Genomic DNA, 41,960 nt, shown 5'->3' on the forward strand with positions numbered 1-41,960 from the left:
GACGATGGGCCAAGGACAAGGGGATACGTGCCGGACGCATCATCGACGACATGTTCAAGGCCATCGGTGAACAGACCGTTACCGTACCCGGCACCGACATGGCCGAGACCATCATCCCCTCGATCGCCCGCGACATCAAACAGATCAAGGACCGGCGCCGCAACCTCGCCTCGCAGGTCGAGGAGCTCCTCAACGATCACCCTCTTCTCACGGTCCTGACGTCGATGCCCGGGATAGGCGCCAGGACCGCAAGCAACATCCTCCTCGCAATCGGCGGGAACATCTCGAACTTCAAAAACGCGGCCCACCTCGCCGCGTACGCCGGCATCGCGCCCATCACCAGCCAATCCGGCACCAGCATCAAAGGCGAACACCCCGCCCGGGGCGGCAACAAACGCCTCAAGAACGCACTATGGCAGTCTGCGTTTGTCGCCTCCACTAAACACCCGCCATCCATCGCCTACTACAAACGCAAACGAGGACAAGGCAAACACCACAACGCCGCCATCATCTGCCTCGCCCGACGCCGCTGCGACGTGATCTACAGCATGCTCAAGAACGGCACCCTCTACCAGGAACAAACCCTCGCCGCCTGAACAAAACACAAACACCGGCTACGGCAACGAATCGCCAAGGCCAAAGCGAAGCACGCCCACCACAACCAACCAGAATGCGACACGTCAACCCCTCACACGGTTGACAAAAACATAGGAACACCCCCCCAACAAAACAGTCTGAGGGGTAGCCGCGCCCTTGGAATATCCAACCCGTGCAACTACCCCTCAGTCAGTATCTACAAACAACCTTACTGTTTGCTTTACAATGCTGTCCTAACAAAGAGAGCCACGATAAAAACGAATCACTCCCTCAGCGGTCACAGATGCTCGCGCAGTCCGCGCAAGCGAGCCAGCGACACCTCGCGGCCGACGATCTCCATCGACTCGAACAGCGGCGGCGACACGCGACGACCAGACATGGCCACACGCACCGGACCAAACGCCAGACGCGGCTTGTATCCACCGTCTTCCACCAGCGCCTTGTTCAGTGTCTCATGCAGGAAGTCAGTCTTCCAGTCAGCCTCAGACACACCTTCAAGCGTCGCAACCGCCAAGTCGAGCACCGCACCTGCGGAATCCTTGAGCTGCTTGCGCGCGTCGTCATCCGGCTCAATATAGCCATCGGTCGACAGCAGCGAGCCAACCATGCCAGCCACTTCGCCCAGCAGTCGCACGCGCGGCTGCACGAGCGGCGCCGCAGCAGTCAGCACAGCCTGCTCGCGCTCGGTCAGCGCATCCCACGAATCAGCCGACACCACGCCATCGCGATGCAGGTATGGCACCGAACGACGCAGGAAATCATCAGCGTCAAGCATACGAATATGCTCAGCGTTAATCGAAATCGCCTTATCCAGATCGAAACGCGCCGGGTTAGCCTTCACGTCGCGCACGTCGAACTTTTCGATCATCTCCTGCATGGAGAACACGTCGCGGTCGGGCGCAATCGACCAGCCGAGCAGCGCAAGATAGTTGAGCAGACCTTCACGAATGAAGCCGGCGTCGCGGTGGTTGAACAGGTTCGACTCTGGGTCACGCTTGGACAGCTTCTTGTTACCCTGACCCATCACGTACGGCATGTGGCCGAACAGCGGCGTGGTCTTAGCGATGCCGAGCGCCTCGAGATAGCGGTACAGCACGATCTGACGCGGGGTGGAGCTCAGGAGGTCCTCGCCACGTAGCACGACGTTGATCTCCATGAGCGCGTCGTCGACTGGGTTGGTGAGCGTGTACAGTGCGTCGCCGTTCGGACGCACGATCACGTAATCCGGCACAGAACCAGCCTTGAACTCAATACGACCGCGGATTAGATCGTCGAACGCGATATCCTCGTCGGGCATGCGGATGCGCAACGCGGGCTTGCGACCTTCGGCACGGAACGCAGCCTTCTGTTCCTCGGTCAGGTCACGATCGTAGCCATCGTAGCCGAATTCGGCCGGGCGACCGGCGGCAAGGTTGCGTTCCTTGATTTCTTCCGGCGTGGAATACGATTCGTACGCATAACCAGCGGCGAGCAGCTTGGCGGCGACGTCCTTATAAATATCAGTGCGCTCGGACTGACGGTACGGGCCGTGCGGACCACCGACGTCGATACCCTCGTCCCAGTCAATGCCGAGCCAGCGCAGGGCTTCGAGAATCTGGTTGTAGCTTTCCTCGGAGTCGCGCGCCGCGTCGGTATCCTCGATGCGGAAGATCAGTTTGCCGCCGGTGGCGCGAGCTTCAGCCCAGTTGAACAGGGCGGTGCGGACCATGCCGACGTGCGGCGTTCCGGTTGGCGACGGGCAGAAGCGCACGCGTACGTCTTTCGGCAGCGTGGGCTTGTCGTTTTTGGTTTCTTGTGCTGCGGATTGTGCAGCGTTTTCGGGTTCAGTCATAGGCCCCATTCTGCCGCGTTATCGGGACGTGGCGCAGGACCCGTGAGAGGTTGCGACATAAGACGCCGCAATATCACGGGTTGCGCAGATTTCGGATTCACTACAGGACGTTTTCGCACAGCAAAGCAAGGAAAGCAAGCGTAACTGCGCGCAATACCGAGGCTCGCGCGCAGTTACGCTGGATTTTGGACTGATTTTTCAGCGTAAGTGCGCGCACCCCTCGTTATTGCGCGCAGTTACGCTGCGTACGTGATCAACAAACGTATCGAGATCGTCACCGAGTTCGCGCACCATGTCCGCAGTGAGCGTGCCAGCTGCATCGGCCGCGCGCAGTACGTCGCGCAAGTCGTGACTGAACCGGTTCAGTGTACGTTCTGCTGCGATGATAACCGGCTCGTCTGTCACGTTGCGATACGCTGCTGTACTGCCTGTTAATCGGTTGAGTTCGTCATTGTTCATCGTGGTCGACGATGCGGACCGCAACGATCCAGACGACGATTCAGTCGACGTCGCAACTGACGATGCGAACGTAAGATCATCTTTCAGCGAGCGCATCGAATTGCGCACGTCTACGCGCATTTGATCAGCAAGCCTGCGGACAGATGAGTCAATGTCTGATTCCAGCTGATCAGTTTCGTTTCGACGAGCAACCAACTCTGCACGGCCGGCATCAGTGATCGCGTAAACAGTTTTGCGACCGACTGTTTCTTTCGTGATCAAACCATCGTCGGCGAGTTTGGCAAGGCGCGGATAAATAGTGCCGGCACTGGGAATGTACGCACCGTCGAACCGTTGCTCAATGGCTTGCATGAGTTCGTACCCATGCATCGGCGATTCAGCGAGCAATGACAGCAGATACAGGCGCATTTGACCGTGCGCAAAAATCGGAGCAGCCATACTTACGCCTTCTCATTGGAGTCGTAGTTGACCGCGTCATCAGCCACACGATCGCCGCTCGTGGCTTGCGCAACATCAGCCGTGTCACTAGCCGCACGTCGTACGATCTTCAGTTTGCCATTCATCGCATCGAACCGAATCGTCGTCACCGGACCGTCCGCTAAGCCATCCGCCGGACCGTCTTGATAGTCGAATCGACCACGCAGTTTACGCACGGTTCCGCCGATCTCAACCTTCCCGCTCATCGCATCTGCGCGGCAACGTACGCGCACGTCAGGGTCGAGTCGAATGACCGCACTGCCGTTCATTGAGTGGTATCGAATCGCTTCCGGCGAGCCAAACACGTCCGCATACAGCTTGCCACTGACCGCGTCGACTTTGATCGCCGTACAGTCACCACTGACAACCACGTCACCACTTACGGTGTCCGCTACCACGGAACCGTGATGGTTGCGCGCTTCAACTCGGCCAGACACACTGTTGAGTTTGAGTCTGCCGGATACATTGTCGGCGAGCAACGTGCCGGAAACGGTGTCGAGCTTGGCGCCGTTCGTCATGCCACCGATCAGCACGTCGCCTTTGACTGAGGAAATAGTTGCAGCTACGTCGCGCGGCACGAGCAGGCTGATATCGGCACTTGCGCGGTCATTGCCTGATGTTCCTGCAGAGAGGTCGCCGTGTTTGAGCAGCGAGCGAATGGCGCGGAATGCTGCGAATGGGTTGGACGTTGATACGTTCATGTTTATTGATTGACTGTCGTCAAAGTCACGCACGACAAGCTTGCCGTTGTTGACAGTGACTTCGACCGGCAGTCCGATTACGTTGGAGACTTCCAGACGGCAACCGGGATCGTCGTGGCCGATCACATCGATGCGACCTTTGACAACAGCGACGCACAGCTCGCGTATATCGTCGATGTCGAAGGTGGTGTTGTCGCCTTCTTCAACTATCCAACGTTCGCCGGCATGGTTGTAATCACGAGCTTCAGTGCCGATTCCATCGCTGGCCTCAGTGTCAGCTGTATCGTTCGCTTCGTCGTTCGTTGCGTCAGACGTACTGCCGCTTGTCTTATCGTTCGTATCGTTGCGATCGGCGTATTCAGTTCCCTGCGTCATCGTGACTCCTTCCGTTCGCCACTGATCGATTGACTGCCGCTCGATACATCGCAATGCGTAAACAACACTCATCACATTCGTATTTCGCGATATATCGCGTTCACAACATTCACTATAACACGATATATCGCGATATATCGTCGGCGTTTTGCTGCGGAAACATTGCCATTGGATTAATCCTCACTACAAACAGTGCGCCATATAAAGCGGCAATCGAACACGCTCACCTTCGACCTCCAGTTGCCTCGGATGTAGTACATATTCCTTGCCAAGTCGTTTACTGCCATACAGATTGCGGAATTTATCAAGAGATGAAACTCCGTATCGCTTCGTTGATTTCACTTCAATCGGACTTATACGCGGTTTCAGAGCAGCATTATCATAATCACGTACAATCAGGAAATCTATTTCCATTGTTCTCGTTGCATCCTCACGATTATTACGTGAGAAAAAATAAAGTGCGCGTCCATTGGCACGCAACTGTTGAGCAACCGCATTTTCTGTAAACATTCCCTCATTGATTGCTAATTTGCCAAACAAAATATCGCGGTACACATCATCCGTAGTCGTTTCTCGGTCAGCGAATATTTGTGAGACTAGCAATCCCGTATCAGCGAGATAGCATTTAAACGACCTACTGTCTGCATAGAGCCCAAGTCCTACCGTAGGGTCAGTTGCATTACGGCAAATATTTACTAATCGTGCATCCTCCAACCAGAAAAATGCCGCATCATATTCACGCATGCGAGCAGCCACATCGATCGACGAGAGCATAAACCGCTTCTCGTGTTTGGACAGCTGACCGGGAACCTGTGCGAAAATTCCACGCACACGAGCTGCATCGCCACCCGCAAACTTACCAATATCATCACTATAAAGCTGCAAAATTCCACGCTTAATATCATCAACATCCCCAAAATCGCGGTGTTCCACATAAGACACAACAGCTTGAGGCATGCCTCCAACCAAAAGGTACTCTCTCCATAATCGTGCCGCACGTTTATGCAACGCATCAGGTAACGCAGTTAACGATTCAAATGCACCGCGAATAGCATCCGCAAGTAATTCTTCGCTCATTGCCCAGCAGAACTCTTCAAAATCGAGAGGTCCCATGTCCAGCTTCCGCTCCTCGGAAGGAATGACAATATCAGCAACGTTCTTTTTAATAGAGATCAATGATCCGGTTTCCACATAGTCATACCGACCATCAGCCACTAAATATTTGATCATTTCACGCGCTTGCGGATACTGCTGTACTTCATCGAAAATAATGAGCGATTCGCGACGCACCAGTTTGGTGCGATAGTACGCAGATAGCATGAGAAAAAACGTATCCAAGTCGTCACGTTGATTATCGAACACATCTCGTATGTCACGAGGTAAACGAGCAAAATCAACAAGGATATACGATCGATATTGAGTTCGCCCAAACTCCTCAACTATGGTACTCTTACCAACTCGCCGCGCACCTTCAATAAGTAGCGCTTCACGACCTTGTGACTTAGTTTTCCACGAGATGAGCTTGTCAAGCATCTTTCTTCTTAACATAATTCACACCACCTTTCTACACGAAAACAACAGTACAGATACTGTAGATATTACACGAAAACAACAATATGGAAATCACCTATTTCACACGAAAACAACAATATGCGAGATTACTTTGTGACAGGTCAACGCATTACAACCATAACGTGCCGTTATTGCTACGGAAGCTGCGGAAAACGAGCGTAAGTGCGCGCAATAACGAAGGGTGCGCGCAGTTACGCTGGATTTTGGGCGATATTTCGAGCGTAAGTGCGCGCAGGTCCCGTTATTGCGCGCACTTATGCTCGAAATATCGGCGGAAACATACTGTGTAGACATACTGCATAGCAAAATCCCGATCGAGGTTTGCGCAATCGCGGCAGTATATGTTGCTCATCTGGCACGCTCGAGCAACATGACTACTGCGACAGAAACCCCGACCGGGAAGTATAGCAATTACTGGGATGGCCAGCGGATAAGCGACGCACGAACACGTCTATACACGCGTATAACAAACGGGACTGCGACATGGGAAAGAAGGAAAACCATGTCGCAGTCCCGCAAGAGGTGGTGCATAATCGGCACAGCATTAACTGCACGTATTCGGCACCATCTTCTGCTCAATTACCCGCCGATAGGAACCACAACCAGCAAGTAACAGAGCAAAGTACGGAGCGGATTCGCCCATATTGCCGCTGCCCTATACCGAGCACAGTCGGAAGCCCACCGGACTGTCCGCTTAACGGCTCAGCCCTTGACGGCTCCGATCATGACACCCTTGGTGAAGTACTTTTGCAGGAAGGGGTAGATCACGAGCAGCGGAAGCGTGGAGACGATGATGATACCGTACTTGATCGAATCAGCGAGCTGCTGACGCTCGATCATCGACTGGCCGTTACTCGAACCACCGCCAGACGTGGTGACCTGGTTCGCAAGCAGAATGTTCTGCAAAATCACCTGCAACGGCTGCTTATTCTGATCGCGAATGTAAATAAGACCCGTGAAGTAGTCGTTCCAGTGGCCCACGAAGTAGTACAGCGCGATCACACCGATAATCGCGGAAGATAGCGGCAGCACAATCTTCAGGAAGTAACGGAAGTAGCTCAAACCGTCAATCTGCGCCGCATCATGCAGTTCTTCTGGAATTGACGATTCAAAGAACGAGCGCACAATAATCACGTTGTACACGGAAACCGCACCGGGCAGAATGAACACCCACATCGTGTTCAAAATACCGAGGTCCTTGGCAAGCAGGTAGCCCGGGATCAGGCCGCCGGAGAAGAACATCGTGAACGTGAACAGGAACAGGATAATGCGGCGCGGCTTAAACTCGCGGCGAGACAGTGCGAAACCAACCGGCAGCGTAACGAGCATGTTGACCGCAGTACCAACCACCGAGTACAGAATAGTGTTACGATAGCCGATCCAAATACGCGGCTCTTGCAGCACCTTGATGTAACCGTTGATATTGATACCGCGCGGGAACAGCGTAACTTGACCTTGCGAAACAAGTCCAGCGTTGGAAATACTGGCGATTACGATAAACCATAGCGGGTAAATCGTCACCGCAACAACCAGCACGATAATGGCGGCAATAGTAATGTCGACCACCCAGTCCATCGGCTGCTTCTTCTGACGAACTTTGGGGTTGAACGGGATATCAGCGCTTGACGATGCCTTCGGCGCGATCGCGGATGCACTCATGATGACAATCCTTTCTTGAACGATTCAGTTCCGTAGGCATCAGAAGATGCTGGTGTTGGACGCACGCTTGGCGATCGCGTTCGCAGCGATGAGGAACGCGAAGTTGATCACCGTATTGAACAAGCCGATAGCGGTCGAATAACTGTACTGGTTAGAGACAAGACCCATCTTGTACACGAAGGTCGAGAGGACTTCCGAACCGGACAGGTTCAGCGAGTTCTGCATCAGGTAGACCTTCTCGAAACCGACGCCGAGCACGCCGCCCATGTTCAAGATGAGCAGGATGCCGCAAGTCGGCAGAATAGTCGGGATGTCAACGTATCGGATGAGCTGAAGTCGGCCAGCGCCGTCGATTTTCGCGGCTTCGTACAGCGCAGTGTCTACACCGGCGAGCGCAGCAAGGTAGATGATTGAGTTCCAGCCGACGTGCTGCCAGACTTCGGTGAGCCAGTAGATTGGTGCGAACGCGTCCGGATTGCCGAGGATGCTGGTTTTGCCGAGGAAACGGCCGATCATGCCGGAGTTCGGAGCGAAGAAAATGTTGATCATCGAGACGATGACCACGGTGGAGATGAAGTGCGGCATGTACGTGATTGTCTGCACGAACGACTTGGTGCGTTTGCCGCCGATTTGGTTGATGAGTAGTGCGAGGATGATCGGCGCGATGAAGCCGAGTACGAGCGTTCCGAGGGAGACGCGGATTGTGTTGACGATCAGGCTGGAGAACTGTGGGGATTCAAAGAATTTGGTGAAGTATTTGAAGCCGACCCACTTGCCGCCGGTCAAGCCTTTGCCGGGGACGAACTCGCGGAAGGCGAGCTGGATGCCGTACATCGGGACGTAGGCGAACAGCGTGATGAAGGCGATAGCCGGCAGTGACATGACCCACAGCTGCCAGTAGCGGCTCAAGTGAGTTGCGATGCGGGCTGGAAGTGGACGGTGACGAGCGATGTAGTCGTTGTCTGGGATGTCGTTGCCGGTACGGTTCGACTTGGATTGGGATACAACGGCTTCGGCGCTATGCGTGCCTTTGGTTGCGGAAGCCATAGTGGTCCTTTCCGAAAAGTGATTGAGTGTGATGCTATGGAAAGGCCCGCCCCACCGCCGCCGTGTTGGAGCGGTGGGACGGGCCTTCAGGTGATGAGGGAAGGTTCTCAGGTTTGGCTAGCTGGAGCTAGGGGTAGCCCCCATTCGCAGCCAGCGTTAGACCGATCAGGACTCGGACGCCTTCATGGTGTCGTCGTAAGCCTTCTGCCACAGGGCGATGTTGTCTTCGATACCACTCTTCTTGAGGGTGTCGATGTAGGTGTTCCAAGCATCGTCGGTCAGACCGCCGTCCTGAATCCACGTGGAGATGAGCGGCAGAGCGTAGTTCCAGATAGTCGAGTTGTTGTTCGACACCGTGGTGTTGTCTTCGGAGCTCAGGCGAGTGTACATCGGGATCAAATCCTTCTCGCCGATGTGCGACTGCTGGTTCTTGTAGACAGTGCCGTCCTTCTCAGCGAGGACCTTGTCCTGATCGCCCGTGACGCTCATGTTCTCGCGCACCCAAGTCAGACCGCGGTCAGCCAGGCCGAAGGTGGACAGATCATCCTGGAACTTGATGACGTTGTAAACACCGTCACCCTTGTTCTCGATGTACTTGCCGAGATCGCCGTAGTAGGATTCCATCGAGATGTCCGGATCGAGGAACTTGTCGATGATCTTGAGCGCAGCAGTCTTGTGTGCGTCATCAAGACCAGCCTTGACAGCTGCACCGTTGTAAATATCCTGCATCTCAGCTTCCCACGTAGTCTGCTCGTAGGAGACACCCGGAGCAGCCGGAACTTCGATGGACTCGTACTCGTCCTTCAGATCGCCAAAGTTACCAGTGTTCCAACCGTAGATCAGACCGACCTTAGCGGTCTTGCCGTCGGAGGAGATGTCAGCAGTGTTGAGTGAAGCGTCACGAGTGAGCACGTCGGCCGGCATGAGGCCAGCTTCGATCAGGGAGTGATAGTACTCGATGACTTTACGGAAGTTGTCAGACAGCATCCAGTTGCCGACCTTACCGTCCTTGACGTAGATGCCCTGCGAGCCAGAGCCGGTGGTGAACTGCGTGTTCTGACCAGTGCCGTTGAGCAGCAGGAACGGGCTCCACCAGCCGAAGCCTGCGGTGCCGAGCTGGTTGATGAGCATCGGGACTTCGTCAGCTTCACCGTTGCCGTTCGGGTCGTCGTTCTTGAATGCGGTGAGGACCTTGGTCAGGTCATCCCATGTCTTCGGAACCTCAAGGCCGAGCTTTTCGAGCCACTGCTTGTTGATCATGAGGTTCTGACCGCTGGACCACTTCGCACCGGAAGCGTTGCCGTAGTCAGACGGAACCTGCCAGATGTGGCCTTCGAGGTCGGAGCCGAACATCTTGGCTTCCGGAATCGTGTCGAAATATTCCTTGACGTTCGGCATCTGGTCGAGATCGTCGCTTAGGTCTTCCCAGTAGTTGTACTGGGCGAAGTTGTCGGCATTGTAGCCCCAGATGGTGATGTCGCCGACGTCGCCGGAGGCGAGCACGGTGGAAGCCTGCTGAGCCCACTGTGTATCGAGGATTTCTTCCCACTTGATTTCGCAGTCGCACGCGGCTTCGAGATCCTTGGTGAGGTTCATTTCCTTGGCTTCGATCTGAGTGCTGCGCTTGATCAGCGTGATCTTGACAACTGGCTTACCGTCAGCGTTGGTTTCGCTCTTCTGCTCTCCACAGCCGGAAAGTCCGAGCGTGGCAAGCATCGTTAGTGCGATACCGGCAGCAAGTGGCTTCCTGATATGCATAGTTTTCTCCTTTGATTACTTCTCCTGACTTGCGTCAGGCTTTGTGTTGCCTGCGATGACGGGCTGCAACGACTTCCTTCAGCCCGATGGATCGGTGAGCCTCCGCGCTCGTTTGCAACGATGTAAATGATTGTACAGCGATTTTCATCGTTGTACAAATCCGACACGCGGATGGATCATTCTTCGTATTGAGTTGTATTCATGCGCGAACCCACAGCCTGCCGAACACGCAACGCGTGGCGGTTTTCGCTCACTGAGAGCCGCTCAGCGAGCGTTTTCTGCCACACACTAATACGCGTGGCGGTATGCCGCCAAGGGTGCGACGAACATCGTAAACGAGCTTCTGACGCAGAATACTCGGCACGCTGCCTCGCGCAGATTATTCAGGATGCGATATTGACTGGTGTTCCCGCCAATTCACCACCGTCAGGCGGTAGCACATCGGTTGTTGACGGCGTCCACAGTGTATCCGGCTCAGGCACACCAAAATCAGGTGTACCATCAGCATTCCAATTCACCACACCAACGCGAGCGTGACGATTCGGGTCGAATAGCGGATCACCCTTTATATCGGTGTAATTGCGAGCATGGTAAATCATCAAATCTTGCGTACCATCTTCAGACTTAGTGAACGAGTTATGACCCGGACCATACTGACCGTTCTGCGCGCACGTCTTAAACACCGGAACCGGGCTCTTCGTCCAGCTCGCCGGGTCCATCAGGTCGCTGCCACGTTCAGCAGTCAACAAGCCCACCGCATACGGCACGCCAGTACCGGACGCCGAATAGGTAATGAAAATCTTGTCATCGTGGAACAGGAACGCCGGGCCTTCGTTGACAAGGAAATCAATGCACTCCCAGTCATATTCAGGCTTAGTGAGCATCACCGGGTCGGCCGCAAGTGTCCACGGATTTGCCATCGGAGCGATGTACAGGTTGGAATTGCCGGGAATATCCGGATCTTTTTGCGCCCAAACGAGGTATTGCACGCCATCGATCACTTCGGTGGTTGCGTCGAGCGAGAATGAGTCGATCGGAGTGACGATCTGCCCCTTTTCTACCCAGTTGTCGGAAGTCGGGTCGTCATCGGTGTTTTCCAACACGAACATACGATGCGTCGGCATGCCAGATGATTCAAAGTCTGTTTCCGCACCAGCGAAGTAGATGTACCACGCGTTATTTACGCGATGGAGTTCGGGGGCCCAAATGTACTTGCTGCACGGACCGGATTCGTGCTTGCGCCAGACTACCGTCTCCGGAGCCTGCTGCAAGTCATTGATCGTCGACGCATGGCGGATGGCGATGGTGTTGTATTCCGGGTCGGAACCAGTGAAGTAATACTCACCGTTGACGTTGAGCACCCACGGGTCCGCACGCTGGAGCACGATCGGATTGTTGTAAACAGCCATTGTTTGTCCTTTGGCAATCCAGATAATCTATTTTTACATCGATGAATATAACAGAATTACATCGTTGTAACAACTCGGCGTTTCTCCACACCACCGCAACGCCGCAACGTTATCTTGAACACCATCCCATCGTTATAACCACTCCACTAAACTCAATACCGCATACACCCCATTACGCAACTTTTACCCCAACGTCAAGCAACCCAACACCCACAACACGCACATCCCACCTCAATGATAATCTTGCATATATGCAATCATCTGATATTCTCCGGCAGCTTATGCAACGTAGCGGCATGAATGCGGCGCAATTAGCCCAATCCACGGGCCTGAGCGAATCGCTAATATCGCGTGCGCTCCACGGCCGCATTGACCCAGCGTTCGGAAAAATATCAGCCGCTGCGGAGCACATGGGATATCAGCTAATACTCAGCCCATTGGAACAGGCCACTCTTGACGCATGCAACTTGCATATGGAAGATCTCATTACAACCATCAATACCTACGCCAAAACCAACAAAGCTGACTCATGGCCTCCAATATCAGCCAGCATGCGTGAATTGTTGGAATCCTACGCATCCTCTAGCTCCAAGAACACTCCCGATGACTTATCCATCGTCCTGAAACGTATGCCAAACAAAGAGTGGAGAGCGTTCATGTCCGGACTGTATTACAAACAACACTGGCCAAACGAGCAGGACCTTACAGCATCTGATTTGCGCCTCGACGAGCAGTGGACTCCCCTGCGCAAAATATATCGTTCCGCCACACAACCTGACCCAGATTTTCTTACCTTCAACGTGTATCTACCGCAGGGAGAACTACAATGGAAATGACTCACGGCGAGCTCATGACACTCATTGACGAGTTGGCAAAAGAGTGCGTAGCACATCGAATAACAGGAACAATGACAATATACGGCGGCTGCGCGATGATGTTCCATCATCCCGATCTTCGTGCGACGCACGATGTGGACTGAGCTGCAGAACTAGCAGCCCAGTCCCCGACAGTTTAAGGTATCTGCACCACAAGAAAATCACAGATCGACTACGCCACCGCGGGCTGACGGGTGGAATCGCGCACGACTAGTGTGGAGGACACTTTGCGGAATACCGCCGCATCGGTGTCGTTGCCGAGCGGATGCTGCCCGGCGATACGCTCGTTCAACACGCGCACCGACAGTCGCGCCACTGCCTCAAGCCCCGGCGAAATCGATGTCAATGCCGGCGATAAATACTGCGAATCGTCAGAATTATCGAAACCAACCACTGAAATATCATCCGGTACGCGAAGCCCACGCATCTGAATCGCATGCATCGCACCAGCCGCAAGCATATCGTTCAACGCCACAACGCCATCCGGCTGCGCGCCAGAATCGAGCAGATGGTTCATCGCTTCCACGCCATCGGTACGATGCCACATACCAACCGGCGCCTCAAGACGGGGGTCAAAATCAACACCAGCCTCTTCAAGCGCCTCCTTGTAACCCTGCAATCGCAACGATGCGGAACCAATATCCTCGCCGGGATGCGTACCAAGCACCGCCACACGCTTGCAGCCAATCTGCAATAAATATTGCGTCGCACGCTTGGCACCTTCAACATTTTCGGTGGCAATATGATCGAATCGATCGGTAAAAATACGCTCACCCACCAGCACCATCGGATATTCGAGCTTAATATCTTCAATATCAGCAACTCCGAGCTGCAACGGACTGTAAATCAACCCGTCCATCATGGTTTGCTGGGAGCCGAGCAGCGCATCAAACTCACCTTCGCGCGAGTACAGCGTCGGCTCAACGATTACGCGCAACCCAACTTTTTTCGCTTCTTCAATCACCAGCGACGACAGTTGCGCAAAATACGGCATCTGTAAATCAGGAATCGACAGACCGATAATGCCCGTTCGTCCGCGCCGCAGATTGCGCGCAGACACGTTCATCACATAGCCGAGCCGTTCGATCGCTTCATTGACTTTGGCTCGCGTTTTATCCGACACAAATTCGTAATCATTGACCACGTTTGACACCGTTTTGATCGATACGCCAGCCGCTTTCGCTACATCGCGCATCGTCACCACATGGTCGTCTTTCGATACACTGCTGCCCATTGGTTGCTCCATATTCTGTTCTCGTCGCCTGATAGATCGCGCGTTGCGGCTTGTTACTGCCGTATCGTATGCGGTTCGCTCGTCTGCGCGCGTGAGACGAGCGAACCGTAAGACTTACCGCACCGTGATATCCATCGTTACCTCAGCATAGGCCGGATTGAGTTCCTCGTTGGTCTGCATGTCGAGAATCGGCATACCTTCGGCCGACCAGTGGACGCGGCGGACTTGCGCATCGCGTCCACCGTACCGACCGTTGACATACTCGGCATTGTGGAACACGTAGATGAGATTGCCATCTTCGTCGTGCGACCACATGCCGTGACCAGTACCAAGCTGCCATTCATCGTTGTAAATTCCGGATTTTTGCAGCGGATAGTCAAGTTTCGTCCACGTACTCGGATCGGTGAGATCAGCACGACGACCTGCTGGCGCGCTCACTACACCAGTGGTGTAGTCGATACCAACCAACGAACCTGAATAGATCAGCCAAATGCGACCGTCATGCACAACCGCGTTCGGACCTTCCGCAATCATGTTGTCCCACGCAAACTCTGGCACGATGATTTGCCGCGGCTCGCTGGTGAGTCGCGTTGGCTGAGCTGGGTCGAACGACGCGATCCACACGCTGCCGACCTGCTGCCACGCATAGTACCAGCGGCCAGAATCTTGGATGACGGTCATGTCGAGACTGATACGTTGCACTGGATTGAGCGGACCGCCGCTCGACGTGAGAATTGGTGCGGGAGTATCCCAGTTAGCTGGGTTGCGCGGGTCGAGATCGCGGCCGTCTGCTGTTTGCTTGAGCTGCATGATATGGCAACTGCCAGTCCACATGTCCGGTTTGCCGGCGCGATTATTTGCGGTTCCGTCTGGATTGGTCGGCTCGCCGTCGAAGCATGGCATGAACAGTACCGACAGTCGACCGCCGATCACATGCAGTTCAGGCGCCCAGAAACAGCCGGTCATCGCACGACCTTCACTATTGAGATCGCCGCACTTGAGCAAGTCGATCTCACGATCGCGACCGCCGTTTGCATCGGCAAGATCGGCAATACGCGATGCAACGCGCAACGGCATGTGCGTAGCACCACCGTTGGGATCGATGCAATTGCCATCCGTGTCGTCGGTAGCGATAAACAAGAACAGTTGTTCACCGTTGTAATTCCACGCGAACACGGACGGATCGGCACGTTCGACCGCAAAGGGAACTGGATGCACTGTTTGCCGGATATATCCACGAATAGTGCGGCGCTCGCCAGACTTGAGTTGTCCCGCCGATGCGTCGTTTGCGAGTGCTGCGAGTTGATCTGCATTCCAGTCCACGGCACGCATCGCAGTTGATCCGTCGGAATACTGCAGTTTCGCAGTCGTGCGAGCAAGCGAGCCGATCAAGTCGCGCGCTTCGCCGTCAACAAGCGTGGACGGTATGGTCATCGCCGGCAAGCTCACGCCGGTATTGTATATACGACCGAACCGTTCGATCAGTGCACTCGCTTCCGCATCGCTGACAGTGATGACGTTGCCAGGAACAATACGGCCGAGGCCGGGGATAGTGGCGTCTCGCGTCGGTACACCAGTCGATGCGTCAGCCGATGCGAACGCGGTCGTTACATCGTTGTCAATCGCAGTATCGTCAGTCGTGATCGCAGTCGGCAGTACAGTTCTCTGCTCAGCAGATCGTACGATATCGTCTGTAAACGCAACGCAAGTCTGTCCATCGTCATTTTGCCAGCGAATGACATACTGTTGCGTTGCCGTGTCGAACGTAACTGACGGTTCGTGTACGCCGGCCGTCGTGTCAAGATGAACTTGGCCGAGTCGCGTGTACGACAGTAGATCGCGGCTCACGGCAAGCAGAAACGACGAGCGTTCGGAACCGTCTGATGCACCGCCGCGAGCGGTTCTCGTGGCAACGATCGCAAAACGTCCGTCTGCGAGTCGGAAGAGATAGGGATCGCGCAAACTTTTGAATTCAATATCAACGCCGGGCATGACGGCACGGTAAGCCAGTGCGTCGCTTAACGGTTGCGATGACATGTCACCTTGTGCGGCTGGCTCGGTCGATAATTGTGCGGCGGCAGTACAGGCAGTGCGCGCGTCGGCCGGCACACCGTCTCGCGGGACTGCTGCAGCAAAGAAAATACCGTAATTTTCGTTGAGTGCAGTCCATGCACCGCTGATGGATGAACGCAGCGCAAGGTGCATGCTCAGGGCAATATCCTCATTGTTCGCTTCATCGCGTGTCGTGGGGATTCTGGTGTAGCACAGCAGGGAATATGAGCCCTCCATGACATCGGCCTTTCATGTCATTTGAATTTTACAACGATGTACAGTATACTCAAACTTACAACGATGTACAAACTCATCGTCGCGTCGCACATGCTGTTTATACAGAATCGCCGATATGCGTACGCATGTTGTTGCAACCTATGCAGTATTCAGCGCTACTCATACCGCGCACTCGGCGACCGCCGTCCGTTTAAAGGAAGTCCTATGAGAAGAAACCCACTTGTACGCCGCATTGCCGCACTCACCGCAGCCATCACCATGCTGCTCCCCATATCAGCATGTTCCGCACTGCCCGGCGGCGCATCATCGAGCGGTGCAGTCGTATCCAAAGTATCCGACATCAAACGAGCTTCTTCACATGACCCAACCATCGCCAAAGACGGTGACACCTACTACATCTACGGCTCGCACCGCGCATGGTACAAAAGCAAAGATCTCGTCAACTGGGAAACATTCAGCGACAACTTAAGCACCGACTTCAAAGACATCCTCGGCGACATCTGGGAAGAATGGCCCAAGCAACCCGCCAACTCCGATTTGACCGGCAATATGTGGGCGCCGGAAGTCGTGTACAACGAAACCATGAAAAAATGGTGCATGTACATGTCCGTCAATGGCACCAACTATAAGTCCGTGATCGTGCTGCTCACGGCAGATCATCTCGGCGGCGACTGGACGTACGTCGGACCGGTCGTCTACTCCGGATTCCGCACCGATACAATGGACAAAACCGACGTCGGCAAAGTACTCGGCACCAACGAAGTACCAACCCGTTACCTCTCCCCAGGCGACACTGAAATCAACGCAATCGACCCAAGCGTAGCAACCGACGACAACGGCGACATGTGGATGACATTCGGCTCATGGTTCGGCGGTCTGTGGATGTTCAAACTCGACCCAGCCACCGGATTGCGCGACTACACAACCACCTACGAAACCGTGCCAGACAAGTCCGATCAGTACTACGGCGTCAAACTCGCCGGCGGTTACGGTAACTCCGGCGAAGGCTCGTATCTCGTGCACACCAACGGATACTGGTATCTGTTCGCATCTTACGGCGGATTACAGCAGACCGCAGGCTACCAGATGCGCATGTTCCGCTCCAAAGACATCACCGGACCGTACGTCGATCAGAACGGCAATCCGGCCGTATATACCAAGTCCGTCGCCAACAATTGGACGTCGGATATCGGTGTGCGACTCATGGCGTCAATCAAATGGAGTGGCAACGATAACACCAACGTTGAAGTCGCGCAGGGCGGCAATTCGCTGCTCGTTGACGACGACGGCACCGTATATAACGTTTACCACACGCGATTCTCCAACCGCGGCGAAGAACACGAAGTACGCGTACACGAGATGCTGTCCACCGCAGACGGATGGATTGTGGCCGCGCCGTACGAATACACCGGTGTAAAAGCCAATAAGAAAGGCTATGACAAGTCTGCACTCGCCGGCGACTACGAGCTGGTGACGCACACGCAAAATACGTTCTTCCAAGGTAAAACAAACATCGCCGACAAAGACAGCACCGATTACAAGGGTGTGGATGAGGCAGTGAATATCACGCTCAAGGACGACGGCACCGTAACCGGCGACCAGAGCGGTACGTGGAGCGTTGACGACGGCACGAATCAGATGAGCATTACTCTTGGCGACGTGACATATCAGGGCGCGTTCGACCAGCTGCCGCGCGACAAAGACCTCAAGAATGTGATGACATTCTCCGCGATCGGCGGGAATGTATGCATTTGGGGTTCGCAGAAGTAAGTGAGAGTCTGAAAGTGGACGAAATGAACGAAATAAACGGGAATGGAGCGAGTAGCGAGCACTCCGCGAGCAATCTCATGCAGCCTCGTCATGCCAAGATTCACGATCCGGCGATTATTGAAGACCACGGCACATATTACATCGTTGGCACACACCGTCAATTCGCGCGTAGTACTGATCTCGTCAATTGGGAGCCGTTCGAAAACAATTTGACTCGCGACCCATACGCAGTACTTGGCGATATCTGGCAGGATTGGCCATGCCAGCCTGAAAACCCAGATCTGGCCGGCAATATGTGGGCGCCGGACGTGATATGGAATGAGGTCATGCGCAAATGGTGCATGTACTTGTCCGTCAATGGACATGAGTATCGCTCGGTGATCGTGTTGCTCACAGCCGATCGACTTGATGGAGACTGGACGTACGTTGGTCCTGTTGTATACTCAGGCTTTTCACCGGATAATGTGGACCGCACCGACGTGCCTCGCGTGCTTGGTGAAGAGGCTGCACATGGTGATTTATCACGATATGCATCGTTGAAGAATACCCGTATCAATGCGATTGATGCAGCGCCAATTCACTGCGAGCACGGCGAAATGTGGATGAGCGTCGGCTCATGGTTCGGCGGCATCTGGATGTTCAAGCTCGACCCAGCTACCGGTTTGCGCGACTATCGCGTACGCTACCCGCTCGTACCCGATGCAGCGGACCCGTACTACGGCGTTAAAGTAGCTGGTGGATACTGGAATTCCGGCGAAGGCTCGTATTTCGTACGCCATAACGGCTGGTGGTATCTGTTCATGTCGTACGGTTGGCTCGGCCGCACCGGCGGATACCAAATCCGCTTGTTCCGCTCGAACAATCTCGTCGGACCATATGTCGATCAAAACGGTAATCCTGCGATTTCTAACGGTGAAATACCCGACAATTGCAGCAAAGACACTGGCATTCGTCTCACATCATCAGTCTGCTGGAGCGGTGGCCCAGCAGACGAGCACAATATCGAAGTCTCACAAGGACACAACTCAGTCCTCACACGCAGCTCAGATGGCCGGCTGTTCCTTGTCTATCACACGCGATTTGTCGGCCGTGATGAGAACGACTACGAATCACATATCCGTGAACTACTGCCGACCGCCGACGGATGGCTGGCCGCTGCGCCATATGAATACTGCGGTAGCGTTGCCATGCCGCCGTCAGCGAACAACGTCGGCGCGGTGACTGCCAGCCGATCGGCCGAGCAATTGGATGATCAGACTGTCGAATCGACCAGCGATCATCCAATCGAACTGGCCGGCGACTACGAACTCGTTCGCCACAATCCGCGCACATACTTCAACGGCGAGCGCAATGATGACGGATCATGGGTTGGCGTCAACCTGCCAGAAACGATCACATTGAAGCCGGACGGTCGCGTAACTAGCTGCAGTACAGTTGATTGTTCCGATACGACAGATGCGTCGCGATTGGCTGATAGTGCGGTTTCTCGCGGATCATGGCGTTTACTCGGCGCAACCACGGCCGGCATACGCTGCTGTGACAGTGATGTGGCGATCACGATTGACGGCATAACCTATACCGGCGTATTCGCCGTGCTGCCGCGCGAAACCGACGGCCGGCCGACGCTCACGTTCTCAGCAATCGGTGGCAACCGCGCCATCTGGGGCGCACGGAAGTAACAGGGCAATCGTCCTTCCCTTTCTGCTGAGTTACGGCCTTTCTCAGGCCCCGCAAAGGCCGTAACTCAGCGGGATCGTACGAAACGCGCTGAGTTACGGCCTTTTTAAGGGGCCAAGACGACCGTAACTCAGCAGAAACACAGAGATAGCGCTCAGTTACGGTCGTCATAGTCGTCACGGTCGCCACGGTCGTCAACGAATACCAAAACGGTCGTGCACGGGCACGGCTCGCGTTCGTCATCTGCTCGATGTTATGGGCGCAACTGACTACGACGATATACTCGTCGCCGGGTCCGAGCCACCGCTAGGTCAACCAAACAAAGAATACAGCGCGCAAATCGACCCGATCGCCGCACGCAAACTACTCACCGACTACGCGCTCTCGCTGTGGCAAGTACCGCGCAACACATACGTCAATGTCTCGTATCGACCGCCGAACTAGCCGCATACGTGCGATCATTCGGCGAGCTGAGGGCATACTGCCTCGGCGACTCGCCACTAGTGAGCTTGACCGCATTACTCACACCGTGGGATACCGCACCAGCGTCAAGTCAGTGAATGACAATTACGCGACCGACACGGGATTCCGACAGCACGCCGACCGACGCACTGCCAGTAAGCGAGCAAAGTGCACAAGCCAGGCGCGGTATCCACGTCATCGGTATTTGGCTGCAGGCTGCGTTCAACTCATTCCGTACGCCGCTGATTTTCGCGGCCGCCATTGTGATCGTGGCAGAGACGGGGATACTGCTCGGTGCAATTTCGTTGCTTGAATGGGTATTTCTCGGTGAGGATGATACTGTGGACGACAATTCTGAGGGCGACTGAGATAGCGACAAGAACGAGTCTTACTGATTGCTTGCTTGTTTCTAGTTTTCTATAGTTTTTACTGTTAAAAATGTATATCCTTCCATTTTTAACATGTTAAAAGTGTAGTAACATACATTTTTAACATGTTAAAAATGGAAGGATATACGCACGTATGCGCAGGCTCATCGACGACCAGCTTGATGCATGGAACAATTCCACTCATCGTAAGCCACTCGTATTGTTCGGTGCGAGACAGGTTGGCAAGACGTATGCCATCACCCACTTCGCGAAACGTTCGTTTGCCAATATGGCATACGTTGATTTTTCTCGCGACGAACAAGCTAGCGCAATATTCGATGCGTCAATTGCCCCAGCAGACCTTATTCATGGCCTTGAAAGCCTGCTACGCATGGAAATCAATGCCGAACACACGTTGATCGTATTAGACGAGATCCAGTTGTGCGAGCGAGCCTTAACATCTCTCAAATACTTTTGCGATGATGCTCCTCAATACCATGTCATCGCGGCTGGAAGTCTACTCGGTGTCAAAGTTAATCGCAGCAAATACTCATTCCCAGTAGGCAAAGTCGATATGCTCACGTTGCATCCCATGAATTTTGAGGAATACTTGTGGGCTACAAACGAACAGCGTCTCGCAGATGATATTCGTCAAGCATTCACACAACCAGATCGTCCGTTTACACTCCATGATCGAGCAATGGATTTAATCCGCGAATACATGCTTATTGGCGGTATGCCAGAACCAGTCAACGCATACGTGAACACTGATCACACGTTACAATACGCGCGCACACTGCAGCGCAACATCATTACCGCATACATTGCTGATATGGCTAAATACTCTTCAGCACGCGAAACTCAACGCATTGTCGAAGCATGGAATAGTATTCCCCGCCAACTCGCCAAAGAAAATCATAAGTTTCAATATAAAACCATTCGCCCGGGCGGCCGCGCCAACGCTTATCAAGGAGCACTAGCATGGCTCGTATCAGCAGGAATCATCACCCGTCTTACACAAGTAAGCGAACCAGTCACACCGCTCAAAGCATTCGAAGACTCATCCGCATTCAAAATATACATGGCAGATACTGGACTTCTGTCGTGCGACTATGACATCACCCCGACTGATCTCATACCAGCCGACAACAAAGCATCCGCGTTCCGAGGCGCGCTTAACGAAAATTATGTGCTCCAACAACTCACCGCAGCCGAAATTCCCACATATTATTGGGGAACTCTCAACCGTGGCGAAGTGGAATTCATCGCACGCGACCATGACGGGAACGTAATACCTATCGAAGTCAAATCTGGACACAACGTCACCGCACGCAGCCTCACGGCCTACCGAAGCAAATATCAACCCGCCTACGCTATACGACTGAGTGCAAAAAACTTCGGTATAGAAGGCGATCTACGAAGCGTGCCATTATATGCGGCTTGGGTACTCGCTGAACACATGCAGCACTCATGACCTTTGTATCTATGATCTGTATCTATGATCTGTATCTATGATCGAACAGTTCGCCAACCAGCTGCCGACTGAATCATTTTTCTCTTTGTGACTGCGAGTCTCTCGCGCAATACAAAACTTGCGCCGAATACACTCAAGTTTTTCACTGTGGGTAAAACTGGGGAATGCTTTGCTGACTGCGCCTATTGTGTGGGGTGAAAGGACAAGGCAGGAGCTCCGAGAGGGGTTCCGGGAGCGGTTACGATAACCGGTTGGCCGATCAAGAGTTCGCCAAGTAGCGAGCTTGCAAGAGGCTGGCTGGCGAGCCAAGCCGCTTCACTCCACGCATATTGTGTTAGGAGTACCGATTATGGCTATGCTTCCGGCTTTGATGAATGATACGATGTTCTCCGATCTGTTTGATGACCCGTTCTTTGAGGGTTGGCGCAGCACGGATAATGGTTCGTCCGCTGCTGTGATGCCGGCAAACATGATGTCGACGGATGTGCGTGAGACTGAGAACGCATATGACGTTGATATTGATATGCCGGGGTTTGATAAGAGCGATATTAAGCTTGAGCTGAACAACGGTTATCTGACCGTGTCGGCTCACAAGGATGAGAACCACGACGACAAGGCACAAGACGGCAAGTGGCTGCGTCGCGAACGTTATATCGGCACTTGCTCGCGTAGCTTCTACGTTGGCGAGGATGTCAAGGAGACTGACATTCACGCCTCGTACAAGAACGGCACGTTGTGCATTCAGGTGCCGAAGATGCAGGCTCAACCGCAGGTTGAGGCCAAGCATCAGATTGCCATCGAAGGCTGAATGAGGTCAGTTTGGTTCTCTGATCAGCCGAGCGCTGGCTGAATCAGTTGCGACTGTTTTCTCACGTCGCCTGATGGGCATTGTCCGCACGTGTGACCGTTCCGCGATTGCATGATCGCGGAGCCTGCCAGACGACGCGGAAACATGTAAGCCAACTAATAGCGAACACAAGGGGTGTTGGACGGTCATCATCAACCGTCCAACACCCCTTTTTGTTGCCTATTCCCCACCAATCACCCGGTCTTAGTCACCAAACACTTAGTGGCGGTTTTTGCTCGCTAAGCACCTCCCCAGTGAGCAATATCCGCCACTACTCATGTCTCGTGGCGGTTTTTGCTCACTGAGTGGCGCTCAGTGAGCAAAAACCGCCACGCACAGGCTGATGCTCACCGGACCATCACGCAATCGACGCAACCATCACGCAACCATCGCACGGCCATCGCACAATCGCCGCAAAAACGAGCGTAACTGCGCGCAATCTGCATACGCGCGCGCAGTTACGCTCGTTTTTGGCGTCATTTTCAAGCGTAACTGCGCGCAGGTGTCGTAAATGCGCGCAGTTACGCTTGAAATCACGGTTGAAATCACCGGTAGCAACCAACAAGAACCGATCACAACCACCGTTTACAGGGAATAAGCGAAAGCAAGCGAAAGCACGGTTCCAACAATTGCGCGACACGCCGATACGCAGACGGTGGTACAACACAAAAAAGCCCTGCCACGTACGGATACAAACCGTACGTGGCAGAGCATAATGCTTAAGCTCAGACTGTTATATATGGTGCTATATGGTGCCTGATGCGATACCTGCGTCAAGCAGGCAATCAGGCGTCAGTCTGGATATCCCGGCCGACTAACGACAGGTAACAGCAACAGCAGTCACCGTCACCACAGCCGCGAGTCACGGCCGGAACAGGGTCACTCGGCGACGACCTTCACGAAGAAGGACGCAGTGATCTCCGGGTGCAGAACAACCTTGGCCGGGAAGTCGCCGGTGGTCTTGATCGGCTCAACCTCGATGTTCTTCGGGTTGACAGCAGCCTTGTCAGACAGAGCGATAGCGATCTTGTCGGCAGAGATACCACCGAACAGCTTGCCGGACTCGGAAACCTTAGCAGCAATCTCGATCGTGGTGCCCTCGATGAGGTTCTTAGCAGCGACAGCCTCTTCACGGGTTGCCACAGCCTTGGCCAGACGAGCACGCTTCATCGCTTCGACCTGCGCAGCAGCGCCCTTGGTCCATGCGAAGGCGAGGCCCTGCGGGATCAGGTAGTTGCGAGCGTAGCCGGACTTGACCTCAACAACGTCACCAGAGTGGCCGAGGTTGGAAACGGTATCGGTGAGAATAACCTTGGTGTTAGCCATATTCCTTTACCTCCTCGATCAGCGGCCGGAAGTGGCGTACGGCAGCAGAGCCATCTCGCGGGCGTTCTTGATCGCCTTTGAGATCTCACGCTGTTCCTGAACAGTCACACCAGTGATGCGACGAGAACGGATCTTGCCACGATCGGAGATGAACTTGCGCAGCAGCGCAACATCCTTGTAATCGATCTCGGTGATCTTAGCAGCCTTCAGTGGGTTCGGCTTCTTCTTAAACGGCTTGACCGGCGGTTGCGGCCTCTTGCGGGACATGATGTTCTCCTTAAAACGTTAGGTTAATTCGCTTCGTGAGCGGCACGTTGCGTTACGCAACAGAAAAGATCAGAATTCTGGCTCGTCAGAGTTCCCGCCGAAATCGGAGCTACCTCCGAACGTCGAGAACCCACTGTTTGCAGACGCGTCCGACGACCACGGATCGGTCACGGGAGCTTGCTGCGCAGCAGGCGCAGTCGCGGGCATGCCAGCAGATTGCATCGGCTGCATCGAAGCCGGAGCCTGACCAGCAGACGCACCACCGGCATATCCGGCACCACCGGAATAACCGCCGTTGCCGCCAGCGTACCCAGCACCAGCACCACCAGCGTATCCGCCAGCAGCCTGACCAGCAGACGCGCCACCGTTAAATCCGCCCTGACCACGGCCAGCGAATCCGCCTTGACCGTTGTTCGACGTACGAGTTACTTGCGCGGTGGCATACCGCAGCGACGGACCGATCTCGTCCACAGTCATTTCGACCACGGTACGATTCGAGCCATCCTGGGCCTGATACGAGCGCTGCTGCAAACGGCCCTGAGCGATCACGCGCATGCCTTTAGTCAGGGTTTGTGCACAGTGATCGGCCAGATCACGCCATGCGGAACAGCGCATGAACAGCGCCGGACCGTCCTCAAATTGGCCGGACTGGCGGTTGAACGTGCGCGGTGTCGAGGCGATAGTGAAGCTCGCGACAGTCGCGCCGGAGCCGATAGTACGCAGCTCAGGATCGGACGTGAGGTTGCCGACCACGGTGATGATCGTTTCGCCTGCCATGACGTTACCTTCTTACTTACTCACGTTACTTACGCGTGAATGTGTCAACGTGTAAATGTGTGCAATGTGCTCACGGTTCAGCTATTGCTGAGGGAAGCTTTACTTGGCGTCCTTACGAAGGATCTTCGTACGGATCACGGATTCGTTGAGGTTCAGCACACGGTCGAGCTCGTCGCTAACAGCGGACTCGCAAGTGTAGTTGACCACGACGTAGTTACCTTCGGTCTTGCCAGCGATCTCGTAAGCGAGCTTGCGGCGTCCCCAAATATCGGTGTTCTCAACAGAACCACCGTCCTTGGTGACGAGTTCCAGATACTGCTCGGTCAACTTCTTCAGACCGTGCTCATCCAGTTCGGGATCGGCAATGAACATCAGTTCGTACTTATGCGCAGACATCACCCACCTCCTTCGGACTATTCGGCCACGGACTTTCCGCGGCAGGAGTGTGTATACGCGTCATCCGCACCTGCGTGCGGGCAACCTGTATAGAGTATCGTCACCTCACGACAGTGTCGGGCGCGTTACATACACCGTCGTTGTTATATTTGAATACGGCTATTTTCTTGACCGTTCGGCTGCGGCCGGATGGCACGAACGACTGGGAAGGCGGATCATGTCGGCAATTCTCGAAGGCACACCGGATAAGCGACTTGCGCTAGTGACGGGCCGTGCATACCCCGAATTGGCGGCTGAGGTCGCAAAATACATGGGCATCGACGTGCTGGAAACCACCGCGTACGATTTTGCGAACGGCGAGATGTACGTGCGTTACACCGAGCCGGTGCGTGGTGCGGATGCGTTTGTGCTGCAGTGTCACACGGACCCGATTAACAAGTGGATTATGGAGCAGCTGATTATGATCGACGCGATGAAGCGTGCGTCGGCTCGCTCGATCACTGTGGTTGCGCCATTCCTTGGCTATTCACGTCAGGATAAGAAGCATCTCGGCCGCGAGCCTATTACCGCTCGTCTTATTTTTGATCTGTTCCGCGCAGCCGGTGCTGACCGTATGATTACGATCGATCTGCACGCCGCGCAAGAGCAAGGTTTCTTCGACGGTCCGGTCGATCATTTAACTGCAACGCCGGTTTTGCTTGACTATGTGCGCAACAATGTGCCGATGGATCGCGCGACGATCGTCTCTCCTGACGCCGGTCGTATCAAGGTGTCTGAACAGTGGGCTGCCAAGCTCGGTAATCTGCCGCTCGCGTTTATTCACAAGACGCGCGATACGACTCGGCCGAATCATGCGACTGCACACGGCATTATCGGTGAGGTGCAAGGTCGCGATTGCGTGGTTGTCGATGACATGATCGACACTGCTGGCACGATCTGTGAGGCGGTGCGCACGTTGCGTGAAGCTGGCGCGGCATCGGTGACGCTTGTTGCTACGCACGGTTTGCTGTCTGGTCCGGCTGTTGAGCGACTGCGCAATTGCGGTGCACGTGAAATTATTGTGACGAATACAGTACCGGTTCCCGAATCGAAGCGTCTGCCGAACATGACGGTACTGTCGGTGGCGCCGCTGCTGGCTGCGGGTATTCGTTCGGTATTTGAGTCGCGTTCGGTGATGCATCTGCTTGAGGGTCTGCCGAACGATATGCGCCCGCGCAACATGTACGCGTGATCGCGTATCGCGTATCGCACGTCGCGGATCGTGCGTAATACGTTTCTGAGTGGCGGTTTTCTCTCGCTAGGGGTACCCTCAGCGAGAGAAAACCGCCACTCGCGTATATGCAATGACGCCCCTACGTGTTCGTTGACCCCTGTGCGGTAGACTGCTGGAGAAATGAACATTGTGTTTGGAAGGTTGTGAGGTATGGCTCAGGACACGCAATATCCGGATTTAGTGATTGTAGGCGCTGGCTTGTTTGGCTTAACAGTGGCTCAACAAGCAGTCGAACGCGCGGGCGCGCGCGTACATATTATCGATGTGCGTGATCATATTGGCGGTAACGCATACTCGTATTTTGATAAGGAAACCGGCGCAGAAATCCACAAGTACGGTGCACACTTGTTCCACACGTCCAACAAACGCGTATGGGAGTATGTGAACCGGTTCACTGAATTCACGAACTACGTGCACCGCGTCTACGCAACACACGATGGCGTCGTCTACCCGCTACCAATCAACTTGGGCACGATTAACCAATTCTTCCACGCATCCTACACGCCGGACGAGGCACGCAAGCTCATCGAAGAGCAGGCAGGCGAACTAGCTGGCACCGACCCAGCCAATCTTAACGATAAAGGTATTCAGCTGATCGGCCGTCCACTATATGAAGCGTTCATTAAGAATTACACCGGCAAGCAGTGGCAAACCGACCCGGCTGACCTTCCAGCAGACATTATCAAACGTCTACCGGTGCGGTTCAACTATGACAACCGGTATTTCAAGGACACGTGGGAGGGTCTGCCGAAGGACGGTTACACTGCGTGGATGGAACGCATGATCGACGACCCGCGTATCACGGTGTCGTTGAAGACTGATTTCTTCGACGAATCGCAACCGTACAACAAGAAGGCGTTGCTGGCGGCTGGCGTGCCGGTAGTGTACACCGGTCCGGTCGACCGGTATTTCGATTATGAGCTGGGTGACTTGAAGTGGCGTACGGTCGACTTCAAGGAAGTGCGCTACGACGAGGATGATCATTTCGGTTGCCCGGTTATGAATTATTCGGATGCGGACGTACCGTACACTCGCGCGATCGAGTTCAAGAACTTCAACCCGGAACGCCATGACTCGCAGAACCACGAGAAGACCGTGGTGTGGGAAGAGTACTCACGGTTCGCGAAGCGTGGTGACGAACCGTACTATCCGATCAACACTGACGAAGACAAATCCTTGTACGCGCAGTACGCGGCCAAAGCTGCGGCCGAGCCGAAAGTCGTGTTCGGCGGTCGCCTCGGCACATACAAGTACTACGACATGCACAACGTGATCGACACCGCACTCACCGCATTCGACGAACAAGTACTCCCCCTCATCACCAAATAGCCTGTAAGTCATACTGCGGAGGATCATGCGTATCGATATCATCGCTGTCGGCAAGGTCAAGGAATCGTACTTGCGCGACGCTATTGCCGAATACAGTAAGCGGCTGAGTCGATACTGCAAACTTGAAATCATCGAGGTCGCCGACGAAAAGACTCCCGAGCACGCAAGCGAGGGAGTCGAACGGCAGATCAAAGCGAAGGAAGGCGAGCGGATCGCGAAATATGTACGCGACGATGCGTACGTGATCGCGCTGACGATCGACGGTCGGATGCTGTCGAGCGAGGGACTGGCTGACGAGATCAATCAGCTAGGATTGCGTGGCGTGAGTCATATTCAGCTCGTGATCGGCGGGTCGATCGGACTGGATGATGCGATTGTGCGACGCGCAGACTATCGGCTGAGTTTCTCGAAAATGACGTTCCCGCATCAACTGATGCGCGTGATTTTGCTTGAGCAGATTTATCGTGCGTATAAAATCAACGCGCACGAACCGTATCATAAGTAACGCGTCAGTCGTACGTTAGTCGCGCGGATGCAGCGCACGGTACTGCAGCGAGTAACTGATGCGCGGCGTGCGCGACTCGTGTGCGGCGTTTGTTGACGATTCGCTGGGTACGGCATCGTTGGATGTGCCAGCCGCTGTTTCGTCGTTAACGGGCGCAGATGCCGTGCGACGACCTATGCGTGCACTCAGCGAGACAAACGGCGTGGTTTGTGGCGATGCGTTACTGCTGACTCGCGCGGCGATGCGTGTATCAGTGCGTGCGTTGGCGGCACGCGTGGCACTGGAAGAAGTAGCTGCTGTGCTGTTTATGGATGTTATGGATGATGTCGCAGCTGCGGATGGTGGCTGCGTGTCGACAATGATCGGTCGCATACGGCCGGTATTGGTGGGGAAGAAGCTCGGCGGGAGTGGCTGAGCAGGTTGCACGGATTCGTCGGCAACGTCGAGTCCTTCGTTTTCAAGATCAGATAGGGGAATTAGTCGGGTTTGCATCGACGTATCGCGCACGCTGTCCACGTGCCAGTGCTCGTCTTCGGACTCGGCCATACTCTTCTCCCTTTCATGCACTGTCCAGAGCCTACCGCGTTGTTCGCTGCCGCGAGAGGTAAAACGGCGTATGTGCGCAACTTCCCCACCTTGTGAGGATGTTAAGTAGTTTGATGGGTGGCGCTGGTGCTTCGTGCGACACGCCGACTCTTCCAGCAAAGTGAACATACCTAGTGTTTGATTTTGTGCATATGAACATGGGTCTATATGGCATACAAATAAAAGGATTGTACACGCCAACAAGTGTGTTAAATGGTTGTAAACCGCACATTAATGCGGATTATTGCACATAGCTTCAGTGATATTGTGGTGACTGTCGCGCAAGGCGACGACATAATCGTGGTGCTGAACTGAGTGATTTACGTGTTATATATAACATGTTTACGTTCAGTTTAGATGGTTCATCCGGTAGTCATCATGGCACTCGGTATGAGTTGATATCGGTCAGTGTCGGCCATTATTAGTCGGTCATTATTGGCTGGTGTCAGATAGCGAGTAGCGAGTTCGTGAGCGACTGCCATTGCACGAAGGGACAATCATGGCGGAGAACAAGGTAATCGTCGTCAATGAGTCGATGTTCGGTAAGGATGCAGCAGCTAAGACTGCGGCTGCAAACAAGGTTGCCAAGGAATATGGCATCAGTGACGAAGCGCTCGCTGCAGTCGAGGACTTCAAGAAGGCGCTGACTGACAACAACGCGTGGGATCTGCCGTTCATGGGATATGTGAACGAGGATGGTTACGGCTACGCGTACGTGCCGGACCGCGCGGTTGCTACTTCGGGTTGGGATGCATTCAAGGCATTCCGTGCATTGCCGGAAGATGTGCAGACTGCGTTCGCGATTCGTATGCTGTTCACGCACCGCGATGTAGATCGTTATGGTGCAGATATGTTCCTGCACTACGAACACGGCTTCAAGGTGCGCTTCGAAGGACCGGGCTCGAACAACTACTGATCGAGGCATTGGCGATTGACCGAACGGTTTGTACTGGGATGATGTCGGCGTCAGGGAGCACTGTGACGGGTTTGTTTCTCACATTCCCACGCCGACACGCCGAGCGAGCTGAGTTTGTATTATCGCGTCACTGTGCTATTCTCTATCAATTGTGTGCTGACGCAGTAATGTGACAGCTCACATAATGGAGGATTCGCCTAGTGGTCTATGGCGCACGCTTGGAAAGCGTGTTGGTGTAACAGCCTCACGAGTTCGAATCTCGTATCCTCCGCCATCGCCCTTTTCCCATCTAAAGGAAAAGGGCTTTTTCATTGCCAAAACGGCGGAATTCCAGCGATTTCAAGCCATTCCGCCGATTTGCCCGTCTTCCGTTTTGACCCGTCTCGGACCGTTTTCTGGGGTACCATAGTCGGTAATTAAACGGTACCGCTTACGGCTTGCTGCTCACCGCTCATCAGGGGAATCAACGACGATACGGCCGTCGACATTCAGGAAGGCGCGCTGCATGGCAAGGACGACACAAAACCGCCGCCGCAAGGGCGACAACCAGCCGATTCGCGAGACCACGAAGGACAAGTACCGTCAGTATGTGCGCGACTATCTGAACCCGGTACTCGGCGATCTGCCGATGGCGTCGATCAAGCCGGCGCATATCCGCGACTGGTACGACAGCATGAAGGTCACGAAGGACGGTCGGGGCGAGAGCATACGTCGGCACGTGTTCGAGCTGCTGAGCGCCATCATGGCCGAAGCGACGAACGCCTCGATGGACGATCAGGGCACGACGCTCATCAAGGTGAACCCGGTCCAGTTCAAGGTGCCTCGCCCGGCCACGAAGCATGTGTACGTGATCGCCACGCGCGAGCAGGTTCGCGCGCTCGCCGACGGCAATCCGACGCAGTGGGGCGACCAACAGACCGGCGGATTCGGACGGCTCGGACACGTCGGACGTCGTAGACGATGGAACAGACCGATGGATGCGAGTCGACCAGCGAGAAGACCGCCGCGTCAAGGCTCAGCCCGTCGGCTCCGGTGAGCAGCACCACCGGAGTGAAGCCTTCGACGTTTCCGGCCTCATTCCCCCCATATCCCAGCGATGGATGAATCATGCGTTCCCTTTTCACGACACACATTTGTTGATAATGATTATCATTATGGTACACTCGTGGACATGCCCAAACAATGTCAACTGCTGGGCACGCATGCCTCCACAGGCAACACCGTGTCCCATTCGCATAAGAAAACCCGCAGAACCTTCAGCCCGAACCTGCAATCCAAGCGGTATTGGGTTCCCTCGCAGGGGCGCTACGTCACACTGACGGTCAGCGCGAAAGGCATGAAGACCATCGATCGCATCGGCATCGAAGCGGCCTTGGCGCGCATCGAACGCCGCGCACCACACGGACGCTGAGCCAGCGACAGGCAAGCAGCGAGCCCAGAGGAACGCGCCGAAGCCATGCGCAGACTGCACGCGCTGCCGCGGGACGCCAGTCCCCCCCGTCTACGCAACCGCGACTCCATCGACGGCCGGCCACGCGGCTTCAACCGCAAGTTCGGACTGTCCCGCATCAACCTGCGCGAGAAGGCGCACAAGGGAGAACTGCCCGGCGTCGTCAAATCCAGCTGGTGATCCGCCGTACGACCGCGAGCGCGATCTCGTACGTCAGCTTCGGATACGACAACACAGCAACGAACACAACAACGAAGGATACGACATGAAACAGGGAATCCATCCCACATACAACCACGTGGTCTTCCACGACCGCTCCGCCGACAAGTATTTCCTCACCCGCTCCACGCTGGCAGCCAAGGCGGCAAGCCTGCCCACCATCGAATGGGAGGACGGCAACACCTATCCGCTGGTGAACGTGGAGGTCTCCAGCTACAGCCATCCGTTCTACACCGGCAGGAACGTCGTGCTCGACACGGCGGGACAGGTGCAGAAATTCAACGCGCGATACGGGCGGAAATAGCCACATCCATCGCCAACCCAACCACCAATCCGATAGGAACACATATGAAAGTCAAGGCATCGATCCGCTCGCTGGCACGCAAGGACGGCTCCGTCATCGTGCGCAGACGCGGGCATCTGTACGTCATCAACAAGAAGAACCCCCGGTGGAAAGCGAGGCAGGGCTGATGGCATTGCCGAAGGTAAGAAAATCACGCGCCAACACGCGCACGCGTCGATCCCAGTGGAAGGCGACAGTCCCGCAGTTGGCCACGGTCGCCACACCGGAAGGCGAAGTCGTCCGAGTCCCCCAGAATCTGGCCGCCGCCGTGCGAAAGGGATACGTGAAACCGTAAGGCCTCCATCATCCACCACGTCCGCACACCATAACCGCCCATCAGCGCATGCGCCCCGATCGGAAACATGTTTCTCCGCCGATCGGGGCGCATCATCATATCTCGCCATTCTTTGGGCGCGACGGCACCGGTGCACCGGACCGGCGCGACCATGGCGTCAGGTTCGCGGATTTCCCGCACAACCATCCGACTTGCCTTCTAAACGATAACCACTATCATTATCTAAGGGGAGAGGAGGGGAATACAGTGACCAATCATGACGGGCAACAGCGCGACGAGCGCGCGGTGCAGTCGCCCAACCCCCGCATTACCAGACCGCGCATGCTGATCGAGCAGACATTGTCGGAGTTGTCGCGTTTCGCCACCGCCCAGGAGATCACCGACATCCTGCGCAACCGCGGCACACGCATCGGCACCACCACCGCATACCGGAATCTGCAGATGATGGCCAGCCAAGGCAAACTCGACGTCATCCATCTCAACGGCGAAACCCTCTACCGCGCCTGCGTCGACCATCGTCACCACCACCACATCATGTGCCGGAACTGCGGAAAAACCATAGAGATCGAGATTCCCGGACTGGAACAGTGGATCGAACAGGCGGCGACCAAACTGCACTACGTCAACGTCGCCCACGAGCTGGAGATCTACGGCCTGTGTCCCCATTGCGCAAGGAACGCCGTCGAAGGCACCCGCAACGGCGACGAACAACGGAACCGGTAACCACTTTCACTAACTTTCACGCGCACCGCGCGCGACTTATCCTTTCAATCGAAAACAACGAACGTATTGAAAGGAACACTTATGACCATCAAGACCATCGACCAGCACGCCTACGAAATCGTCACCAAGGAAGGCACCTTCGCCGTCTGCAAGGACACGCTCGCCAAGTTCGACATCTCCACCCACGAGCACGGTGTGGCGGCCTGCGGCTGCTGCGGCTGCTGCCTGACCGGCGACTGCTGCGACGACAACGACTGCATGCACGGAACCGACGAGCAGTGCGAGGGCAAGGCCTGCATCCACACCTGCCACGAGAACCGCGAAGGCCACGAGTGCGCGTTCTGCCACCTCGCTTTCGACACCAACGAGGCCTGCCACGAGGCGATTCTGGCCGATCTGAAGGCGCTCAAAGCCGAACTCGCCGCCTGAAACGCGATGCGCCCGGCCCGCGCGATGAGTGAATTCATCGCGCGGGCCGGGGCCACAGGCCGTGCGCCCCTTCCCTTCCGAGCGGGCGTCCCCCGTCATTTAAGAGAGGTATCCCCCTCAGAATGACGGGGACGCCCGCTATGCATACGCCGCGATTACGCGCGATGCCGCGCACGGATCGACGCCCTGCACAAACCGGCGCTGCATACAAGCCCCGAACCACCGCCCAAAACGACGAGAAACACCACAATCCCCGCCATCGTCGGCACCGATTCGCGCCGTATTGCACTTTCCCCTCCCCCACGTGAATCGGAAGGCACGCGGACACCCGATACGAGAAGCCTATGGGTGTTCACCCCATACGAGGTGCAGATCATCTGCGTGACGCAGTCCTCTCCGAGAACAATCAGCAGTTGCGTCACGTCATCAGGCTCTATCACGCTGATGCGGTCGACGCGGTAGTCCATGCACCTGCCCAGCACGTCGATCGAGAACCTGTCACCGACCGCGACCTCGTCAAGATGGGTGAACATCACATCCCGCACCAACCCGCTGTGCGCCGTGATGGCCGCATGCATGGAGGGCCCGCCCACCGGCAGCGACGTGCCGTACAGATGGCCGGCGCCGCGCGCCAACGTCTGCTCGCCGGTGCCATGCCCGTGACGGAGACCGTGCCCTTGGCATCACCGTCGGAGGCGGTCACGAACTTCTCGTCCCTGCCGGAGACGGCGAATTCCGCGCCCTGCGGCGCGGAGACGGCGGCGGCATCGGTGAGCCGCACCTTCGCATCCACGGTCAGGGAGCCTCCGTCAAGCACCTTGTTCGCCCCCTGTCCGTTGACGTACTTGCCGAAATCGATGGTGGCGATGCCGCCAGGCGTCACGTCGAAGTCCTTGCCAGCCTCGAGCCTCTGCACCGACGCACCGTCCACGGACGTGACGGTCGCCACCACTTCGCTGCCGTCGAATTCGATGCCGGAACCGTCCTCGCCGCCGTCCTCGCCGAACGCCAGCGCCAGCGAGTAGATGCGCCCACCCAGCGGATACCCGGTGTACGAGGGAATCGTGGTGGAGACCTGCGTGTAGAAGTCATGCCCGATGGCGAAATCCGGCTGGCCGACGATGCGGAACGCACCCTTATCGGTCTTCTCCACCAAGGCGAGGTCCACCGTGGGCACGTTCTGGTTCTTCAGATTCACCTTGCCGAGCGGATGCGCGGGGTCGAACGACGCTCCGGACGCGTCGGTGGAGACGAGAATCGGAATCGAGCCGATAGTCGCTCCGAAATCGATGCCCTGAGGCGCAGTGACGGAGGCCTGACACAGTTACAGGAGATAGCCGCCGGTGGACAGGTAGGCCGTAGCGTCAGCGGTCAGCAGGATGGCGACAACGATCAGCACGCCATGCAGCACGCGGTTGAACATCGTCAGGTTCCGAGCCTTCCACTCGTCCAGTCTGGCGGCGAGCGCGTCAAGACGATTGCATTGGATGGCGGCGTACACGACCATCGTCAGGCATTGACTGACCACGAACCATAGGGTCAGCAGCAGCGCGGCCGTGACGACGCTGCACGATTCTCCGCCGATAAGCATCACCGCGTAGAACGTGGGGTCGGTAAACGAGGTGACCGCGAACACGAAACCCATGACGACATGCTCCAACGCACTGCCGCGGACAGTCTCACGCGGTTGTTTCTTCTCGCGGCCGGGACCAGCGAAGACCCTCTTCGCCACCCATATCAGGATGACGATGGATACGGCGAATTCCGCGATCGCCCAGAACCGGCTGTCGTCATCAGGCAGGATGCTTTGCAGGAAACCGGCCGCCGCGGCTCCCATCGACGCCGCAAGCACCGTGCCGACAAGAATCGTGGAGCCCGCGAAGGACAGGAAGAACAATGTGACGAGAGACTTCCTCTCCCCTCGCAGCCTCATCGACATCATGTACACGGCGGTAATGGGATCGATGCCGAGCGCTCCCAGCCCAATCGTGTTCAACATCCGGTGAATCAACGCACTTCCTCCAACTTCTCGATCTTGCGACGGAAGGAGTCAAGATAGCGATTCACCAGTCGCAGTATCTCCCGTTGATCCTCGACCGGCATCTCGTCGAACACCTCGCTTTCGGCGCGTTCGACTGGCAGCACCAGTTCACACATCACGCGTTCCCCCTGCGCGGTCAGATGCATGCGCATCTCCCGACCTTCACCTTGGCGCAGTTCGATAAGCCCGTCCTGCACCATCCTTCTGACGGACGAGTTCACCGTCTGCTTGTTCAGGCATGCGTACCGGCATACGGCAGTCTGGGTGCATCCTTCCCCCAAGACCAGCATTGCCTGCAGGATGCCGTATGCGCTGTCGGACAGCCCGCGGGCGACGGCTATCTCATGGTAGAGCCCATCGATTTGCCGGTTCAGCCGATCGAACTCCCGCAAAGTTTCGTTCTGCCTGAATTTCACAGTTGCAACCTCCCACACACCTCAAGTATGAAATCATACTCACAGAATAATATGATTTCATACTCGCGTCAACACTCACACCACCATCACAAGCGAAGGAGCCCAGTCCTGACGGCTGCCCCCCCCAAGAAAACCGTCTGCCATATCACAACTTGCAAACCATGACGTCTTCTGGTAGTCTGTGCCGTACACAGGTCCGCAGCAATGCGAGACTTCCAAGAGCCGGGGGTAATCCCCCGGCATTTTTTATTTCAGGGGGCGTTATGGCCGAAATCTCGATTTTCGCCGACGAAAGCGGCGAACAGGGATTCCAGTCCAAGTACTACGCGCTGACACTGGTGTTCCACAACCAGTCCGATCCCGTCATTCCTATGTTCGATGGTTATGAACAAACGCTCCGCGACGCAGGCCTGCCAGACATCCCCATGCACGCTTCACCGCTACTGAACGGCCATGACGCCTACCAACACCTCGGCATCAGCCAGCGCAAGCGCCTGCTCACCTACTTCTTGTCCATGCTGTTCAAACTGCCGGCACAATACGTGACGCTCATCTACCGAAAGACCGATTACGCGACCTTGGAACAGCTGGGCGCGCGCATCAAACGCGATATCGTCAACATCGTGTTCGACCATCTGACGCTCTTCCAGAGCTTCGACGCCATTAAGGTGTACTACGACGGAGGCCAAAGCCTTGTCACGCAGGCCATTCATGGCGCAATCAAATACGCGCTTTCGAAACAGGCCATTATCTACCGCAAAGGCTCGCCGACCGACTATCGGCTCGCGCAAGTGGCGGATTTCATCTGCACCATCGAACTAACAGCTCTCAAATATGAGAACCACGAACAGACCGCGACCGACGAACGCTTCTTCGGACCACTGGGAAATTTCAGAAAGAATTTCCTAAAAAAGGTCCGGAAGCATCAGCTGGCATCTCAGTAGATCTCACCCAAGCCGGCATTCACGCCGCATCGAGCATCTTCACCGACGCCGTCGAACCGCGGCAATCAGCGTATGGTCACATGTTCGCGACCGATACGCCAAACGTGATCGGCAGGATCTTGGCCAGAAACGCGAGCAACTTGTTGAACGGATGCGGCAGGTAGATGGCTTTGTTCCGCTTGACTGCACGGATTGAACCGACCGCCACGTCACGCGGGTCCAGTACCGGCAACGGCGTCCGTTTCCCCGGCCCCGCGTCCGAGACCGCACCGGCGGACGACTTCGAACCACGCGACAGCATCGGCGTATCCATCAGTCCTGGCTGTACCACAGTGACATGAATGCCGCGCGGCTTGAGCTCCTGCCGCAGCACGACGGACAAGGTGCGCACATAGGACTTGCTGGCACTGTATGCCGCCAGATTGCCCACCGGTGAGACGCCGAGAATGGAGCCGGTCTCCAAGATCATGGACCCGCGTTGCATGTACGGCAGGCATAGGCGCGTGACCATCGTGGTCGCCATGACGTTGAGCTGTACCAACTGCAGTAGGCGCTGCGGATCCTCATCAGCGAACGGCCGGCTCGCACCGATGCCCGCGTTGCTGACAAGCATACGGATAAACGGCTTAGTGGCGTCAAGCCTGTCACGCAGTTCGTCAAAGCTGCGCAAATCAGTCAGATCGAGCGGAACCGGCACGATGCGAACGCTCTGATATTCAGAGGCGATTCGTTCGAGTTTGCCTTTGCTGCGAGCGATTATCCAGATCTCCCGGATTTCCGGGCACTCACGGATGATCGCATCAATATACGCCCGGCCAAGGCCAGAACTTGCGCCGGTGATAATAGCGATAGGCATTGCCGATCCCCTCCCTTTCATTTGCGTTCATCAATTACCCGACGATCAGAACCGAACCACGACCTTGCCCGACGCACGCCCTCCCATGCCGGCGACAAGCTTGAGCGCCGCTTGAATGTCGTCAAGACGGAACATGTGCGGGTCGATGGAGGGGCGCACATCACGCTCCTTCACGATGTCGGTGACATGACGCAGCTGTTCGCCATCCGCACGCACGAAGATGAATTCGTACCGCTTGCCCTGCGCCTGCGCCTTCTTGTCGAGCTTCGATCCGGCGAGAGAGAACAGCGTGCGCTTGAGGAACGGCATCCGCATGCGTTCGGCGAACGCCTTGTTGGGCACGCCACGCAAGCTGAGCAACGTACCACCGGGCTTCAGCACAGACAGCTCACGGTCGAACTCGGCCGGCCCAAGCGCGTCGATCACGTAGTCGACACTGACGCCGGCCTGCCAGTAGTTCTCCGCGCGGTAGTCGAGATACCGGTCGGCGCCAAGGGCGAGAATCTCGTCGCGCGAGCGCTCGTTACCGGTGACGGTGACGTCCAGCCCCAGCGATTTGGCGATCGGCACCGCCATGCGTCCGAAGCTGCCCGAGCCTCCGGGAATGAGGACGCTCTGCCCCGGCTTGGCGACCAGAACCTCCGTGAACGCCTGCCACGCGGTCAGACCGGTGAGCGGGATGGTCGCAGCCTCGTCGAAATCATAGCCCTCGGGCATCGGTGCCACAACGTCGGCGGGCAATGCAACGAATTCAGCGAGCGCGCCGGGGTGGTCGATCGGCGTGCGGGCATACACGCGATCACCCGGCTGGAATCCGCACACCGCATCGCCCACGCGTTCCACGACGCCGGCGACCTCGTTGCCGAGCGTGACCGGCATCGGATAATCCTGGATCAGCTTGACTCCGCCGGTGACGACCAGCAATTCCAGCGGATTGACGGCCGCCGCCTTGACGCGGATCAGTATGTCGCGGTCGCCGATGGACGGTTCGGGGATCTCGTTGACCTCAACCCCCGCAATGGCCTTGGCGACGTCCTTCTCGTAACGGTTGATCTGCGCTGCTCGCATGGTGGCGCGTCCTTTCTTCGATTCCGCAGGTGTTGGATTTCCGACGACCCAGTAATGTAATATTTAGAATTACATTAAACCATATCGTGACGCCGGGATATCGTCAACACAGCAGCGTCGCAACGCATGAACATACGGGACGACGGCACGAAGGACGGGAGGACGCATGCATATCAGCATGAAATGCTCAGTGGCGGTGCACTGCCTCATCTTCATGAACGAAGCCGGCAGCGACGACCGCGTCACCAGCACGCTGCTAGCCGAAAGCACTGGCTGCAACCCGGCAAGCATTCGAGCGCTCTTCGCCGCGCTCAAAAAGGCCGGCATCATTGATGTCCAACGCGGCAACGTCGGTGCACACCTGATCCAAGACCCCAAGGATGTGACGTTGCTTGACATCCAGAACGCCGTCGAACCCGATGGACTGGCCACGATGATCGGCGTCCACCAATACAAGGGACAGTCATGCCCCGTGGCGCGGAATATCCACGCCACGCTCGCCCCCTCCTACGAGAAGATCGAACACGCCACAGCCGAGGCCATGCGCTCCATCACGCTGGCGGACATCATCGACGACTACCACGTCCAACTCAACGACAAACCCACGCAGCGCCAATGACACGGCGAGCACAGAGCATCCACAAGTGGACTCCAACGGATTCATCCCGCCCATTCTCACGCGACACGCCGAGAAGAGCGGTAATTTGAGCGGTAAGGCAGTTGGGCGGCACGACCGTTTTCGTTGAGATACTGCCAGTTACACGGCCTGAAGTTGTGAATCTCGTATCTTCCGCCATCGCCGGAAGCCTTTAATTTTTAAAGACTTTCGGCTTTTTATTGGTTTCTTCACTAGGCGCGGTGTTATTACTGTGCGACCTGTTCGGAGCTTTTTTGTTCCACGCCACCCACTCCCCCGATTTTCCCACAGCCGACCATTGTTTTGCAATCCGAGGCCGAATCTGGTACCGTGCCTCGCACACAGGTCCGCAGCAATGTGAGACTTCCAAGATCCGGGAGTAATCCCCCGGTATTTTAAAGTCATGTAAAACAACCGAATTCCGTAACGTTCAGCTCAGTAAATCACTAGTACCGATGCGGCAGAAAACCCACACCTCCAACCCACATGCGTGTGTTCAATGGAAAGCAGGCCGTACCGCATAACAGTCTCCAACCATGCCCCCGAGCAAGCATTTTCCGCCACTCCAACTAACGCGTGGCGGTTTTCACTCGCTGACAGCCCCCTCAGCGAGCGTTTCCGCCACGCACTATACGGAGTGGCGGTTTTTGCTCACTAGCGAGCACTCAGCGAGAGAAAACCGCCACGCACAATTGCGCGATATCATGCCACAACATCCCGAGAGATAAAGATACGCCCATCAAATCCTGAATGTTAACGAGGCACGCATCCGCCAATCACAATTCGCAAACTGAGAGGCAGATTTCAAAACTTACACGAGTCTATATGCAAAGTGAGAGGCAGCCACACCTGCATACACACGGAAAACACACCCCCGAAACCCCTCATATTAGGCGTAACAACAGAAACAACTGCCTCTCACTTTACAAATAGACCCATGCAACCATAAAAAACTGCCTCTCAGTTTGCACTTAGCCTGTACCCAACACCACATTCCCAACTCAAACATGCAAAATCACTCTTGGCCACTGAGGATCACGAGCATAGACCGACTACTCTTCATCGCATGTGGGTATGAACTGTTCACAGAGCGGCGAAATTTCTGCTTTTCATGAACAGTTCATACCCACAATCGACGAAATAACGAAATAATCATCAGTCCATGCCCACAACCAGTCCAATCAGCCCCAACTTCAAGCAAGTTACAGTACCCTGACAGGGCAACGGACCCATCAGCGAGCGCGAGCAAGCTGCACGGCCGTACCAGACGCGGTGACCATAAGCATGGAACCGTCTGTACCAAGCACTTCGTAATCAATATCCACGCCGACGACCGCGTGCGCGCCCAGCTCTTCCGCACGCTGCTGCATTTCGGCAATCGCTTCGTTGCGCGCGTTCGTCAGTTCCTCTTCATATCCCTGACTGCGACCGCCGAACATATTGCGGAAACTCGCGCCGATATCGCGGAACATGTTTACGCCGGCGACGACTTCGCCGAATACGATTCCTTGATAATTGGTGATGGTGTATCCGTCAACGGACGGTGTAGTGGTGACGAGGATCATGTCGATCTCCTTTGGTCGGTCTACTCATTATCTGGACATAGACATACTGACATACGGTGGATTGATTCGCGGGGCACTGAATTACTGAAACTTGCTGACAAACCAACCCCCATTTATATTTTACCCGGTGCGTCAGCACTCGTCAGCAAAACGACGTGACTCACGTTTTTTGAGCGCGTAATGGCTAGTGGTGCCTCATCGGAAATGAGCGCGAACGGTACCGGTCCTGTTTGGCTTGTCGTATGGAAGGCAAGATCAGCATGGCGACGAAGCGGCAGGTCACCCTGAGGTTCAGGGACGAGTACATGAAGGCATCGAAGAAGGACAAGGGGCGCATCCTCGACGAGATGTGCTCCGTGCTGAAGATCGGCAGAAGCACCGCGAGGCGCAGGCTCACCGAGGCCGGCACGCAGCCGCGCGAGCTGCCGGCGGCCAGGAAGACACGGCCGAAACGGTATTCGGAGCAGTCGCGCGAGCTGCTGGTGCGGGTGTGGCTGATGATGGATCTGCCGTGCGCGAAGTACCTCAAGCAGATGCTGCCCCTGTGGCTGCCCACGCTGAGAGCCCGTGGCGAGCTTGCCGAGTACGACGGGTTCGCGTTCAACGAATTGATGGCGATGAGCCCGGCCACGATGGACCGGTACCTCAGGAAGACGAGGGACGCGGCGCGTCCGAAGGGCCTGGCGGGCACGAGGCCCGCGTGCGAGCTTCGGCGCAAC

The 41,960-nt window shown here is 55.7% G+C and carries 44 protein-coding genes, 1 tRNA gene and 2 pseudogenes; 25 read left to right on the forward strand and 22 right to left on the reverse strand.

Features of this window, described 5'->3' with window-relative positions; translation table 11 throughout:
* Window positions 1–596: transposase (locus tag BHAP_RS05540; protein ID WP_143248743.1), on the forward strand; the 596-nt coding region annotated here is incomplete at its 5' end.
* A 278-nt stretch (window positions 597–874) separates the two neighbouring features.
* Here BHAP_RS05540 and gltX read toward each other — a convergent pair.
* From gltX to BHAP_RS05580, 8 genes are all read right to left on the reverse strand, one after another.
* Window positions 875–2,437, reverse strand: coding sequence for a glutamate--tRNA ligase (gene gltX, locus BHAP_RS05545; RefSeq protein WP_420807716.1), 1,563 nt, complete (start codon window positions 2,435–2,437; stop codon window positions 875–877).
* Window positions 2,438–2,626: 189 nt separating this feature from the next.
* Complete coding sequence (locus BHAP_RS05550) at window positions 2,627–3,325, reverse strand: PadR family transcriptional regulator (RefSeq protein WP_094729755.1); 699 nt, start codon at window positions 3,323–3,325, stop codon at window positions 2,627–2,629.
* A gap of 2 nt (window positions 3,326–3,327) precedes the next feature.
* The gene (locus tag BHAP_RS05555) at window positions 3,328–4,440 is read right to left on the reverse strand and encodes a DUF4097 family beta strand repeat-containing protein (protein WP_094729756.1); all 1,113 of its coding nucleotides are present in this window, start codon (window positions 4,438–4,440) and stop codon (window positions 3,328–3,330) included.
* 183 nt (window positions 4,441–4,623) lie between these two features.
* Window positions 4,624–5,988, reverse strand: a complete 1,365-nt coding sequence (locus BHAP_RS05560) for an ATP-binding protein (protein ID WP_094729757.1) — start codon at window positions 5,986–5,988, stop codon at window positions 4,624–4,626.
* Between the two features lie 726 nt (window positions 5,989–6,714).
* Window positions 6,715–7,671: a carbohydrate ABC transporter permease gene (locus BHAP_RS05565; protein ID WP_094729758.1), complete on the reverse strand. Its 957-nt coding sequence runs from the start codon at window positions 7,669–7,671 to the stop codon at window positions 6,715–6,717.
* Window positions 7,672–7,710: 39 nt separating this feature from the next.
* Window positions 7,711–8,718 (reverse strand): ABC transporter permease, encoded by a 1,008-nt coding sequence (locus BHAP_RS05570; protein WP_094729759.1) that lies wholly within the window; start codon window positions 8,716–8,718, stop codon window positions 7,711–7,713.
* Between the two features lie 165 nt (window positions 8,719–8,883).
* Entirely contained in the window at window positions 8,884–10,476 is a 1,593-nt protein-coding gene (locus BHAP_RS05575) for an extracellular solute-binding protein (protein ID WP_094729760.1), read from the reverse strand.
* Between the two features lie 383 nt (window positions 10,477–10,859).
* The gene (locus BHAP_RS05580) at window positions 10,860–11,885 is read right to left on the reverse strand and encodes a glycoside hydrolase family 43 protein (protein ID WP_094729761.1); all 1,026 of its coding nucleotides are present in this window, start codon (window positions 11,883–11,885) and stop codon (window positions 10,860–10,862) included.
* A gap of 251 nt (window positions 11,886–12,136) precedes the next feature.
* Between BHAP_RS05580 and BHAP_RS05585 the strand changes: the two genes are divergently transcribed.
* Together BHAP_RS05585 and BHAP_RS11630 are read left to right on the forward strand one after the other, a co-directional pair.
* Window positions 12,137–12,721, forward strand: coding sequence for a helix-turn-helix domain-containing protein (locus BHAP_RS05585; protein WP_158216439.1), 585 nt, complete (start codon window positions 12,137–12,139; stop codon window positions 12,719–12,721).
* Window positions 12,712–12,864: a hypothetical protein gene (locus tag BHAP_RS11630; protein ID WP_158216440.1), complete on the forward strand. Its 153-nt coding sequence runs from the start codon at window positions 12,712–12,714 to the stop codon at window positions 12,862–12,864. Before BHAP_RS05585 ends, BHAP_RS11630 begins: the two co-directional genes overlap by 10 nt.
* A gap of 68 nt (window positions 12,865–12,932) precedes the next feature.
* Here the strand turns inward: BHAP_RS11630 and BHAP_RS05590 are convergent, their stop codons facing one another.
* Both BHAP_RS05590 and BHAP_RS05595 read right to left on the reverse strand, forming a co-directional pair.
* Entirely contained in the window at window positions 12,933–13,994 is a 1,062-nt protein-coding gene (locus BHAP_RS05590; protein ID WP_420807717.1) for a LacI family DNA-binding transcriptional regulator, read from the reverse strand.
* A gap of 114 nt (window positions 13,995–14,108) precedes the next feature.
* Window positions 14,109–16,283, reverse strand: coding sequence for a family 43 glycosylhydrolase (locus tag BHAP_RS05595; RefSeq protein WP_094729764.1), 2,175 nt, complete (start codon window positions 16,281–16,283; stop codon window positions 14,109–14,111).
* Between the two features lie 204 nt (window positions 16,284–16,487).
* Here BHAP_RS05595 and BHAP_RS05600 point away from each other — a divergent pair, with 204 nt between their 5' ends.
* The 6 genes and pseudogenes from BHAP_RS05600 to BHAP_RS05625 all read left to right on the forward strand — a co-directional run bounded on the left by BHAP_RS05600 (window position 16,488) and on the right by BHAP_RS05625 (window position 22,842).
* On the forward strand, window positions 16,488–18,053 hold the full coding sequence (locus tag BHAP_RS05600) for a glycoside hydrolase family 43 protein (protein WP_094729765.1): 1,566 nt from the start codon (window positions 16,488–16,490) through the stop codon (window positions 18,051–18,053).
* A 23-nt stretch (window positions 18,054–18,076) separates the two neighbouring features.
* Window positions 18,077–19,732 carry a glycoside hydrolase family 43 protein gene (locus tag BHAP_RS05605; RefSeq protein WP_094729766.1) on the forward strand — a complete coding sequence of 552 codons (1,656 nt, stop codon included), beginning with the start codon at window positions 18,077–18,079 and terminating at the stop codon, window positions 19,730–19,732.
* 253 nt (window positions 19,733–19,985) lie between these two features.
* Window positions 19,986–20,174: a hypothetical protein gene (locus BHAP_RS05610; protein WP_094729767.1), complete on the forward strand. Its 189-nt coding sequence runs from the start codon at window positions 19,986–19,988 to the stop codon at window positions 20,172–20,174.
* 215 nt (window positions 20,175–20,389) lie between these two features.
* Window positions 20,390–20,560, forward strand: a pseudogene (locus BHAP_RS05615) (ABC transporter permease); the annotation flags it as partial.
* Between the two features lie 154 nt (window positions 20,561–20,714).
* On the forward strand, window positions 20,715–22,034 hold the full coding sequence (locus BHAP_RS05620; protein ID WP_094729768.1) for an ATP-binding protein: 1,320 nt from the start codon (window positions 20,715–20,717) through the stop codon (window positions 22,032–22,034).
* A gap of 349 nt (window positions 22,035–22,383) precedes the next feature.
* Window positions 22,384–22,842, forward strand: coding sequence for an Hsp20/alpha crystallin family protein (locus tag BHAP_RS05625; protein ID WP_094729769.1), 459 nt, complete (start codon window positions 22,384–22,386; stop codon window positions 22,840–22,842).
* A gap of 918 nt (window positions 22,843–23,760) precedes the next feature.
* On the opposite strand, the gene rplI is transcribed toward BHAP_RS05625, so the two are convergent.
* From rplI to rpsF, 4 genes are all read right to left on the reverse strand, one after another.
* Window positions 23,761–24,207, reverse strand: coding sequence for a 50S ribosomal protein L9 (gene rplI, locus BHAP_RS05635; RefSeq protein ID WP_094729771.1), 447 nt, complete (start codon window positions 24,205–24,207; stop codon window positions 23,761–23,763).
* A gap of 18 nt (window positions 24,208–24,225) precedes the next feature.
* Window positions 24,226–24,474, reverse strand: coding sequence for a 30S ribosomal protein S18 (gene rpsR / locus BHAP_RS05640; RefSeq protein ID WP_033890661.1), 249 nt, complete (start codon window positions 24,472–24,474; stop codon window positions 24,226–24,228).
* A gap of 69 nt (window positions 24,475–24,543) precedes the next feature.
* Window positions 24,544–25,251 carry a single-stranded DNA-binding protein gene (locus tag BHAP_RS05645; protein WP_094729772.1) on the reverse strand — a complete coding sequence of 236 codons (708 nt, stop codon included), beginning with the start codon at window positions 25,249–25,251 and terminating at the stop codon, window positions 24,544–24,546.
* Window positions 25,252–25,350: 99 nt separating this feature from the next.
* A complete protein-coding gene (gene rpsF / locus BHAP_RS05650) occupies window positions 25,351–25,647 on the reverse strand; it encodes a 30S ribosomal protein S6 (RefSeq protein ID WP_094729773.1) in 297 nt (98 codons plus the stop codon).
* 217 nt (window positions 25,648–25,864) lie between these two features.
* Here rpsF and BHAP_RS05655 point away from each other — a divergent pair, with 217 nt between their 5' ends.
* From BHAP_RS05655 to rlmH, 3 genes are all read left to right on the forward strand, one after another.
* Window positions 25,865–26,878, forward strand: a complete 1,014-nt coding sequence (locus BHAP_RS05655; protein WP_094729774.1) for a ribose-phosphate diphosphokinase — start codon at window positions 25,865–25,867, stop codon at window positions 26,876–26,878.
* A 192-nt stretch (window positions 26,879–27,070) separates the two neighbouring features.
* Entirely contained in the window at window positions 27,071–28,249 is a 1,179-nt protein-coding gene (glf, locus tag BHAP_RS05660; protein ID WP_094729775.1) for a UDP-galactopyranose mutase, read from the forward strand.
* Window positions 28,250–28,274: 25 nt separating this feature from the next.
* Window positions 28,275–28,754 (forward strand): 23S rRNA (pseudouridine(1915)-N(3))-methyltransferase RlmH, encoded by a 480-nt coding sequence (rlmH, locus tag BHAP_RS05665; RefSeq protein ID WP_094729776.1) that lies wholly within the window; start codon window positions 28,275–28,277, stop codon window positions 28,752–28,754.
* Between the two features lie 15 nt (window positions 28,755–28,769).
* Here the strand turns inward: rlmH and BHAP_RS05670 are convergent, their stop codons facing one another.
* Window positions 28,770–29,300 (reverse strand): hypothetical protein, encoded by a 531-nt coding sequence (locus BHAP_RS05670; RefSeq protein ID WP_094729777.1) that lies wholly within the window; start codon window positions 29,298–29,300, stop codon window positions 28,770–28,772.
* Window positions 29,301–29,838: 538 nt separating this feature from the next.
* Between BHAP_RS05670 and BHAP_RS05675 the strand changes: the two genes are divergently transcribed.
* From BHAP_RS05675 to BHAP_RS05725, 10 genes are all read left to right on the forward strand, one after another.
* Window positions 29,839–30,255: a glycerophosphodiester phosphodiesterase gene (locus tag BHAP_RS05675; RefSeq protein WP_094729778.1), complete on the forward strand. Its 417-nt coding sequence runs from the start codon at window positions 29,839–29,841 to the stop codon at window positions 30,253–30,255.
* Between the two features lie 186 nt (window positions 30,256–30,441).
* Window positions 30,442–30,529 (forward strand) — tRNA-Ser (locus BHAP_RS05680).
* Between the two features lie 231 nt (window positions 30,530–30,760).
* Window positions 30,761–31,291: an N-terminal phage integrase SAM-like domain-containing protein gene (locus tag BHAP_RS12115; RefSeq protein ID WP_094729779.1), complete on the forward strand. Its 531-nt coding sequence runs from the start codon at window positions 30,761–30,763 to the stop codon at window positions 31,289–31,291.
* A gap of 135 nt (window positions 31,292–31,426) precedes the next feature.
* The gene (rpmB, locus tag BHAP_RS05695; protein WP_094729780.1) at window positions 31,427–31,666 is read left to right on the forward strand and encodes a 50S ribosomal protein L28; all 240 of its coding nucleotides are present in this window, start codon (window positions 31,427–31,429) and stop codon (window positions 31,664–31,666) included.
* Window positions 31,667–31,711: 45 nt separating this feature from the next.
* On the forward strand, window positions 31,712–31,885 hold the full coding sequence (gene rpsN, locus BHAP_RS05700; RefSeq protein WP_211279696.1) for a 30S ribosomal protein S14: 174 nt from the start codon (window positions 31,712–31,714) through the stop codon (window positions 31,883–31,885).
* An 85-nt stretch (window positions 31,886–31,970) separates the two neighbouring features.
* The gene (locus tag BHAP_RS05705) at window positions 31,971–32,228 is read left to right on the forward strand and encodes a type B 50S ribosomal protein L31 (RefSeq protein ID WP_094729781.1); all 258 of its coding nucleotides are present in this window, start codon (window positions 31,971–31,973) and stop codon (window positions 32,226–32,228) included.
* Between the two features lie 44 nt (window positions 32,229–32,272).
* Window positions 32,273–32,395, forward strand: coding sequence for a type B 50S ribosomal protein L36 (gene ykgO / locus BHAP_RS05710; protein WP_043167076.1), 123 nt, complete (start codon window positions 32,273–32,275; stop codon window positions 32,393–32,395).
* Window positions 32,395–32,562 (forward strand): 50S ribosomal protein L32, encoded by a 168-nt coding sequence (gene rpmF / locus BHAP_RS05715; protein ID WP_094729782.1) that lies wholly within the window; start codon window positions 32,395–32,397, stop codon window positions 32,560–32,562. Before ykgO ends, rpmF begins: the two co-directional genes overlap by 1 nt.
* 246 nt (window positions 32,563–32,808) lie before the next feature.
* Window positions 32,809–33,285, forward strand: a complete 477-nt coding sequence (locus BHAP_RS05720) for a Fur family transcriptional regulator (protein ID WP_244569321.1) — start codon at window positions 32,809–32,811, stop codon at window positions 33,283–33,285.
* 81 nt (window positions 33,286–33,366) lie between these two features.
* A complete protein-coding gene (locus BHAP_RS05725) occupies window positions 33,367–33,714 on the forward strand; it encodes a lectin-C (protein WP_169713173.1) in 348 nt (115 codons plus the stop codon).
* Between the two features lie 155 nt (window positions 33,715–33,869).
* Here BHAP_RS05725 and BHAP_RS05730 read toward each other — a convergent pair whose 3' ends face one another.
* The 4 genes from BHAP_RS05730 to BHAP_RS05745 all read right to left on the reverse strand — a co-directional run bounded on the left by BHAP_RS05730 (window position 33,870) and on the right by BHAP_RS05745 (window position 36,171).
* Window positions 33,870–34,349: a sortase gene (locus BHAP_RS05730; protein WP_094729784.1), complete on the reverse strand. Its 480-nt coding sequence runs from the start codon at window positions 34,347–34,349 to the stop codon at window positions 33,870–33,872.
* Window positions 34,247–34,912, reverse strand: coding sequence for a hypothetical protein (locus BHAP_RS12120; RefSeq protein WP_143248744.1), 666 nt, complete (start codon window positions 34,910–34,912; stop codon window positions 34,247–34,249). Before BHAP_RS12120 ends, BHAP_RS05730 begins: the two co-directional genes overlap by 103 nt.
* A gap of 126 nt (window positions 34,913–35,038) precedes the next feature.
* Complete coding sequence (locus BHAP_RS05740) at window positions 35,039–35,713, reverse strand: hypothetical protein (RefSeq protein WP_143248745.1); 675 nt, start codon at window positions 35,711–35,713, stop codon at window positions 35,039–35,041.
* 8 nt (window positions 35,714–35,721) lie between these two features.
* Window positions 35,722–36,171: a MarR family winged helix-turn-helix transcriptional regulator gene (locus BHAP_RS05745; protein ID WP_094729787.1), complete on the reverse strand. Its 450-nt coding sequence runs from the start codon at window positions 36,169–36,171 to the stop codon at window positions 35,722–35,724.
* Window positions 36,172–36,434: 263 nt separating this feature from the next.
* On the opposite strand from BHAP_RS05745, the gene BHAP_RS05750 reads away from it, so the two are divergent.
* Complete coding sequence (locus BHAP_RS05750) at window positions 36,435–37,115, forward strand: DUF3800 domain-containing protein (RefSeq protein ID WP_094729788.1); 681 nt, start codon at window positions 36,435–36,437, stop codon at window positions 37,113–37,115.
* A gap of 76 nt (window positions 37,116–37,191) precedes the next feature.
* On the opposite strand, the gene BHAP_RS05755 is transcribed toward BHAP_RS05750, so the two are convergent.
* Together BHAP_RS05755 and BHAP_RS05760 are read right to left on the reverse strand one after the other, a co-directional pair.
* Entirely contained in the window at window positions 37,192–37,971 is a 780-nt protein-coding gene (locus BHAP_RS05755) for an SDR family NAD(P)-dependent oxidoreductase (RefSeq protein ID WP_158216441.1), read from the reverse strand.
* Between the two features lie 45 nt (window positions 37,972–38,016).
* Window positions 38,017–39,039: an NADP-dependent oxidoreductase gene (locus tag BHAP_RS05760; RefSeq protein ID WP_094729790.1), complete on the reverse strand. Its 1,023-nt coding sequence runs from the start codon at window positions 39,037–39,039 to the stop codon at window positions 38,017–38,019.
* A 166-nt stretch (window positions 39,040–39,205) separates the two neighbouring features.
* Here BHAP_RS05760 and BHAP_RS05765 point away from each other — a divergent pair, with 166 nt between their 5' ends.
* A complete protein-coding gene (locus BHAP_RS05765; RefSeq protein ID WP_094729791.1) occupies window positions 39,206–39,658 on the forward strand; it encodes an RrF2 family transcriptional regulator in 453 nt (150 codons plus the stop codon).
* Window positions 39,659–40,908: 1,250 nt separating this feature from the next.
* Here BHAP_RS05765 and BHAP_RS05770 read toward each other — a convergent pair.
* On the reverse strand, window positions 40,909–41,241 hold the full coding sequence (locus BHAP_RS05770) for a putative heavy metal-binding protein (RefSeq protein ID WP_094729792.1): 333 nt from the start codon (window positions 41,239–41,241) through the stop codon (window positions 40,909–40,911).
* 242 nt (window positions 41,242–41,483) lie between these two features.
* Between BHAP_RS05770 and BHAP_RS05775 the strand changes: the two are divergent.
* Window positions 41,484–41,960 (forward strand): annotated as a pseudogene (locus BHAP_RS05775) (integrase catalytic domain-containing protein); the annotation flags it as partial.

It is taken from the genome of Bifidobacterium hapali, from assembly GCF_002259755.1.
Lineage (GTDB): Bacteria > Actinomycetota > Actinomycetes > Actinomycetales > Bifidobacteriaceae > Bifidobacterium > Bifidobacterium hapali.

Excerpts from the sequence above, each read along its gene's own strand:
- gltX (WP_420807716.1), bottom strand. The coding sequence starts at position 2,437 with ATGGGGCCTATGACTGAACCCGAAAACGCTGCACAATCCGCAGCACAA.
- BHAP_RS05550 (WP_094729755.1), bottom strand. The coding sequence starts at position 3,325 with ATGGCTGCTCCGATTTTTGCGCACGGTCAAATGCGCCTGTATCTGCTG.
- BHAP_RS05555 (WP_094729756.1), bottom strand. The coding sequence starts at position 4,440 with ATGACGCAGGGAACTGAATACGCCGATCGCAACGATACGAACGATAAG.
- BHAP_RS05560 (WP_094729757.1), bottom strand. The coding sequence starts at position 5,988 with ATGTTAAGAAGAAAGATGCTTGACAAGCTCATCTCGTGGAAAACTAAG.
- BHAP_RS05565 (WP_094729758.1), bottom strand. The coding sequence starts at position 7,671 with ATGAGTGCATCCGCGATCGCGCCGAAGGCATCGTCAAGCGCTGATATC.
- BHAP_RS05570 (WP_094729759.1), bottom strand. The coding sequence starts at position 8,718 with ATGGCTTCCGCAACCAAAGGCACGCATAGCGCCGAAGCCGTTGTATCC.
- BHAP_RS05575 (WP_094729760.1), bottom strand. The coding sequence starts at position 10,476 with ATGCATATCAGGAAGCCACTTGCTGCCGGTATCGCACTAACGATGCTT.
- BHAP_RS05580 (WP_094729761.1), bottom strand. The coding sequence starts at position 11,885 with ATGGCTGTTTACAACAATCCGATCGTGCTCCAGCGTGCGGACCCGTGG.
- BHAP_RS05585 (WP_158216439.1), top strand. The coding sequence starts at position 12,137 with ATGCAATCATCTGATATTCTCCGGCAGCTTATGCAACGTAGCGGCATG.
- BHAP_RS11630 (WP_158216440.1), top strand. The coding sequence starts at position 12,712 with ATGGAAATGACTCACGGCGAGCTCATGACACTCATTGACGAGTTGGCA.
- BHAP_RS05590 (WP_420807717.1), bottom strand. The coding sequence starts at position 13,994 with ATGGGCAGCAGTGTATCGAAAGACGACCATGTGGTGACGATGCGCGAT.
- BHAP_RS05595 (WP_094729764.1), bottom strand. The coding sequence starts at position 16,283 with ATGGAGGGCTCATATTCCCTGCTGTGCTACACCAGAATCCCCACGACA.
- BHAP_RS05600 (WP_094729765.1), top strand. The coding sequence starts at position 16,488 with ATGAGAAGAAACCCACTTGTACGCCGCATTGCCGCACTCACCGCAGCC.
- BHAP_RS05605 (WP_094729766.1), top strand. The coding sequence starts at position 18,077 with ATGAACGAAATAAACGGGAATGGAGCGAGTAGCGAGCACTCCGCGAGC.
- BHAP_RS05610 (WP_094729767.1), top strand. The coding sequence starts at position 19,986 with ATGGGCGCAACTGACTACGACGATATACTCGTCGCCGGGTCCGAGCCA.
- BHAP_RS05620 (WP_094729768.1), top strand. The coding sequence starts at position 20,715 with ATGCGCAGGCTCATCGACGACCAGCTTGATGCATGGAACAATTCCACT.
- BHAP_RS05625 (WP_094729769.1), top strand. The coding sequence starts at position 22,384 with ATGGCTATGCTTCCGGCTTTGATGAATGATACGATGTTCTCCGATCTG.
- rplI (WP_094729771.1), bottom strand. The coding sequence starts at position 24,207 with ATGGCTAACACCAAGGTTATTCTCACCGATACCGTTTCCAACCTCGGC.
- rpsR (WP_033890661.1), bottom strand. The coding sequence starts at position 24,474 with ATGTCCCGCAAGAGGCCGCAACCGCCGGTCAAGCCGTTTAAGAAGAAG.
- BHAP_RS05645 (WP_094729772.1), bottom strand. The coding sequence starts at position 25,251 with ATGGCAGGCGAAACGATCATCACCGTGGTCGGCAACCTCACGTCCGAT.
- rpsF (WP_094729773.1), bottom strand. The coding sequence starts at position 25,647 with ATGTCTGCGCATAAGTACGAACTGATGTTCATTGCCGATCCCGAACTG.
- BHAP_RS05655 (WP_094729774.1), top strand. The coding sequence starts at position 25,865 with ATGTCGGCAATTCTCGAAGGCACACCGGATAAGCGACTTGCGCTAGTG.
- glf (WP_094729775.1), top strand. The coding sequence starts at position 27,071 with ATGGCTCAGGACACGCAATATCCGGATTTAGTGATTGTAGGCGCTGGC.
- rlmH (WP_094729776.1), top strand. The coding sequence starts at position 28,275 with ATGCGTATCGATATCATCGCTGTCGGCAAGGTCAAGGAATCGTACTTG.
- BHAP_RS05670 (WP_094729777.1), bottom strand. The coding sequence starts at position 29,300 with ATGGCCGAGTCCGAAGACGAGCACTGGCACGTGGACAGCGTGCGCGAT.
- BHAP_RS05675 (WP_094729778.1), top strand. The coding sequence starts at position 29,839 with ATGGCGGAGAACAAGGTAATCGTCGTCAATGAGTCGATGTTCGGTAAG.
- BHAP_RS12115 (WP_094729779.1), top strand. The coding sequence starts at position 30,761 with ATGGCAAGGACGACACAAAACCGCCGCCGCAAGGGCGACAACCAGCCG.
- rpmB (WP_094729780.1), top strand. The coding sequence starts at position 31,427 with ATGCCCAAACAATGTCAACTGCTGGGCACGCATGCCTCCACAGGCAAC.
- rpsN (WP_211279696.1), top strand. The coding sequence starts at position 31,712 with ATGCGCAGACTGCACGCGCTGCCGCGGGACGCCAGTCCCCCCCGTCTA.
- BHAP_RS05705 (WP_094729781.1), top strand. The coding sequence starts at position 31,971 with ATGAAACAGGGAATCCATCCCACATACAACCACGTGGTCTTCCACGAC.
- ykgO (WP_043167076.1), top strand. The coding sequence starts at position 32,273 with ATGAAAGTCAAGGCATCGATCCGCTCGCTGGCACGCAAGGACGGCTCC.
- rpmF (WP_094729782.1), top strand. The coding sequence starts at position 32,395 with ATGGCATTGCCGAAGGTAAGAAAATCACGCGCCAACACGCGCACGCGT.
- BHAP_RS05725 (WP_169713173.1), top strand. The coding sequence starts at position 33,367 with ATGACCATCAAGACCATCGACCAGCACGCCTACGAAATCGTCACCAAG.
- BHAP_RS05740 (WP_143248745.1), bottom strand. The coding sequence starts at position 35,713 with ATGTTGAACACGATTGGGCTGGGAGCGCTCGGCATCGATCCCATTACC.
- BHAP_RS05750 (WP_094729788.1), top strand. The coding sequence starts at position 36,435 with ATGGCCGAAATCTCGATTTTCGCCGACGAAAGCGGCGAACAGGGATTC.
- BHAP_RS05755 (WP_158216441.1), bottom strand. The coding sequence starts at position 37,971 with ATGCCTATCGCTATTATCACCGGCGCAAGTTCTGGCCTTGGCCGGGCG.
- BHAP_RS05760 (WP_094729790.1), bottom strand. The coding sequence starts at position 39,039 with ATGCGAGCAGCGCAGATCAACCGTTACGAGAAGGACGTCGCCAAGGCC.
- BHAP_RS05765 (WP_094729791.1), top strand. The coding sequence starts at position 39,206 with ATGCATATCAGCATGAAATGCTCAGTGGCGGTGCACTGCCTCATCTTC.
- BHAP_RS05770 (WP_094729792.1), bottom strand. The coding sequence starts at position 41,241 with ATGATCCTCGTCACCACTACACCGTCCGTTGACGGATACACCATCACC.